This window comes from Mesorhizobium sp. WSM4847, from assembly GCF_055811335.1.
Map to the genome: position 1 here is coordinate 1 of NZ_JBVVPY010000036.1, position 47,715 is coordinate 47,715.

47 protein-coding genes and 1 pseudogene are annotated in these 47,715 nt (G+C 62.5%); 31 read left to right on the forward strand and 17 right to left on the reverse strand.

What is annotated here, in order from left to right:
* Nucleotides 1-152: 152 nt before the first annotated feature.
* Nucleotides 153-524, forward strand: a complete 372-nt coding sequence (locus tag AC0L28_RS31965) for an endonuclease domain-containing protein (RefSeq protein ID WP_473482370.1) — start codon at nucleotides 153-155, stop codon at nucleotides 522-524.
* Between the two features lie 42 nt (nucleotides 525-566).
* On the opposite strand, the gene AC0L28_RS31970 is transcribed toward AC0L28_RS31965, so the two are convergent.
* Entirely contained in the window at nucleotides 567-1,796 is a 1,230-nt protein-coding gene (locus tag AC0L28_RS31970; protein ID WP_473482372.1) for a GNAT family N-acetyltransferase, read from the reverse strand.
* A 91-nt stretch (nucleotides 1,797-1,887) separates the two neighbouring features.
* Here AC0L28_RS31970 and AC0L28_RS31975 point away from each other — a divergent pair, with 91 nt between their 5' ends.
* The 10 genes from AC0L28_RS31975 to AC0L28_RS32020 all read left to right on the forward strand — a co-directional run bounded on the left by AC0L28_RS31975 (nucleotide 1,888) and on the right by AC0L28_RS32020 (nucleotide 12,239).
* Entirely contained in the window at nucleotides 1,888-2,943 is a 1,056-nt protein-coding gene (locus AC0L28_RS31975) for a polysaccharide deacetylase family protein (RefSeq protein ID WP_473482374.1), read from the forward strand.
* A gap of 437 nt (nucleotides 2,944-3,380) precedes the next feature.
* Entirely contained in the window at nucleotides 3,381-4,445 is a 1,065-nt protein-coding gene (locus AC0L28_RS31980; protein WP_287254633.1) for an ABC transporter substrate-binding protein, read from the forward strand.
* A 47-nt stretch (nucleotides 4,446-4,492) separates the two neighbouring features.
* Nucleotides 4,493-4,894 carry a hypothetical protein gene (locus AC0L28_RS31985; RefSeq protein WP_473482376.1) on the forward strand — a complete coding sequence of 134 codons (402 nt, stop codon included), beginning with the start codon at nucleotides 4,493-4,495 and terminating at the stop codon, nucleotides 4,892-4,894.
* Between the two features lie 51 nt (nucleotides 4,895-4,945).
* The gene (locus tag AC0L28_RS31990) at nucleotides 4,946-5,953 is read left to right on the forward strand and encodes an ABC transporter substrate-binding protein (RefSeq protein WP_023798369.1); all 1,008 of its coding nucleotides are present in this window, start codon (nucleotides 4,946-4,948) and stop codon (nucleotides 5,951-5,953) included.
* 44 nt (nucleotides 5,954-5,997) lie between these two features.
* Complete coding sequence (locus AC0L28_RS31995; RefSeq protein WP_023798368.1) at nucleotides 5,998-7,008, forward strand: ABC transporter substrate-binding protein; 1,011 nt, start codon at nucleotides 5,998-6,000, stop codon at nucleotides 7,006-7,008.
* Between the two features lie 47 nt (nucleotides 7,009-7,055).
* Nucleotides 7,056-8,051 carry an ABC transporter substrate-binding protein gene (locus tag AC0L28_RS32000; protein ID WP_023798367.1) on the forward strand — a complete coding sequence of 332 codons (996 nt, stop codon included), beginning with the start codon at nucleotides 7,056-7,058 and terminating at the stop codon, nucleotides 8,049-8,051.
* 23 nt (nucleotides 8,052-8,074) lie between these two features.
* Entirely contained in the window at nucleotides 8,075-8,638 is a 564-nt protein-coding gene (locus tag AC0L28_RS32005) for an SCO family protein (RefSeq protein WP_287193719.1), read from the forward strand.
* Nucleotides 8,571-10,712, forward strand: coding sequence for an ATP-binding protein (locus AC0L28_RS32010; protein WP_473482379.1), 2,142 nt, complete (start codon nucleotides 8,571-8,573; stop codon nucleotides 10,710-10,712). Before AC0L28_RS32005 ends, AC0L28_RS32010 begins: the two co-directional genes overlap by 68 nt.
* Nucleotides 10,709-11,074: a response regulator gene (locus tag AC0L28_RS32015; RefSeq protein WP_023798364.1), complete on the forward strand. Its 366-nt coding sequence runs from the start codon at nucleotides 10,709-10,711 to the stop codon at nucleotides 11,072-11,074. The genes AC0L28_RS32010 and AC0L28_RS32015 overlap by 4 nt, the downstream gene beginning before the upstream one ends.
* Before the next feature lie 13 nt (nucleotides 11,075-11,087).
* Nucleotides 11,088-12,239 carry an adenylate/guanylate cyclase domain-containing protein gene (locus AC0L28_RS32020; RefSeq protein ID WP_023798363.1) on the forward strand — a complete coding sequence of 384 codons (1,152 nt, stop codon included), beginning with the start codon at nucleotides 11,088-11,090 and terminating at the stop codon, nucleotides 12,237-12,239.
* Between the two features lie 214 nt (nucleotides 12,240-12,453).
* On the opposite strand, the gene AC0L28_RS32025 is transcribed toward AC0L28_RS32020, so the two are convergent.
* Entirely contained in the window at nucleotides 12,454-12,672 is a 219-nt protein-coding gene (locus AC0L28_RS32025; RefSeq protein ID WP_023798362.1) for a DUF2842 domain-containing protein, read from the reverse strand.
* Between the two features lie 152 nt (nucleotides 12,673-12,824).
* Between AC0L28_RS32025 and AC0L28_RS32030 the strand changes: the two genes are divergently transcribed.
* A complete protein-coding gene (locus tag AC0L28_RS32030; protein WP_128170007.1) occupies nucleotides 12,825-13,913 on the forward strand; it encodes a COX15/CtaA family protein in 1,089 nt (362 codons plus the stop codon).
* Here the strand turns inward: AC0L28_RS32030 and AC0L28_RS32035 are convergent.
* From AC0L28_RS32035 to AC0L28_RS32050, 4 genes are all read right to left on the reverse strand, one after another.
* Nucleotides 13,903-14,742, reverse strand: coding sequence for an aminoglycoside phosphotransferase family protein (locus AC0L28_RS32035; RefSeq protein WP_473482382.1), 840 nt, complete (start codon nucleotides 14,740-14,742; stop codon nucleotides 13,903-13,905). The genes AC0L28_RS32030 and AC0L28_RS32035 overlap by 11 nt on opposite strands.
* Nucleotides 14,743-15,675 (reverse strand): N-acetyl-gamma-glutamyl-phosphate reductase, encoded by a 933-nt coding sequence (argC, locus tag AC0L28_RS32040; protein WP_473482384.1) that lies wholly within the window; start codon nucleotides 15,673-15,675, stop codon nucleotides 14,743-14,745.
* 31 nt (nucleotides 15,676-15,706) lie between these two features.
* On the reverse strand, nucleotides 15,707-16,714 hold the full coding sequence (gene speB / locus AC0L28_RS32045; protein WP_287175255.1) for an agmatinase: 1,008 nt from the start codon (nucleotides 16,712-16,714) through the stop codon (nucleotides 15,707-15,709).
* A gap of 222 nt (nucleotides 16,715-16,936) precedes the next feature.
* Nucleotides 16,937-17,065, reverse strand: coding sequence for a hypothetical protein (locus AC0L28_RS32050; protein ID WP_473482387.1), 129 nt, complete (start codon nucleotides 17,063-17,065; stop codon nucleotides 16,937-16,939).
* Between the two features lie 54 nt (nucleotides 17,066-17,119).
* Between AC0L28_RS32050 and AC0L28_RS32055 the strand changes: the two genes are divergently transcribed.
* Nucleotides 17,120-18,178 (forward strand): glycerophosphodiester phosphodiesterase family protein, encoded by a 1,059-nt coding sequence (locus AC0L28_RS32055; RefSeq protein ID WP_287229694.1) that lies wholly within the window; start codon nucleotides 17,120-17,122, stop codon nucleotides 18,176-18,178.
* 315 nt (nucleotides 18,179-18,493) lie between these two features.
* Here the strand turns inward: AC0L28_RS32055 and AC0L28_RS32060 are convergent, their stop codons facing one another.
* Complete coding sequence (locus AC0L28_RS32060) at nucleotides 18,494-19,366, reverse strand: aldo/keto reductase family oxidoreductase (RefSeq protein ID WP_287229695.1); 873 nt, start codon at nucleotides 19,364-19,366, stop codon at nucleotides 18,494-18,496.
* A gap of 92 nt (nucleotides 19,367-19,458) precedes the next feature.
* Here AC0L28_RS32060 and AC0L28_RS32065 point away from each other — a divergent pair, with 92 nt between their 5' ends.
* Complete coding sequence (locus AC0L28_RS32065) at nucleotides 19,459-20,361, forward strand: LysR family transcriptional regulator (RefSeq protein ID WP_287229696.1); 903 nt, start codon at nucleotides 19,459-19,461, stop codon at nucleotides 20,359-20,361.
* Nucleotides 20,362-20,648: 287 nt separating this feature from the next.
* Here AC0L28_RS32065 and rpsI read toward each other — a convergent pair whose 3' ends face one another.
* The 3 genes from rpsI to AC0L28_RS32080 form a co-directional block, all read right to left on the reverse strand.
* The gene (gene rpsI, locus AC0L28_RS32070) at nucleotides 20,649-21,131 is read right to left on the reverse strand and encodes a 30S ribosomal protein S9 (protein WP_027155304.1); all 483 of its coding nucleotides are present in this window, start codon (nucleotides 21,129-21,131) and stop codon (nucleotides 20,649-20,651) included.
* A 1-nt stretch (nucleotide 21,132) separates the two neighbouring features.
* The gene (gene rplM, locus AC0L28_RS32075; protein WP_023798353.1) at nucleotides 21,133-21,597 is read right to left on the reverse strand and encodes a 50S ribosomal protein L13; all 465 of its coding nucleotides are present in this window, start codon (nucleotides 21,595-21,597) and stop codon (nucleotides 21,133-21,135) included.
* A gap of 231 nt (nucleotides 21,598-21,828) precedes the next feature.
* Complete coding sequence (locus AC0L28_RS32080) at nucleotides 21,829-22,293, reverse strand: PaaI family thioesterase (RefSeq protein ID WP_023798352.1); 465 nt, start codon at nucleotides 22,291-22,293, stop codon at nucleotides 21,829-21,831.
* Between the two features lie 149 nt (nucleotides 22,294-22,442).
* Here AC0L28_RS32080 and AC0L28_RS32085 point away from each other — a divergent pair, with 149 nt between their 5' ends.
* The 5 genes from AC0L28_RS32085 (at nucleotide 22,443) to AC0L28_RS32105 (ending at nucleotide 26,172) form a co-directional block, all read left to right on the forward strand.
* The gene (locus AC0L28_RS32085; RefSeq protein ID WP_473482390.1) at nucleotides 22,443-23,264 is read left to right on the forward strand and encodes an enoyl-CoA hydratase; all 822 of its coding nucleotides are present in this window, start codon (nucleotides 22,443-22,445) and stop codon (nucleotides 23,262-23,264) included.
* Between the two features lie 15 nt (nucleotides 23,265-23,279).
* A complete protein-coding gene (locus tag AC0L28_RS32090; protein WP_287076783.1) occupies nucleotides 23,280-23,702 on the forward strand; it encodes a VOC family protein in 423 nt (140 codons plus the stop codon).
* Nucleotides 23,703-23,808: 106 nt separating this feature from the next.
* Nucleotides 23,809-24,330 carry a CoA-binding protein gene (locus AC0L28_RS32095; RefSeq protein ID WP_473482392.1) on the forward strand — a complete coding sequence of 174 codons (522 nt, stop codon included), beginning with the start codon at nucleotides 23,809-23,811 and terminating at the stop codon, nucleotides 24,328-24,330.
* A 189-nt stretch (nucleotides 24,331-24,519) separates the two neighbouring features.
* The gene (locus tag AC0L28_RS32100; protein ID WP_473482394.1) at nucleotides 24,520-25,800 is read left to right on the forward strand and encodes an O-acetylhomoserine aminocarboxypropyltransferase; all 1,281 of its coding nucleotides are present in this window, start codon (nucleotides 24,520-24,522) and stop codon (nucleotides 25,798-25,800) included.
* A 21-nt stretch (nucleotides 25,801-25,821) separates the two neighbouring features.
* Nucleotides 25,822-26,172, forward strand: a complete 351-nt coding sequence (locus tag AC0L28_RS32105; RefSeq protein ID WP_091591484.1) for a cupin domain-containing protein — start codon at nucleotides 25,822-25,824, stop codon at nucleotides 26,170-26,172.
* On the opposite strand, the gene AC0L28_RS32110 is transcribed toward AC0L28_RS32105, so the two are convergent.
* Nucleotides 26,173-27,426 carry a cytochrome P450 gene (locus AC0L28_RS32110; protein WP_473482396.1) on the reverse strand — a complete coding sequence of 418 codons (1,254 nt, stop codon included), beginning with the start codon at nucleotides 27,424-27,426 and terminating at the stop codon, nucleotides 26,173-26,175. It abuts the gene before it with no gap.
* A gap of 247 nt (nucleotides 27,427-27,673) precedes the next feature.
* On the opposite strand from AC0L28_RS32110, the pseudogene AC0L28_RS32115 reads away from it, so the two are divergent.
* A pseudogene (locus tag AC0L28_RS32115) lies at nucleotides 27,674-28,776 on the forward strand (NAD(P)/FAD-dependent oxidoreductase).
* 1 nt (nucleotide 28,777) lies between these two features.
* Here AC0L28_RS32115 and AC0L28_RS32120 read toward each other — a convergent pair.
* Nucleotides 28,778-29,356, reverse strand: coding sequence for a hypothetical protein (locus AC0L28_RS32120; RefSeq protein ID WP_473482398.1), 579 nt, complete (start codon nucleotides 29,354-29,356; stop codon nucleotides 28,778-28,780).
* Between the two features lie 334 nt (nucleotides 29,357-29,690).
* On the opposite strand from AC0L28_RS32120, the gene clpP reads away from it, so the two are divergent.
* The 4 genes from clpP (at nucleotide 29,691) to AC0L28_RS32140 (ending at nucleotide 35,052) form a co-directional block, all read left to right on the forward strand.
* Complete coding sequence (clpP, locus tag AC0L28_RS32125; RefSeq protein WP_128170025.1) at nucleotides 29,691-30,320, forward strand: ATP-dependent Clp endopeptidase proteolytic subunit ClpP; 630 nt, start codon at nucleotides 29,691-29,693, stop codon at nucleotides 30,318-30,320.
* Nucleotides 30,321-30,614: 294 nt separating this feature from the next.
* Nucleotides 30,615-31,889 carry an ATP-dependent Clp protease ATP-binding subunit ClpX gene (gene clpX / locus AC0L28_RS32130; protein ID WP_027155315.1) on the forward strand — a complete coding sequence of 425 codons (1,275 nt, stop codon included), beginning with the start codon at nucleotides 30,615-30,617 and terminating at the stop codon, nucleotides 31,887-31,889.
* A gap of 284 nt (nucleotides 31,890-32,173) precedes the next feature.
* A complete protein-coding gene (lon, locus tag AC0L28_RS32135) occupies nucleotides 32,174-34,585 on the forward strand; it encodes an endopeptidase La (protein WP_287229749.1) in 2,412 nt (803 codons plus the stop codon).
* Nucleotides 34,586-34,779: 194 nt separating this feature from the next.
* The gene (locus AC0L28_RS32140; RefSeq protein ID WP_023798342.1) at nucleotides 34,780-35,052 is read left to right on the forward strand and encodes an HU family DNA-binding protein; all 273 of its coding nucleotides are present in this window, start codon (nucleotides 34,780-34,782) and stop codon (nucleotides 35,050-35,052) included.
* A gap of 76 nt (nucleotides 35,053-35,128) precedes the next feature.
* On the opposite strand, the gene AC0L28_RS32145 is transcribed toward AC0L28_RS32140, so the two are convergent.
* Nucleotides 35,129-36,151, reverse strand: coding sequence for an aldo/keto reductase (locus tag AC0L28_RS32145; RefSeq protein ID WP_287175394.1), 1,023 nt, complete (start codon nucleotides 36,149-36,151; stop codon nucleotides 35,129-35,131).
* Between the two features lie 40 nt (nucleotides 36,152-36,191).
* Here AC0L28_RS32145 and AC0L28_RS32150 point away from each other — a divergent pair, with 40 nt between their 5' ends.
* Both AC0L28_RS32150 and AC0L28_RS32155 read left to right on the forward strand, forming a co-directional pair.
* A complete protein-coding gene (locus tag AC0L28_RS32150; protein WP_473482401.1) occupies nucleotides 36,192-36,338 on the forward strand; it encodes a hypothetical protein in 147 nt (48 codons plus the stop codon).
* A gap of 115 nt (nucleotides 36,339-36,453) precedes the next feature.
* Nucleotides 36,454-37,197, forward strand: a complete 744-nt coding sequence (locus tag AC0L28_RS32155; protein WP_128170028.1) for a creatininase family protein — start codon at nucleotides 36,454-36,456, stop codon at nucleotides 37,195-37,197.
* A 110-nt stretch (nucleotides 37,198-37,307) separates the two neighbouring features.
* Here the strand turns inward: AC0L28_RS32155 and AC0L28_RS32160 are convergent, their stop codons facing one another.
* From AC0L28_RS32160 to AC0L28_RS32170, 3 genes are all read right to left on the reverse strand, one after another.
* Complete coding sequence (locus AC0L28_RS32160) at nucleotides 37,308-38,225, reverse strand: carbohydrate ABC transporter permease (protein ID WP_128182057.1); 918 nt, start codon at nucleotides 38,223-38,225, stop codon at nucleotides 37,308-37,310.
* A gap of 11 nt (nucleotides 38,226-38,236) precedes the next feature.
* The gene (locus tag AC0L28_RS32165; RefSeq protein ID WP_128182059.1) at nucleotides 38,237-39,358 is read right to left on the reverse strand and encodes a carbohydrate ABC transporter permease; all 1,122 of its coding nucleotides are present in this window, start codon (nucleotides 39,356-39,358) and stop codon (nucleotides 38,237-38,239) included.
* Nucleotides 39,359-39,457: 99 nt separating this feature from the next.
* Nucleotides 39,458-41,122: an ABC transporter substrate-binding protein gene (locus tag AC0L28_RS32170; RefSeq protein WP_473482404.1), complete on the reverse strand. Its 1,665-nt coding sequence runs from the start codon at nucleotides 41,120-41,122 to the stop codon at nucleotides 39,458-39,460.
* A 313-nt stretch (nucleotides 41,123-41,435) separates the two neighbouring features.
* Between AC0L28_RS32170 and AC0L28_RS32175 the strand changes: the two genes are divergently transcribed.
* From AC0L28_RS32175 to rbsK, 3 genes are all read left to right on the forward strand, one after another.
* The gene (locus AC0L28_RS32175) at nucleotides 41,436-42,494 is read left to right on the forward strand and encodes an ABC transporter ATP-binding protein (protein ID WP_287137948.1); all 1,059 of its coding nucleotides are present in this window, start codon (nucleotides 41,436-41,438) and stop codon (nucleotides 42,492-42,494) included.
* A 96-nt stretch (nucleotides 42,495-42,590) separates the two neighbouring features.
* A complete protein-coding gene (locus AC0L28_RS32180) occupies nucleotides 42,591-43,043 on the forward strand; it encodes an RbsD/FucU family protein (protein ID WP_473482406.1) in 453 nt (150 codons plus the stop codon).
* Nucleotides 43,044-43,047: 4 nt separating this feature from the next.
* Entirely contained in the window at nucleotides 43,048-44,010 is a 963-nt protein-coding gene (gene rbsK, locus AC0L28_RS32185; protein ID WP_473482408.1) for a ribokinase, read from the forward strand.
* Nucleotides 44,011-44,567: 557 nt separating this feature from the next.
* Here the strand turns inward: rbsK and AC0L28_RS32190 are convergent.
* Entirely contained in the window at nucleotides 44,568-45,353 is a 786-nt protein-coding gene (locus tag AC0L28_RS32190) for an ion transporter (RefSeq protein WP_473482410.1), read from the reverse strand.
* Between the two features lie 415 nt (nucleotides 45,354-45,768).
* On the opposite strand from AC0L28_RS32190, the gene AC0L28_RS32195 reads away from it, so the two are divergent.
* Nucleotides 45,769-46,248 carry an EF-hand domain-containing protein gene (locus AC0L28_RS32195; RefSeq protein WP_473482412.1) on the forward strand — a complete coding sequence of 160 codons (480 nt, stop codon included), beginning with the start codon at nucleotides 45,769-45,771 and terminating at the stop codon, nucleotides 46,246-46,248.
* Nucleotides 46,249-46,302: 54 nt separating this feature from the next.
* The gene (locus AC0L28_RS32200; RefSeq protein WP_473482414.1) at nucleotides 46,303-47,409 is read left to right on the forward strand and encodes a flavodoxin family protein; all 1,107 of its coding nucleotides are present in this window, start codon (nucleotides 46,303-46,305) and stop codon (nucleotides 47,407-47,409) included.
* The last annotated feature ends 306 nt before the right edge of the window (nucleotides 47,410-47,715 follow it).

The following is a 47,715-nucleotide window of genomic DNA, read 5'->3' on the forward strand; positions in this document are numbered from 1 at the left end:
GCCGTCGGTGCCAGGCTGGAACACCCCTCATCCGACCGAGCTTCGCTCGGCCACCTTCTCCCACAAGGGGAGAAGGGGGAGCCAATCGCGAACGTCAGCGATTTGCGTGACGATGGTGCTGGACGCGTGCCAAGGCCGGGTAATCTCGCCCGATGCCGCATCAGCCCGTCGCTCCGACCAAACGTCGTTTCGCCCGCTCGATGCGCCGTGAGTCAACGGAGGCGGAGGACCGCCTGTGGCACGAACTGCGCGGACGCAGGCTCGACCGCATCAAATTCCGGCGTCAGGTTCCTATCGGCAGATTCATCGCCGATTTCGTTTGCGCCGAGGCCAGGCTGATCGTCGAGATCGACGGCAGCCAGCATGCGGATTCAAACTATGATCGGGAGCGAGACGCCGAATTGAAGGCGAGGAGCTTTCGTGTGCTGCGCTTCTGGAACGACGACGTGCTGCGCGATTTGAACGCCGTCTGCGATACCATCATCGCTTATGTCGGCGACCAGAGTTTGCAGCCGTGGCGGTAATAGGGGAGCCAAATCACTTACGTCACGGAATCTCGGCAGCGTTCAGCTGTCGTCTTCGCCCGTTGCTGGCACAGCCTGTCCGGCCGTCTTGCGGCGCAGCATCTTGGTCAGCTTCCAGATCGTAGGGCTGTTCTTGACGAAGGCTTTCAGGCGCGCGCCCTGCCGCAGGACAAACACCAGCGCGCGGCCTTTTGCCGTCAGCGGAATCAGGACCTCGAAATGCCGGGTCTCGATATCGCACCACAGCCGCTTGTAGGGTTCGTCGCCGACCGAGAAATCATAGAGATCGAACCCGCTCTCGCAGGCTTCCTCGATGTTGTCGAAGAACAGGAAGTCGCCGGGGCTGGCATGGGCAAGGTCGTCGTCGGCGATCGCTCCGAATTCGCAGATCAGGCGTTTTCCCGAGCGGCTCGATCCGGTGACGGCGCGAAGCTTGCCGGCGACTTCGAGCCCATGCAGCACGAAGGACGGCTTTTCGTCGGAAAGCGCTTCGACGAACAAGGCGCGGAAGAAAGCGCGAACCTGTGGCTCGCCGAAGACGTTGGCGATGCCCATCTTGCGGAAGCGGAACTCCTTCATCTCGAAAAACGCATCGAGCAGCCTGTTCACCTCGTCCGCCGTCCGGGCCTCGATGCGGCGGTGGCTGCCGACGGCCCCAAACTTGCGCGCCTGCGAGCGGTGCCTCTTGCGCCTGCGCTTGCCGCTCGCGCGCGAGAGCAGCGCATCAAAACCTCCCGCCAGGTCTACGGCCAGCGACAGGTTGGGGCTGGGAAAATGCGGGAGGGATAGAAGCGGATTGGCAATGCCGTCGAGATCGGGCAGCAGCCGTTCCAGCGCGACGAGGTCGATGTCCGGCCGTGCCCTGGCGATCGCCGCCAGCATCGAGCGGATTGCCGCAGCATCCGCCTTGGTCAGCCAGGACGGGTCGGCGGCGGCGAAATTGCCGTTGGCATGGCGGCCGCCCATGAAACGGGCGACGCGTAACGGACCACGGCTGGTGACTTCCAGCGCCAACCAAAAAACCGGCCGGCCGTCGCCGCTCAGCGTCGCCAAGACGGTGTCCGCTTCGGCATGTCTGGCCCAGTTCAGGATCCAGGCCGGGCTCTGCGCCGGCGCGAACAGCGCCGAACCGCAGAACTCGGCATAGGCCGCAAGTGCCGCACCGTCGGCGACCGACACCGACAGGCCGGCATGATCCGCAGGCAACGCGCGCGGCGCCGCCTGCATGGCCTCGAGCCGATTGCCGTCAAATGACGCGGTGGCGTCAACCATACCTCAATCCTTTAGGGCGTATTCACCGCGATTGGGGCGCGCATAGGCGCATTTCGTGCTTGGATAAGCCTAGGCGCAAAAGGTGAATGAAATGATCGACGGGGGTGAGGCAATCCGGAAGTTGGCGCTCAATGTCGTGCGCTACACCGGTCTTGCCCCGCTGGCCAAGCCGTTTGTCGGCGGCATCGGCGCCATCCTGATGCTGCATCGGGTCACCGCCACGCCGGAAAAGCCTGATAGCGTCAACCGGCATCTCAACATCGCGCCTGAGTTCCTCGACGCTGTCATCGCCGACATGAAGGCGCACGGCTATGCATTCGTCACCCTGGACGAGGCGATCGAGCGCATCAAGGCCGGCGGCAAGGGTGGCCAGTTCGCGGCGATCACCGCCGACGACGCCTATCGCGACAACAAGACCGAGGCGCTGCCGGTGCTGGAAAAGCACGGCGCGCCGATCACCATCTATGTCGCGCCGGGGCTGATAAACGGCGCCGCCGATCTATGGTGGGAGGTGGTCGAGGAGATCGTCAGCGCGCGCAACCGGCTGGTTTTGACGACAGCGAACGGTCCGGTGACGATCGACTGCTCGACCCCGGGCAAGAAAATCCAGGCCTTTGCGCGCCTGCACGATTATCTGACGCTGGAGGTCCGCGAGGAGGACCAGCGCGCGGTGCTGCGCGAATTGGCGCGGTCGAACGGTATCGAGTTGGGCGCGCGCCAGAGCATGTTGATGAACTGGGACGAGATCCGCGCCATGGCAGGGCATCCGCTGGTGACGATCGGCGCGCACACCGTCAATCATCGCAATCTGAAGCGGCTTTCCGAAGCCGATGCTCGGCACGAGGTCGATGACGTCAGGGGCATATTGCAGGCCGAGCTTGGCAAGGCGCCGCGCCATTTCGCCTATCCCTATGGCTATGCCAGCGCCGTTGGTGACCGCGAAGTCGGCTTTGCCCGCGACGCCGGCTATGTCTCGGCGGTGACGACACGCCACGGCGTGCTGCGCGCCGAACATGCCGGTTTCCTGCACGCGCTGCCGCGTATTTCGGTCAACGGTCGCTATCAGAGCGTTGCCCATATCCGCACGATGCTGTCGGGCGTGACGACGCCGCTGGCCAACGCCGGAAAGATGCTCGTCACCATCTAGTGGTGAGACACTCCGGTGGACCGCAAACCCTTTGCGGACCATCCCTGATGGGAGGTCAAGGGAACGTCGTGACCCAAGGCGGTCATTCCCGAACCGTCCGCCCAAGGTCTGAATCGACTATCAGGGCGGACGTTCAACGCCCTATTGTCGAAGGTCTCTTTGCAAGAAGAGACTGTGCCAGCGCGAGGTCGCGACCGGTAGGCTGACAGATGGGCTAGTCTGGCGGAGCTGCGGCAGCGTAAAGGATAATCGTTTGAGGCTGAGTGAGCTTTACCCTCGCTACGCGCGCCAATCGGGAGTATAGTTGCGTATCGCTGGCTGGGACCTCACGGGGCCGGCGACTGAGAGCGCAAGACTCCCGCATCAGATTAGGCGCGCTCCAACCTGCAGCTGTTCGGCGCGCCCACGAGACTATCTGCCTCTGCCGGAACCTCTTTTTGCTCGGTTCCGACCGGAATTGTCGTTTGCAGTTCGGGAGAGGGAGCGATCCCATGCAGATCATTCAAAATCGCCGCACGTTCCTGGCCGGCTTGACGGCGGCCGGCGGAGCCCAACTCTTCAACATTCGTCCATCCAAAGCTGCGGGGGAGCCACCGCCGGAAACGACTTCCGTCCGTCTGGGGCGGTGGATCGATGGCTCCTATTGCTGGGCGTCGCTCTATCTCGCGGGCGAGTTGATGCGCGCCGACGGATTGACCGATGTCCGCTACGTGCAAGGCGACACCAACGTCGACAACACCGAGTGGCTTACCGCCGGCGTCACGGATTTCGATTTCAACATGCCGTCGATGCACATCCGGAGCATCGAATCAGGGGCAAGTATCAAAATCCTGACCGGCGTGCACACAGGCTGCTGGGAACTGCGGGGCAATGACAGCGTCAACGGCATTGCCGACCTAAAGGGCAAACGGGTCGGGATTTGGGCGTTCAACGACCACCCGCATGTCTTTCTCAGCTTGATGATCAACTATGTTGGGCTTGATCCCGTTCACGAGATCGAATGGGTGTTGGGCATCTCTCCGATGCAGGATTTCATCGAAGGCAAGGTCGACGCCTTCCTCGCCGGCATCACCGAGTTGCCCGGCCTGCGCGCGAAGAAGATCGGCCACACGATCATCAGCAACGCCGTCGACCGGCCCTGGTCACAATATTACTGCTGCATGGTCGCCGGCAGGACTGATTACGTGGACAAGTACCCTGCTGCGACCAAGCGCATATTGCGCGCCATCCTGAAGTCCATCGATTTCTGCGCGTCGGATCCGGCATCGGCTGCGCGCGAACTCGTCGATCGAGGCTTTCTGCCCAGCTATGACCTCGCTCTGATAACGCTGAAAGAGGCCCAGCACGACAGGTGGCGAGGTTACGATTCCGAGGATTCGGTCCGCTTCTATGCGCTGCGAATGCAGGAGACGGGCATGATCAAGTCGAGCCCGCAACAGATTATCGCCCAGGGAACAGACTGGCGCTTCCTCGACGAGTTGAAGCACGAGCTGAAACTGTGAGCGTGTGGCCGGCACGCAGTGCCGTATCCACGGAAGGGAGCGTCCAAATGCAGGTCATCCAGAACCGCCGCCGCTTCTTAGCCGGTATGAGTGCAATCGGCGCCGTTGGACTTGCCGGCGGTCGCAATTCATCCGCCGAGAATGCCCTGCTCGATACGACCACCGTCCGCTTCACCCATACCCCCGCCACCTGCAACGCACCTCTCTACCTCGCCGAGGAACTGTTGCGCGCCGACGGCTTTACCGGCCTCACCTATGTGGACGTGGATGCGGGCGTCAATACGCCGATGAAAATGACAAACGGCGAAGCGGATTTCGGGTTTGAGTTCGCCAGTGCCATCGTCATCGCAATCGATGCCGGCACAGCAACTCGCTCCAACAACAGCGTCCAACTGAAGGGGCGGCCGAGTGGATGCGCGTTCAATGATTCAGTCCGACATCAGATTTGACCCGCGGATGACTCGACTGCCCGTTGGCCGAAGCTAACGATGGAGATATCCATGCAGAAGGTCCAAAGCAGACGCCGCTTCTTGGCCAATATGGCGGCGGCAGGAGTCGCCGGAGTTGTCGGCACCCGAAATTCACGTGCCGAAGAGGGCGGTCTCGAAACGACCACGGTCCGGCTCGCAAAACTCCCTGCCATCTGCATGGCGCCACAGTACGCCGCCAAGGAGTTGCTGCACGCAGAGGGCTTTACCGAAGTTCGCTATGTTGCAGTTGAGCTAGGTGACGCAACGACGAAGAGTATTGCAGCAGGCGAGGTGGATTTTAGCCTGAACTACGCGGGAAATCTCATCGTGCCGATGGATCTTGGAATACCGATCACGGTGGTTTCCGGCGTGCACACGGGATGCTTCGAGCTCTTCGGGAGCGAAGGGATCCACCGCATCACAGACCTGAAGGGCAGGACCGTAGGCGTGCCAAGTATAGGATCAGGGCCCCACCTGTTCTTGGCAAGTATGGCCACTTATGTCGGGCTTGACCCTGTGAGGGACATCAACTGGGTTGCCAGTCCATCCATCAAGCCAAAGGAGCTCTTTGTTGAGGGCAAAATCGATGCATTCCTTGGCCTTCCACCCGATCCGCAGGAGTTGCGCGACCGCAAAATCGGTCACGTCATCGTCAATAGCGCTGTGGACCGTCCATGGTCGCAGTACTTCTGCTGCTTGTTGGCTGGCAATGCGGAGTTCGTTCGGAACAACCCTGTCGCCACCAAGCGCGTCTTGCGCGCCATTCTCAAGGCGGCAGACCTCTGCGTCGCAGAGCCGCAGCGCGTCGCGCAACAGATCGTCGATAACGGGTTCACCGCCAACTATGACTATGCCCTGCAGACGATGAATGAAGTGCCTTATGGCAAGTGGCGCGAATACGAGCCCGAGGACACCGTACGGTTTTACGCCTTGCGCCTGCATGAGGCCGGCATGATCAAGACGAGCCCCCACCAGATTATCGCCAACGGAACGGACTGGCGCTTCCTCAACGAGGTGAAACGTGAGCTGAAGACGTGAGCGGGGGGCGGGCACTCAGTGCCTTTCCAGGGAAGGAGAGCACCATGCAAATCATCCAGAACCGCCGTCGCTTCTTGGCGGGCGCGGCTGCAGCCAGCGCCGCGGGGCTCATCGGGACCGCGACACAGGCATGGGCCGAGCCACCCCCGGAAACGACCTCCGTCCGCTTGCCGCGGTGGATCGATGGCGCCTACTGCTGGGCCGGCTTGTATATCGCCGGAGAGCTGCTGCGCGCGGAGGGCTTCACCGACGTCCGTTATGTGCAAGGCGACAAGAGCGTCGACCAGTGGAAGTGGATTGCGCGCGGCGAGACGGATTTCAGTGTGAACTACGCGCCGATCCATATCGCCTCGATCGAGGCCGGCGTGCCGATCAAGGTCCTTACCGGACTGCATTCCGGATGCCTCGAACTGATCGCCAACGACAGGATCAAAGACATCACGGACCTGCGCGGCAAACGGGTGGGCACGAAGACCTTCGATACGCCGTCATACGTCTATGTTGCCCTGATGGCCGCCTATGTCGGGCTCGATCCCGTCAACGATATCGAGTGGGTCATCGAGCAAGGCGATCCGGCGAAGAGCTTCGCCGAAGGAAAGTTCGACGCGTACCTCTTCACGCCGCCGCAGCCGCAGAAACTGCGCGCCAAGAAGATTGGCCACACGATCCTCAACACGACCCTCGACCGCCCCTGGTCGCAGCATTTCTGCTGCATGGTTTCCGGCACTGACGATTATGTGAACAGGTACCCGGTGGCAACCAAGCGTGTGCTGCGGGCCATCTTGAAGGGCGCCGATCTTTGCGCGTCCGATCCGTCATGGAGTGCCAGTCAGCTAGTCGATCGAGGTTTCCTGCCCAGTTATGACTACGCGCTGCAAACGCTGAGCGACACCCGGTACGACACTTGGCGGGACTACGATGCCGAAGCGTCAATCCGCTTCTTCGCGCTCCGCATGCAGGAGACGGGCATGATCAAGTCAAATCCGCAGAGGATCATCGCCGCAGGCACGGACTGGCGCTTCCTTGACGAGCTGAAGCGCGAGTTGAAGATGTAAGGGCGTGGCCCGCATGCAGTGCCGTTTTCCAAGGGAAGGAGAGCCCCATGCAAATCATCCAAAACCGCCGCCGCTTCCTGGCCGGCGCCGCGGCGGTCGGCGCCGCGGGCCTTATCGGCACCGCGACGCGAGCCCAGGCCGAGCCGCCACCCGAGACGACCACTATCCGCCTCGCGATGCCTGCTGCCGCCTGTATCGCTCCGCTAGTGATGGCCGAGGAGTTTCTTCACGAGGAGGGTTTCAGGGAAGTTCAGTATGTGCCGATGCCCCTCACTGGGGCTGCCATGCTGACGGACGGCGAGGTCGATTTCGACATGCCTGCCTGGTCCGACTACCTGCCCCTGGCGGACGCTGGAAGGCCATTGACGGTGCTCTCCGGCGTCCAGGTGGGATGCTACGAACTGCGTGCCAATCAGAGCATCCAGAGTGTTGCGGATTTGCGCGGGAAGAGGGTAGCCATAAACGACTTCGGTACTACCGACCATATGCTGGTCAGCATGATGGCAGCCTATGTCGGGCTCAAACCTGCCTCCGACATCAACTGGGTCGTGAACGCGTCGGTCAGCCAGGCCGAGCTCTTCATCGCCGGTGAGGTCGATGCATTCATCGGCTTTCCGCTCGGGCCCGAGAAGCCGTGCCCGCGAAATGTCGGTCATGTCGTCGTCAACATCGCCCATGATCGCCCGTGGTCGAATTATTTCTGCTGCATGGCTGCCGCCAATGCCGATTTCATGCGGGCTAATCCGGTGGCGACGAAGCGCGCTTTGCGTGCCATCCTCAAGGCGACCGACATCTGTCACCAGCAGCCTGAACAGGTGGCGCAGCGGATGGCTGCCCTCGGTTTCTCGCACGAGTGCGTGCTGATGACTTTGAACGATAGCCGCTATGGGCTTTGGCGAGAGTACGATCCGGAAGACTCGGTCCGCTTCTTTGCGCTTCGGCTGAACGAGCTGGGCATGATCAAGAAGACCCCGAAGGAAGTCATCTCCGGATTCACCGACTGGCGCTTCCTCGAGGAGATCAAGCGCGAGTTGAAGACGTGAGCGCGTGGCCGGCGGGTGTCCTGGTGCTGGCCGTGCTCGTCTTTCCAACGCAGGGGCTTTCACACGACTCGATGCACAACGAACGGTTGCCGGTGATCGGCCCCGCGCCCGACTTCGTGCTCACCTCTCAGGACAATCGGCCAGTAGCGCTTGCCGATTATCGCAGTAGGGTCGTCGCCGTCACCTTCATCTTTGCCTCCTGCACAGATACCTGCCCGATCCTGACCGCCTTGATGGTGCGGGTTCAGGACGAGCTGGGATCTGCGTTCGGCAACAAGATCGCTTTCGTTTCCATTACCGTCGATCCGGAGCGGGACACACCCGAGGTCTTGAGGCAGTATGCCGAAAATTTCGGCGCCGATCTCAAGGGCTGGGCGTTCCTTACCGGAGAGCCCGCCGCCATCCGCGAAGTGGTTCGCAAATATGGCGTTTTCGCGAGGAAGACGACGGGGGGAGACGTCGACCACACCTTCCTGACGTCACTCGTAGACCCGGATGGCATCTTGCGTGTACAGTATCTTGGCGTTCGGTTCGACCTGGAGGAGTTCCGGGGTGACCTTCTCAGCCTCTTGGACGAATCCAAATAAAATCACGAACCGGCTGGTCGGCTGGGTTGCGCGGCTGCCGGCGCGCGTCCAGACCAAGCTGCTGATCGCATTCCTGTCGATCGTCGGGCTGCTGATCGTGCTCGGGGCTGTCGGGTTACAGGTGCTGAGTGGGGTGAACGATCAGACGACCGAGCTGATCAAGCTGCAGCGCAGGATCGCAGCCTATCGCCAGGTGCAGCACGATACGACGAACCAACTCTATGGCATCTCGACCGCACTTTTGCTTCAGGACGACCGGATGCTGGATGCGGCGCTGCGCCAGCTCAATCAGTTTGGCTACGACCTCGACCGCATGGAGTTCGTCGCCGAAAGTGAGGCGGAAGTACTCGGCGAAGTCCGGCAGGAGTACGAACGGGTTACGGCCGGCGTGACACATGTCGCGGAGCTCTTCCGTGCCGGCCGCACGGAGGAGGCGCGTACGGTTCAGCAGGCTGAGATCATGCCCTCGGCCGACCGCCTGGAGCGGCTGACCAATCAACTGGTCAATATGGCCGAAGCCGACATGGTGGCGGCAATCGAAACGACCGAGGGGGCGTACGGGACCTCCCGACTGATTGTGCTCTCCTTTGCGGTGGGCAGCATCCTGCTGGCGCTGGGGCTGGGCTACATCATCTCCTGGTCGTTGATCGAGCCGGTCAAGAAGATTGAGACGCGTCTGCGCCAGATAGCGGCCGGCGACTTTGCCCAACAGGTTGCCGTCACCAACCGGGACGAGCTCGGAGTGCTTGCCGGCAATGTCAACCAGACGTCCGAACAGCTGGGGCGGCTTTATCAAGAGGTGCAGGCGCGCACGGCCGAGCTTGCGCGCTCGGTCGGCGAACTGGAGGCGCTCGGGGAAGTCAGCAAGGCGGTCAATTCGACGCTCGATCTCGACACGGTGCTACAGACGATCGTTGCGAAGGCGGTTCAATTGTCGGACACGGATGCGGGCACCATCTATGTGTTCAGCAGCACCAGGCAACAATTTCGCCCGCGCGCAACCTATGGGATGAGCGACGAACTCATCGCCGCGATTTCCGACCAGGCCATCGGGCTGAACGATCCCGGAATTGGCGACGCGGCACGGCGCTGTGCACCTGTCCAGGTACCGGATCTCAGCGAAGGAACGCCGTCTCCCGCTCAGAAGATCGTCCTCGACGCCGGATATCGCAGCGTTTTGGTGGTTCCGCTGCTCAGGCCGAACAAGCTCGTCGGCGCGCTCGTCGTCAGGCGCCGCAAGCCAGGTGAATTCGACCAGCAAATCATTCATCTGCTGGAGACGTTCGCAGCGCAATCGGTGCTCGCAATCCAGAATGCCAAGCTGTTCCGCGAGATCGAGGAAAAAGGCCGGGAGCTGGAGACGGCCAGCCGCCACAAGTCTCAGTTCCTCGCGAATATGAGCCACGAACTCAGGACGCCGCTCAATTCAGTTCTGGGCTTCACCGAATTGCTGGTCGACGGGATTTACGGCGAGCTCCCGGACAAGGCCAAGACGACTATTGCGCGCGTGCAAGCAAACGGCCGTCATCTCTTGGGGCTCATCAACGACGTGCTCGATCTTTCAAAGATCGAAGCGGGCCAGCTCACGCTGGCGCTCGAGGATTATTCCGTTGGGCAAATTGTTCGATCGACCGTTACAGCTGTGGAGCCGCTGGCGCGTTCAAAAGGGCTTTCGCTCGCTGCGACCGTCGCCGAAAATCTTCCGCTGGGTCGCGGGGACGAACGCCGCCTGACCCAAGTCCTGCTCAATCTTGCCGGCAATGCCGTCAAGTTCACCGAGAGGGGCGCGATCGACATTCTTGCCGATGCGGTCGACGGGCACTTTGAGATCATCGTGCGCGACACGGGTCCCGGCATTGCACCCACAGACCAGGCGCTCATCTTCGACGAATTCCAACAGGTCGACAGCAGCAGCACCAGGCAGAAGGGTGGCACGGGCCTCGGCCTAGCGATCTCGAAGCGTATCGTGGAAATGCACGGTGGAACCATAGGCGTCGAATCCGTGCCCGGTTCAGGCTCGACATTCCGCATGACGATACCGATCCGGGTGGGAGAAGATGTGAAGGCAACATGAGCAAGAGAATCCTGATGGTGGAAGACACCGAGGACAACCGGCAGATCGTACGCGATCTCATCGCCACCACCGAATACGAACTGATCGAGGCCGCGGACGGTGCTGCCGGTGTCGCTGCCGCTGCAGCTGAGAAGCCAGACCTGATCCTGATGGACATTCAGCTTCCGGTGATCGACGGATATGAAGCTGCCCGCCGCATAAAGGCTGACCCGGCGCTCCGGCACATTCCGATAGTCGCCGTCACCTCCTACGCATTGTCGGGCGATGAGGCGAAAGCCCTTGCTGCCGGGTGCGATGGCTACATTGCCAAGCCATTCAGTCCGCGCCAGCTGCTTGCCAAAATCCGGGAGTTGCTTTCCTAGAGGAGACAGGGCCTTGCACGATCCGCCTCGCATTCTCGCCGTCGACGATACCCCGGAAAACCTCGAAATCCTGCGTATGCGCCTCGAGGCGAATGGCTACGAAGTGGTAACAGCAGCCGACGGCGAAGAGGGGCTTGCGAAGGTGCGCAGCCTCAGGCCGGACCTCATCCTCCTCGACATCATGATGCCGAAGCTCGACGGGATAAGCGTCGTGCGGATGCTCAAGGCAGACGTTTCGCTGCGATCGATCCCGGTTATCCTTGTCACCGCAAAAGCCGATACGCGGGATGTAGTCGAGGGATTGGATGCCGGCGGCGACGACTATCTAACCAAGCCGTTCGAGCACAGAGCGCTAGTGGCGCGCGTGCGGTCGATGCTACGCCAGAAGGCGCTTTACGACACCGTGGAGAGCCAGACGCGGCTCCTCGAGGGTCAGGCAGCACAATTGGCTGCATGGAATCGCTCTCTTGAACAAACAGTGGCGGAGCAGGTTACGGAGATCGAGCGAATGGGCCGGCTCCGACGGTTTCTTCCCGCGCAGGTCGCCGACCTTGTCGTTGCGGCAGGCAATGGCGACGCGCTTCTTCAAAGCCATCGTCGCGAGGTGACCGTCGTTTTCTGCGATTTGCGCGGCTTTACAGCCTTCGCCGAGACTGCCGAGCCCGAGGAGGTAATGACGGTTCTTGGCGAGTACCATTCCTGTCTCGGCGAACAGATCGTCCGTCACGAGGGGACTTTGGAGCGGTTCGTGGGCGACGGTATCGTTGTTGTTTTCAACGATCCGCTGCCCTGTGCCGATCACACCGAGAGGGCTGTCTCAATGGCTGCGGCGATGCGTGACGCAATTGACGAGCATTCAGAGCGATGGCGTAAACGGGACTACTTGCTTGGCTTCGGCATCGGTATCGCCCGGGGACACGCCACCATCGGGCGGATCGGTTTCGATCAGCGCGCGGACTATGCGGTCATCGGCACTGTGTCGAACCATGCGGCCCGATTGTGCGAGGAGGCCAAGTCTCGCCAGATTCTCGTCAGCCAACGGGTTCTTGGCGCCGTCGAATCATTGGTCGAATCCGTTCCAGTTGGCGAACTGACACTGAAGGGGTTTCGCCGCCCTATGCTGGCTTACGAAATTGTCCGGTGGCTTGGCCGGTCAAGTTTATGAACGCAGCCCAATGAGTGACCCGCGGGCGGACCAAGCCGTCGGCATGAATGACCGCAACGGTGGAAAGCGGTCGTTCCGTGGGCAGCAAGCGAACGACAACAATTGGTGCCGCCGGCGCGTTCCGATCGGCGACACGGAAGGCAGAAAACCACCCTGAGCTGCCCTACACCTCGGGTAGCAAGCGTCAGGCTTTCACCGCGGCGGCGAGCGAGCTTCAATTCTTCGGCCGCGGCGGCTCCAGGATCAGCCATTTGATGATGCCCATGGCCGGCAGCACCCAGAGCATGCCGCTGAGCAGGAAGAACAGGAAATGCGCCCACGGTCCCGATTCCGCCAGTTGCGCAACCGCCACGATCGATGCGACCAGCGCATAGACGATGACCAGCGCCACCAGCAGGATTGTTCCGATCAGCTTTTTCAGGCGAATGGGCATTTCGCGATCCGGTTGATCCCTATCGCTTAGGCCCAACGGAAGAGGCACGCAACAGCCAAGAAGCGGCGCGACGGCGTGCCGCGCTGTCCGGTCTTGCCAGTTGGATTGCGATGGTTCACCAATCCGCGACTGCAACCTGCCGGGACAAGACCATGGCTGCCATAGCTGCCGCGCCTTTCGTGACCCGCGACCGCGACCTGCGCAACCGGGCGCTGGTGCGCGGCTGGCTCTACGTCGTGCTCCTGGTGCTGTTTGTGCTGGTGCTGGTCGGCGGCGCCACCAGGCTCACCGAATCCGGCCTTTCGATCACCGAATGGAAGCCGATCCACGGCATCATCCCGCCGCTCAACGACGCCGAATGGCAGGAGGAATTCCAGCGCTACCAGCAGATCCCGCAATATGCCGAGCTCAACAAGGGCATGAGCCTCGAAGCGTTCAAGTCGATCTTCTGGTGGGAATGGTTGCACCGGATCCTGGCGCGCGGTGTCGGCGTGGTTTTCGCCGTGCCGCTGGTGTTTTTCTGGGCGACGCGCCGCATCGAACGCGGTCTTGGTCCGAAATTATTGGGCATTCTTCTTCTCGGCGGCCTGCAGGGCGCGATCGGCTGGTGGATGGTGGCGTCCGGGCTGGTCGACCGCGTCTCCGTCAGCCAATACCGGCTGGCGACGCATCTGACGCTGGCGGCGCTGATCTTCACCGCGACCATGGTGGTCGCGCGTGGATTGGCCCCGCATTCCGAGCCCGCGGCCGACCGCTCGACCCAGCGTCTGGCCGGCTTTCTGGTGCTGCTGGCGCTGATCCAGATCTATTTCGGCGGGCTGGTCGCCGGGCTCGATGCCGGCCTGAGCTACAACACCTGGCCGCTGATGGACGGCAAGCTCATCCCCGGCGACCTGTTGATCCTCGAGCCGGCATGGCGCAACTTCTTCGAGAGCCCGAAGACGGTCCAGTTCATCCACCGGCTCGGCGCCTACGCTATTTTCGTCGCAGCACTTTGGCACATGATCGCCACGCACCGGCGCCAGCCCGGCACCACCCATGCGCGCCGCGCGACGCTGCTGTTTGTGCTGGTGCTGCTGCAGGCCCTGATCGGCATCGGCACGCTGCTGATGCAGGTGCCGCTGCACATGGCGCTGACGCATCAGGCTTTCGCGCTTGTCCTGTTGGGCTTTGCCGCAGCGCATTGGCGCGGCACCAAGGGCGCTTATCCCATGCCCAACCAGATCGCCGTCAGAGGCTGAGCCGCACCGTCCTGATCGCCGTGGCAATGGACAATTCGCGGCTTTCCTCGACCGCATTGCCGTCTTCATGATGCCATGACGCCGACAGGCAGCCATAGGCGATGGCGTGATCCAGAATGGCTGGCGGCGTCTGGCCGAGCGTTCTGGCGAAAATCTCGGCCATGTCGGCAATCCGCCGGGGATCACGGCAAAGCTCGTCGCGGCCGAGCGGATTGTAGAACATGTTCGCCGCGTCGAAGCCGGGATCGCCGAGAACGCCCTTCGGGTCGATCGCCAGCCAGCCGCGCGCTCCCAGCATGATGTTGTCGTGATGCAGGTCGCCATGCAGCGGCAGCACCTCGACAGGATTGGCCAACAGCCGTTCCGCGGTCGCAGCCGCTTCGACGTAAAAGCTCTTCTCGCCAGCGTCGCGATCGATCTTCGCCTTGTTGAACAGACTGGAAAACCGCACCCGCAACGGCTGAAGGTCTGGTGGGGCAGGGTGGTCGGATGGCGAGAACAGTCTTGCCATCACTTCGGCCGCGATTGCTGTGGCGGCATTGTCGCCCTGCTCGGCGAGAACCTGTGACAGCAAGGTTTCACCGGCATATTCGAGCAGCATGCAGTGGCCGTCGCGGCCGAGCAGCCGTACCGCGCCTTCGCCGCGCCGCCAGGCGAGGAAATGCTCGCCGCGCAACTCGTCCTCGACGTCGTCGAAAGCTTTGAGCGCCTTGACGATCGCCGGCGAGCCGTCCTCGCGAACAACTTTCCAGATGCGGCTGCTGAACGTCTCGGCAATCAGTTCTGGCGCGTCGACCTTCCAGCGGCCTGGGAATGCCGGCGCGTCCATTCAGTTCTTGAGGCCGAGCATCAGATCCATGTTCTGCACGGCAGCGCCCGAGGCGCCCTTGCCGAGATTGTCGTAGACGGCGAACAGCAGCGCCTGGGCCCTGTCGTCGTTGGCGAAGACATGGAGCATCATCCGGTTGGTGCCATTGTAGACTTCGGGATCGATCTCCGGCACGCGCTCCAGATGCGCATAGGGCGCCACCTCGACCACGCCGCCATCGATGGCGGCGAAATGGTCGGCGATCGCCGCATGAAGCTCGGCGCCGGTCGGCACATAGTCGAGGCCGCCGAGCTGCAGCGGCACCACGGTGATCATGCCTTGCGCGAAATTGCCGACCGCCGGCTGCATGATCGGGTCATGTGACAGGTTCGCATAGGTCCTGAGCTCCGGCACATGCTTGTGCTGCAGGGTCAGCCCGTAGGGCAGGAATTCCGAGGCATCCTCGCCCTTGGCGACATAGTCCTCGATCATCGGCCGGCCGCCGCCCGAATAGCCAGTAATGCCGTTGACGGTGACCGGAAAATCCGCCGGCAACAGCCCGGCCGCCACCAGCGGCCTCAGCGTCGCGATCGGCCCTTGCGGCCAGCAGCCTGGATTGGTGACGCGCTTCGCCGAAGCGATCTTGCGACCCTGAGCCTTGTCCATTTCGGCAAAACCATATTCCCAACCTTCTGCCACGCGATGCGCCGTCGAGGCGTCGATAACCCTTGTCGTGTCGTTGCTGATCAGCGAGACGCTTTCCTTCGCGGCTGCGTCCGGCAGGCACAGGATCGCGACATCGGCGGCGTTGAGGAACTCGGCTCTGGCTGCCGGTTCCTTGCGGCGCTCGGTCGGAATCGAGATGATCTCCAGGTCGCCGCGCTCGGCAAGCAGCGCCCTGATCTGGAGACCGGTGGTGCCGTGCTCGCCGTCGATGAAGATTTTCGGTTTCATTTGCCTGCCTGAACTCCCTGATAGTTCGAAATTATATGCCACTTGCCTGGTTCAATCCGGCAACAATGTGATTGCCGTTGTTCAGCTCTTCGAGCCGGGCCTTTCGCTCCGCCAGCAGCCCGAGATAGTGCATGGCCACCGTCGACCCGGCAATTGCCGTTATATCGGCGTGATCATAGGCCGGCGCAACCTCCACGACATCGGCGCCGACGATATCGAGCTGATTGATCTGGCGCAGCACCGACAGGATCTTTGCCGAGGACGGCCCGCCGGCGACCGGTGTGCCGGTGCCGGGCGCGAAGGCCGGGTCGAGGCAATCGATGTCGAACGTGACGTAGGCCTTCTTGCCGCCGGTGCGGTCGACGATGGCATAGGCGATATCGGACGCGCGCATGTCCTCGATTTCGTGGCCGTACAGGATCTTGATGCCGAAGGTGTCAGGCGCATGGGTGCGGATGCCGATCTGGATCGAACGGTCGGGATCGATAATCCCCTCCTTGACCGCACGGCCGACGAAGGAGCCGTGATCGATGCGCTTGCCGTCGTCCGGCCAGGTGTCCTGGTGGGCGTCGAACTGCACCAGGGCCAGCGGACCGTGGATGGCGGCATGCGCCTTGAGCAGCGGCCAGGTGACGAAATGGTCGCCGCCGAGCGATAGCAGGAAGGCGCCGGATTTCAGGATCTTTGCCGCCTCGCGCTCGATCGTCCCCGGCGTCTTCTGGTGGTTTCCGCTGTCGAGCAGGCAATCGCCATAGTCGACCACGGCGAGATATTCGAACAGATCGCGCGAAAATGGGTATTGCGGGTCGTTGTCGAGGATGGTCGAGGCGCGGCGAATCGCCTGCGGTCCGAAACGCGCGCCCGGCCGGTTGGTGACGGCGGCGTCGAATGGGATGCCCCACACCACCGCGTCCGCGCCCTTCACGTCCTTCGAGTATTTGCGTCGCATGAACGACAGCGCGCCGGCATAGGTCGGCTCGAAGGACGCACCCGTCCTGGCCCGGGCGGTGAAGGCGTGGTCGATGTTGGTGTTCGGCATGAAGCGATCTCCTGTGCGTCGAGGCGCAACCTTATTGGACATAATTCCAGGAAATGCGACCCCTTCCGAGGGCCATGGCCGTTCGAGCTCGGTCACAACTTCTTGCTTGCCAGGTGAGCCCGCATGGCCAACCCGGAATTTGCGTAGATATGCATGAATACAACCGAAAGTAGCCAGCCGTCCTTACGCGGGATGGTTGTCAGCCGGGGAACGCAGCAGATTTCAGCGCGCCAGGCCGGCCACCGACCGCCAGGACGGCGGGATCGATCTCGGCAAGTCGAGATTGAAGAACAGCCGCTTCAGCCGGCATTGACCTGACTTTCCGGCATTTGCGAAGCCGGCTTCGTTCACTGGGCTGTCACGCGCGTCGCTTATCCGGGTTTGCATCCGGTAGGAGCGATTCTCATGCGAACGACTTGGCTGAACCTTGTGCTTGCCGCCGCCTCGGTGCTGTTCACTGGCTCGGCATTGGCTGGCGAAACACGCGCCAGGCAGATTCTCGACCGTTTCGAACACGCCAACCAATGGCGCGACCATGTCATGGTGGCGGCGCACCGCGCCGGCAGCCTGCAGGCCCGCAAGACGCTGTTTGCGGAGAACTCGATCGCCGCCCTCGAGGCATCGATCGCGCTTGGCGCCGAAATCGTCGAGGTCGATGTCAGGCGCTCGAAGGACGGCCAGTTCGTCGTCATGCATGACAGCTGGCTCGACCGCACGACGAACTGCAAGGGCGAGGTGGTCAAGCGCACGCTGGCCGAACTCAAAACCTGCAGGCTGGTGATCGAAGGCACCGGCGCCGTCACCGACGAGTCGGTTTCGACGCTGCGCGAGATGCTGATGGCGACCAGGGACAGAATCCTCGTCAACATCGACAACAAGCTCGACGTCGACAGCCTGGCCGGCATGATCGCGGTGGCGCGTGACCTTGGCATGGCCGAACAGGTGATCGTCAAGGAGAACCTGTGGAACCCGGCCAGGATCACCACTGTCAAGGCAGCCATGGGCGCGATCGGCAGCGGTTTCCAATTCATGCCGATCATTGCCGACGACGCGGTTCGCGACGCCGGTTTTGCCGAGACGGTCAGCGGCGCCTTTTCGCCGCGCGCGGTCGAGATGATCAACTGGCGGGACGGCGCCGAGACGCTGACCGAGACCGGCGGTCCGCTGTTCAGCCCGCGCATGCGCGCCGCGGCGATAAGGGGCGACTGGCACATCTGGGCCAATACCTACGCCATCGTCAACAAGCCGGGCGGCTTCCTTGCCGGCGGTCGCGGCGATGAACTGGCGGTGTTCGCCAGCCTGCCGCGCGAGACCTACGGCTTCTGGGCCGAGCGCGGCGCCACCATCATCCAGACCGACGAGCCGAAAGCGGCGATCGACTGGCTGGCGGCAAACGGCTACCGCGTGCCCTATTCGGATGCGGCGCGGCCGGCGGAGCCGGCGAATACGGCGAGCATCAACTAGTTCCTCTGCACCGTGGATTTGGTTCTTTGACCGGCGGTCGCGCTGCCGGCCGGCCTGCAGCCACCATCTCTGACGCTGGGGATTAGCCACAGGCCACCATGCCTTCGTCATCCCAGGGCGGAGCAAGGAGCGAAGCGACGCGCTGCAGACCCTGGGATCCATTCCGTGACATCCGCCGAAGAATGCAGCGGCTCAGAATAAAAGCGCTCTGTAGCGATCCTTCGCGCCCCCTCTGCCCTGCCGGGCAGAGGGGGGCGCTGTCCCGCCAGCCTGTCGATCATGGCGAGATTGGCTCGTTGCCGCTTTCGCCAATCCTCATGCCGCCATCGCCACGCCGTCCAACTCCCTCACGGCATCCTCCGGCAGTTCAAGTTCGGCCGCGGCAAGATTCTCCCGCAAATGCGCAACGGAAGACGTGCCGGGGATGAGCAGGATATTGGGCGCGCGACCGAGCAGCCAGGCGAGCGCGACCTGCATCGGTGTGGCGCCCAGGCGCTGAGCGACGCCGGACAGGGTAGACGACTGCAGCGGGTTGAAGCCGCCGAGCGGAAAGAACGGCACATAGGCGATGCTGTCGCGGGCGAGTTTGCCGATCAAGGCGTCATCGCCCCTGTGGGCCAGATTGTATTGGTTCTGCACGCAGACGATCCTGGCGATCCGTCGCGCCTCTTCGATCTGTGCAGATGTGACATTGCTGAGCCCGATATGACGCACCAGGCCCTGTCGCTGAAGCTCGGCCAGCACAGTGAACGGCGCCTCGATCGACCCTTCGGCGGGGCCATGCGCGTCGAACATGATCCTGAGATTGACGACGTCCAGCACGTCGAGCCCGAGATTGCGCAGATTTTCGTGCACCGCCTCCGTCAGCGCTTCGGGCGAGAAGGCCGGGAGCCACGAGCCATCCGCGCCGCGACGGGCGCCGATCTTGGTGACGATCGTCAGATCGTCGGAATAGGGCGCGAGCGCTTCACGGATGAGTAGATTGGTGACGTGCGGGCCGTAGAAATCGCTGGTGTCTATGTGATTGACCCCAAGCGCAACAGCTTCGCGCAGCACGGCCAATGCCGCGCCATGGTTCTTGGGCGGACCAAAGACGCCGGGTCCTGCGAGCTGCATGGCGCCGTAGCCGAGCCGCTTCACGGTGCGGTCGCCGAGAGTGAACGTGCCGGAAAGGTCAATGCTGGACATGGTCTATCTCCGTTCAGGATGAGTGAGATAGGCGCTGTCCGATCTCACGATAATTGGGTACATTCCGCACGGGCTGTACGGAATGTCGAACAATGAAGGTCGATCTCGGAGATCTGAACGCCTTCGTCGCCGTGGCGCGGGCCAAGGGTTTTCGCGATGGCGCCCGCGCCAGCGGCGGCAGTGCGTCGGGCTTGAGCGAGGCGGTGCGCCGCCTCGAGACGCAGCTCGGTGTCAGGCTGCTCAACCGGACGACCCGCAGCGTCGTCCTGACCGAAGCCGGCGCGAGCTTGCTGGCCCGGCTCGGCCCAGCCTTGACCGAGGTGGAATCGGCCCTCGACGTTGTGAATGGCTTCCGCGACAGGCCGGCAGGCACGTTGCGCCTCAACGTGCCGGTCAGCGCGGCGCGGGTGGTGCTGCCCAGCATCGTCCCGGGGTTTCTCGCTGCCTATCCCGGCATCCGGCTGGAGGTGATCGCCGAGGAGAGCTTTGTCGACGTACTGGCGGCAGGCTGCGATGCCGGGATCCGTTACGACGAGCGGCTGGAACAGGACATGATCGCGGTGCCGATCGGACCGCGCCTTCAGCGCTTTGCCACCGCCGCCAGCCCTGCCTACCTTGACCGCCATGGCCGGCCGCAACACCCGCGCGACCTGCTCGGTCACGCCTGCCTGCGCGGCCGCTTCGCCAGCGGGGCGATGCCGCCATGGGAATTCGAGCGCGACGGCGAGGTGGTGCGGGTCGATCCGACGGGGCCGCTTCTCGTGACCCTGGGCGGAGCGGCCGATCTCGCCGTCGATGCAGCCATCGCCGGTACCGGCATTGTCAGCCTGTTCGAGGATTGGCTTCGCCCTTACTTTGAGAGCGGTGCGCTCGAACCCGTCCTCGAACCTTGGTGGCAGAGCTTCCCCGGGCCGTTCCTCTATTATCCCGGCCGGCGTCTCGTGCCGGCGCCGTTGCGGGCGTTTATCGATTTCATCAGGGACAGCCGGACCTGAGGCCTGCGTCAGGCATGAACTGCGCCCGGCGCCGTCACCCCACCCGGCGTTGCGCACCGACCTCCCCATCGAGGGGAGGTAGGGCGTCGCGCTTTACACTCAGACCATCGTCCGGCGCCCGGCCGGCTTTTGCAGACCGTTCGGCGAGCGGGAAGCTGCCCCGACCTTCTACCTCCCCTTGATGGCTCTTGATGGGGAGGTCGCGCCGCAGGCGCGGGTGGGCTCGGCACCAAAAGAAAAGGCCGCCCGGAGGCGGCCTTTTCGACTGTCTGAAGCTGAAGCAGTGCTTAGCGCTTCGAGAACTGGAACGAGCGGCGGGCCTTCGCCTTGCCGTACTTCTTGCGCTCGACGACGCGGCTGTCGCGGGTCAGGAAGCCGCCCTTCTTGAGCACGCCGCGCAGCGCCGGCTCGTAATAGGTCAGCGCCTTGGAGATGCCGTGACGCACGGCACCGGCCTGGCCGGAAAGGCCGCCGCCGATGACGGTGGCGACGATGTCGTACTGGCCGGCGCGGTTGGCGGCGATGATCGGCTGGTTGAGGATCATCTGCAGGACCGGGCGCGCGAAATATTCGGCGAACACCTTGTCGTTGACGACGATCTTGCCGGAGCCGGGCTTCACCCAGACACGGGCGATGGCGTTCTTGCGCTTGCCGGTGGCATAGGCGCGGCCCGACTTGTCGAGCTTCTGGACGTGGACGGGTGCAGCCGGCTGCGTGTTGGTGTTGCCGGTGGCAGTTCCGAGTTCTGCGAGCGAGGAAAGCTCAGCCATTTTACGAAACCTTCTTGTTCTTGGCGTTCAGCTTGGCCACGTCGAGCGTGACGGGCTGCTGGGCGACATGCGGATGTTCCGTGCCTGCATAGACGCGGAGATTCTTCATCTGGCGACGGCCGAGCGGACCACGCGGGATCATGCGTTCGACGGCCTTCTCGACGACACGCTCGGGGAAACGGCCCTCGAGCAGCTGGCGCGCGGTGCGCTCCTTGATGCCGCCGGGGTGGCCAGTGTGCCAGTAATAGACCTTGTCGGTGAATTTCTTGCCGGTGAACACCACCTTGTCGGCATTGATGACGATGACGTTGTCGCCGTCGTCGACATGCGGGGTGAAGGTGGGCTTGTGTTTGCCGCGAAGATGATTGGCGATGACGGTGGCGAGACGGCCGACGACGAGACCCTCGGCGTCGATCAGCACCCACTTCTTCACCACATCCGCAGGCTTCTGCGAAAAGGTTGCCATGGATTGTTGCTTTCGGTTCGGACCTTCCCCATCGACGAACGACAATGAAAGGCGTTTCTTGTTGCTTGGATTGACGCCGAGCGCTCGCCCGCCGCCAATAACAAAACGGCGGCCTTTGCGGGCCGCTGTTCCGTGAGGGCTTATAGGCGAGGGGGAGGTATCACGTCAAGGCTGATGAAAACCAACAGGGCTGACAAAACACAGTAAAAACAAAGGTTTGAGAGAAAGGTATTATTTTACCACATGATCAAACCGCTTCGGCGGGATTGAATAGGTTCCCGTGGCGTGCGCTACCGTGTGTCCGTCCGGTCCGGCGACGATGTCGATTTCGAACACCATCAGGCTCTTGCCAAGCTTCAGGATGCGGCAATGACCATCGATCGGTCCGGCCTCGGCCTTGCGGACAAAATTGATGGTGAGATTGGTGGTGACCGAAAGCGCGTCCGGCCCGGCATGCGAAAGCACGCAGACATAGCCGCCTATGTCGGCCAGCGTGAACAGCGACGGGCCCGACACGGTTCCGCCGGGGCGCAAATGCCGCTCGTCGGCATTCAGGCGTACCGTGCAGCCGCCCGCAAACACCTCGATCGCTTCGTAGAAGGTGAACTGGTCGTTGAGCTGCGGATAGACGGTCTCCATCAGCGCATTGACCTGCGCCGCGGTCAGCACCGGCTTGAGATTTTTTTGGGCAGGCATAGGCGGTTTCCTGTATGTGCCGTGGCCTGAGAAAACACGCCTTAAGCCTGTTCTTCAATCGGCGGCGTGCTAGTTCTTTTGTTCCATGGCCCGCGAATCCGATGCCGCTGGCCAATGATGAGGTTGGAGACATGGGAAGAGGTTTGAAAATGGCTGAAATCGTCGCCATCAAGCCGGCTGTTGCCGAAGGTCCTGTCGTCACGAGGCTGGACGAGGGCGTGCTCCGCCTGACGCTCGCCAATCCGCCGGCCAATGCGCTGTCGCTGGCGGTGATGGCGGCACTGACGGCGGAACTCGACCGCGCCAAATCAGACAGATCCGTCCGCGTCATCATCCTGGCGGCCGCCGGAAAAATGTTCTGCGCCGGACACGACCTCAAGGAAATGACCGCGCGCCGCACCGATGCCGATCGCGGCAAGGCGTTCTTCGAGGAGACGTTTTCCGCCTGCGCGGCACTGATGCAGGCGATTGTGCGCCATCCGAGGCCGGTGATCGCCGAGGTCGATGGCCTGGCGACGGCGGCCGGGGCACAACTGGTCGCGAGCTGCGATCTGGCGATCGCCTCGCACGAGGCGACCTTCTGCACGCCGGGCGTCAATATCGGGCTGTTCTGTTCGACGCCGATGGTGGCGCTGTCGCGCAACGTTTCGCGCAAGCACGCGATGGAGATGCTTTTGACCGGCGAGACCATCGATGCGGCGACGGCCAAGGAATTCGGCCTCATCAACCGCGTCGTGCCGCGTGAATATCTCAATCAGATTGTCACCAAGTACGCGCAAACCATTGCCGCCAAATCGGCTTTGGTCGTCAAGACCGGAAAAGAAGCCTTTTACGCGCAAGCCGAAATGGGATTGGCCGACGCCTATGCCTATACCGGACGCGTCATGGTCGACAACATGCTGGCGCGCGACGCGGAAGAGGGCATCGGCGCCTTCATCGGCAAGCGCAAGCCGGAATGGACGGAGGAATAGGGACGGAGAATAGACATGGAGCCTCGCATCTCCATCATCACCATTGCCGTTGACGATCTCGAGCGCGCCACGCGCTTCTACGAGGCGATGGGCCTCACCCGCCATGCCGGCATCACCGAGGGCGTCGCCTTCTTCCAGATGGGCGGCGTCATTCTCGGCCTTTTCCCGCGCCAAAGCGCCGAAGCGGATTCAGGCATTACTTTCGGTAAGGCGCCGTCGGCGATCTACCTCGCCTACAACACCCGCTCCGACGCGGAGGTCGATGACGTGCTGACGATGGCCGAGAAGGCCGGCGGCCGCATCGTCAAGCCGGCCGGCCGCGCCTTCTGGGGCGGCTGGTATGGCTATTTCGCCGACACCGAAGGGCATGTCTGGGAAGTGGCGCACAATCCGGCTTTTCCGATCGCGGAAGACGGCAGCATCTCGCTGCCGGGTTGACCGCGTTTCCCACCGCTTTCGACGATACCGATCATTTCCGCATGATGCGCAGTTTCTGCAACAATCCGGATGGTTTTCTCGCCGAGGCTCTGTATGAGGACGAGGCATGAACCATGACGCCTACGACAATGCCTATATCGCCGGCATCCTCAATTCGGTGAAGACCATCGCCATGGTCGGTGCTTCCGCCAACGATGTGCGGCCGAGCTACTTCGTGCTGAAATACCTGCTGGGCAAGGGGTTTTCGGTGTTCCCGATCAACCCCGGCCAGGCCGGCAAGGAAATCCTTGGCCGGATGACCTATGCCAGGCTCGCCGATATTTCCGAGCCGATCGACATGGTCGACGTTTTTCGCGACTCGGCGGCGGTGCCGGGCGTCGTCGACGAGGTCTTGCGGCTCGATCCGTTGCCGAAAGTCATCTGGATGCAGCTTGGCGTGCGCCATGACGAGGCAGCCGCACGCGCCGATGCCGCCGGCATCAATGTGGTGATGAACCGCTGCCCCAAGATCGAATATGGCAAGCTGTCGGGCGAAATCGGCTGGACCGGCGTCAACTCAGGCGTGCTGTCGTCGAAGAAGCCGCTGATGCGGCCGGGATTCCAGAGTTTTGGCGTCCGCCGGAAGTAGGTGGTGAATGGTGAATAGAAGGATTTTTCCGGAAGGCTGATAAAGCGGCATATGAGCCGCTTGCAATCAGGATGGGGCTGGCCGACCTTGCCTTCACCATTCACCATTCACCATTCACCATTCACCATTCACCATTCACCATTCACCATTCACCCATTCACCACTACCAGCATTTTGGGGAGGTAATCCATGACCCGCACGCCCGGTTTCAACACGCTCGCCGTCCATGCCGGCGCCAAGCCCGATCCGGCGACCGGCGCGCGTGCCACGCCGATCTATCAGACGACCTCCTTTGTCTTCGATGATGCCGACCATGCCGCCTCGCTGTTCGGGCTAAAAGCCTTCGGCAACATCTACACCCGGATCATGAACCCGACGCAGGCGGTGCTGGAAGAGCGTATCGCGGCACTCGAAGGCGGCACGGCGGGGCTGGCCGTGGCGTCCGGCCATGCCGCGCAGGTGCTCGTGTTCCACAACCTGATGCAGCCGGGCGACAATTTCGTCGCCGCGACAAGGCTTTACGGCGGCTCGATCAACCAGTTCGGCCACGCCTTCAAGAATTTCGGCTGGCAGGTGCGATGGGCCGACACCACCGACATCTCGACCTTCGAAAGCCAGATCGACGACAGGACCAAGGCGATCTTCATCGAGAGCCTGGCCAATCCGGGCGGCGTCTTCGTCGACATCGAAAAGATCGGCGACATCGCCCGCAAACATGGTCTGCCGCTGATCGTCGACAACACGCTGGCCTCGCCCTATCTGGTGCGGCCGATCGAGCATGGCGCCGACATTGTCGTGCATTCGCTGACCAAGTTCATCGGCGGCCACGGCAATTCGATCGGCGGCGCCATTGTCGACGGCGGTACCTTCGACTGGTCGAAATCCGGCAAATATCCGATGCTGTCTGAGCCGCGCCCCGAATATGGCGGCCTCGTCCTGCACGAAACATTTGGCAATTTCGCTTTCGCCATTGCCGCGCGCGTGCTCGGCCTGCGCGACATGGGCCCGGCGATCTCGCCCTTCAATGCGTTTCTGATCCTGACCGGCCTGGAAACTCTGCCGCTCAGGATGCAGCGCCATTGCGACAACGCGGTCACCGTCGCCGCGTGGCTGTCCAATCACCCAAAGATCGCCTGGGTGTCCTATCCCGGCCTGCCCAGCGACAGCAACAATGCGCTGCAGAAGAAGTACTCGCCGCTTGGCGCCGGTGCCGTGTTCACCTTCGGCCTGAAGGGCGGCTATGCGGCGGGCATCAAATTCGTCGAGGCGCTCGAACTGTTCTCGCACCTCGCCAATGTCGGCGACACCAAGTCGCTGGTCATCCATCCGGCATCGACCACGCATCGGCAACTGTCCGACGAGCAGAAGGTCGCGGCCGGCGCTGGGCCGGATACGGTCAGGCTGTCGGTCGGCATCGAGGATGTCAACGACATCGTCGCCGATCTGGAACAGGCTCTCGCCAACGTCTGATCCCCGCTGGAAGGAGTTTCCATGACCGCGCCGAAGTTTCTCTCCGTCGATATTGAAAGCGTCGAGCCGGAACCTGGCGCGCCGGCGCCGGATCGCCTGATTTCAGGCGATCCAAAGTTCCGCACCTGGAATGTCGAGGAACGCGACGGTGGCCTCTATGCCGGCATCTGGGAGGCGACGCCGGGCAAATGGCGCATCGAATACGACGAGTGGGAGTTTTGCCACATCCTGTCGGGCGTTTCGGTGATTTCAGAGGAGGGCGGCGAGGCGCGCACCGTCAGGGCCGGCGACAGTTTCGTGCTCAGGCCAGGCTTTAAGGGAAGCTGGGAAGTGCTTGAAACGACACGCAAGGAGTATGTGATCAAGCTTTGATCATTGCCCGGTGTGCACGACGAGTCTTTCCAGCCCGTGGAAATGATAGGTGTCGCGAAAACGCTGCTGTTCGGCCAGATGCAGCCGCGGCAGCCGGTCGAACAAGGTTTTCAGCGATACCTGCAATTCGAGCCGGGCGAGCGGCGCGCCGATGCAGAAATGAATGCCGGCGCCGAACGAGACGTTTTTCTGGTCGGCGCGATCCGGCCGGAAGGCGAAGGGTTCGGCAAAGGCCGCCGGGTCGTGATTGGCCATGCCGAGCAGCAGGCCGATCGTCTCGCCCGGCCGCACGATGACATCGGGACCGACCTCGATCTCTTCATAGGCATAACGCGTGAACATGTGCAGCGGCGCGTCGAAGCGCAGGCATTCCTCGACCGTGGCGGTGGTCGTTTGCGGCGAGGTGAAGAAGCGGCGCGGGTCGCCGCCTTGCGCGAGAATCGCGCGCACCGCATTGCCGGTCTGGTGGACGGTCGCCTCGTGGCCGGCATTGAGCAGCAGGATGGCCGAGGACACCAGCTCGTCCTCCGAGAGTTTTTGGCCATCGTCTTGCGCCGAGATCAGCAGCGACAGCAGATCGTCGCCGGGGTTTTTGCGCCGCTCGGCAACATGGCCGCGCAAGAAAACCGAAAAATCATGTGCTGCGCGATTGGCCGTCTCTTCCGTTTCGCGGGTGCGGCCGTGCATGTACATGGCGACCATCCGATGCGACCAGTCGATGAGTTGCGGCCCCATCTCGACCGGCACGCCGAGCATCTCGGCAATGATGGTGATCGGCAAAGGCGATGCGAAGGCTGGCAGCAGGTCGACCTGGCCCGGCTCGAAACGGTCGATCAGCTCGTTGGCCAGCGCCTCGACGCGCGGCCTCAGCCGCTCGACCTGACGCGAGACAAAGGCGCGGTTGACCAGCGTTCTGAGCCTGGTGTGAACGGGCGGTTCCAGCTCCAGCATCGAATTGGCCTCGATGCCGTCGAAGCTGCTGAGATGGATGCGGTCCTCGCCGACGCCGCTTCTGTCAGGGATGCCGGCCGGGTTTTGGCGGCCGAAGCGGCGGTCGCGCAGCAGCCGGCTGACGTCGTCGAAGCCGCCAAAGCACCAGGAGCCGAACTCTTCCCAGAAGAAGACATTCGATGCGCCATGCATGAAGGCATAGGCCGCGTAGGGGTTCTGGAAGAAAGCCGGCTCGTGCGGGTCCAGTCGCACATGGCGGGTCGAGGAATCGAAGGCAAGATAGGTCGGCTTCAATTTGGTCATGCCAGACAATTAACGCATGACCCCGAAAACCGGAATCGGTTTTCGGAAAGGATCATGCGCAGATTCAAAGTTTTGGAGCGTCCTTTGCGCGTCGAACGACGCGCGGCGCTCCAAGGCTTGCCAGCTTGATGCCAGACCGTATGTTGGCGCCCGCAATCTGATGCGTGTCGCCCAAACGTGTGAATCGACAACGACATGCACAAAAGCGCATTGAGCCAGCCGGCGCGGCTGCGGAAAGACTGACTTGATGAATGTGATCGTCGTTGGCGCAGGCATTGCAGGGCTGTCGACGGCCTGGTCGCTGGTCAAGGCCGGGCACCGGGTCTCGATTGTCGAGCAGGGACCGATTCCCAATCCGCTTGCCGCCTCGGGCGACCATCACCGCATCATCCGCCGCGCCTATGGCGCAGCCTCGGGTTATGGCCGGCTGATCACCGAAGCCTATGCGGCCTGGGACGAGATGTGGGCCGATCTCGGCGAGAACCATCTCGACCCGCGCGGCTTCATCTGCATTTCGCGCGAGCCGGGAGACGAAGCCGAGGAATACCGCGAGGGCATGGAAGCCGGGAACTACCCGATCGAACTGTTCGAGCCGGACGCCGCGGCCAAGCGCTGGCGCTTCCTGCAGCCCGGCTCGTTCCGCTACGCGTATTTTTCGCCGGAAGGTGGTGCGCTGCATTGTCGCAAGATTGCCTCCCGCCTCGCCGAATGGCTGCGGAGAACCGGCGCCAATGTCTACGAAAACAGCAAGGTGACGGAGGTCGACGCCGAGGCTGGCCGCCTCGTGCTTGAAAGCGGCGAGACGATGCAGGCCGACCGCATCGTCGTCACCGCTGGCGCCTGGGTGCTGAAACTGTTTCCGGAGCTGGGCGGCGACCTGAAGACCTGGCGCACCGCGCTAGCCTATGTCGAACCGCCGGCGGATCTGAAAGCAGCATGGCATTCAGCCCCGGTCATCCTCGATGTCGGCGGCGCCGTCGACGGCTACGTGATCCCGCCGTCCGGCGTGCCGGCATGAAATTCGGCTCAGGGCTGCACAGGGTGCCGACCAGCGATGCCGACTGGAACCGCCAGCCGGTGGCGGGCGAGGGCGAGGCGATCCGCGACCTGTTTTCGCCGCCGATCGCCCGTATCGAAGAATACAAGGTCACCGAGGTCGTCACCTGCGCCTACACCTTCACCGTCGACGAAAAGTTCCTGGCGCATGAGAAGGGCAAATGCCTTGTCGTCTCGGCCTGCTCCGGCCACGGCTACAAGTTCGGCGCGGCGGTCGGCAGGCGCGTCGCAGCGACCGTCGGCAACGGCGACGTCGGCGGCCTGAAAGCGTGGCTGCGGGCCGAGGCGGTCTGACCTAAAACCGGCAGTGCCGCGGAACACGCACCTGCCGCCAGCGCGACGAGCCCTCGCGGACCAGAACCCGGCGCGCCACTGTCTGGTAGGTGGCAGGAAAATTGACGATCCGCCGCTGCTCCGGCTGCACCAGAACCTCCTCGGCGACGCTCTCGTACTCGGCGGGACTGACGACGCGCCGTTGGCGCTCCGGCTGCACCACCACGGTCTCGGCCACCCGTTGATAGCGCGCCTTGTGCCTGACCTTGCACAGCACCTTGCGGGCGTTGATGACGCGCCATTCCCAGGAGTAGCCGCCGTCATCGACCTTCACCGTGCGGTAGATGGTGCGGGTGATGGCAGGCACGATCTCGTAGCTGACACGCGCCGGTGCGATCTGCACCACCCGCTCGCGCGTCCCGAAGATCGCCGGAACGGATTCCACCTGCTGACCGGCCGGGCTGACGAGCACGTTTTCGTAGACGGCCGGCCTGTTGACCTGCTCGTAGCACTCGACGGCGCGCCCGCCGGCAGCCGTTTCGGACACCATGCCGAGGACGGCGAGGCTGGCGATGGCCGAGGAAGCAGTTTTCCCGATCATTGCACTCCCCCCAGTTTGAACTTTCCACGCAAGCTCAACGTTGAATTGTAGGGGAAGCCGTATCGCGGGAAAGCAGTTTCGGCACATTTCGTTAAGCGACGCGGTTAAGAAACTGTTACACGGCGGAGGCGCCGCGCCGCTTCAACAGCAGCCGGCGCAGCTCCGGCCGAATTCTGTGCAGAAACCTTGATTCGACTTAACCGGATGGCTAGGAGGGGCGGCCTTGCGCTAGGGTGAGCCGACATCCTATTTACAGGGATAACGATCCAGAACCGATTCTGCCCGACTTGCTCATCTCCGGCGCCGGAATCCCATCTTCAATAAGGGATAGTCCATGAAGAACCCCGTCGAAACCTACATGAACCTCGTTCCGATGGTGGTCGAGCAGACCAATCGCGGCGAGCGGGCCTACGACATTTTCTCGCGGCTCCTGAAAGAGCGCATCATTTTCATCACCGGTCCGGTCGAGGACGGCATGGCGACGCTGGTCTGCGCGCAGCTCCTGTTCCTCGAAGCGGAGAATCCGAAGAAGGAAATCAACCTCTACATCAATTCGCCCGGCGGCGTCGTCACCTCGGGCATGGCGATCTACGACACCATGCAGTTCATCAAGCCGGCGGTGGCGACGCTGTGCATCGGCCAGGCCGCCTCGATGGGCTCGCTGCTTCTCACCGCCGGCGAAAAGGGCATGCGCTTCGCCACGCCGAACGCCCGCATCATGGTCCACCAGCCTTCCGGTGGTTTTCAGGGCCAGGCTTCCGACATCGAGCGCCACGCCCAGGACATCATCAAGCTGAAGCGCCGCCTCAACGAGGTCTATGTCAAACACACCGGCAAGAGCTACGACGAGATTGAAAGGACGCTCGACCGCGACCATTTCATGACTTCCGACGAGGCCAGGGAATTCGGCCTCATCGACAAGGTCATTTCGTCACGTGAGCCGATCGAGGGTCTTGCCACATAAGCCCGGTGGCAGCTGGATGGCGGGAAAACACGCTTTTGATGCCGCTTGCGGCATTTCGGCCACAATTGGCTGTTCCCTCGACGGGAGCGATTGCCTACGTTAAGCCTATGTTGATTTTCGACGGCTTAGCTTTGTGCGGGGTTGATGCGAATCATTGCGACGTTTTCTGATATGTGTTTCGTATGGAATGCGTTGCGGGAGCCGGACTACTGGCGGCGGCGATTTCCCGCGATAGATTGAGTTATGCGCCCTTTCAACCAGACCATCGGCGGGCGGCTATGAAAGGACATGAAAATGAGCAAGGTCGGCAACAGCGGCGGTGATTCCAAGAACACGCTTTATTGCTCGTTTTGCGGGAAAAGCCAGCACGAAGTACGCAAGCTGATCGCCGGCCCGACGGTGTTCATCTGCGACGAATGTGTCGAGCTCTGCATGGACATCATCCGCGAGGAGAACAAGACCTCGATGGTGAAGTCGCGCGAGGGCGTGCCGACCCCGCAGGAGATCCTCAAGGTTCTCGACGACTACGTCATCGGCCAGCCCTACGCCAAGCGCGTGCTGTCGGTGGCCGTCCACAACCACTACAAGCGCCTCGCGCATGCCGGCAAGAACAACGACGTCGAACTGGCGAAGTCCAACATTTTGCTGATCGGCCCGACCGGCTGCGGCAAGACGCTGCTCGCGCAGACGCTGGCCCGCATCATCGACGTGCCGTTCACCATGGCCGATGCGACGACGCTGACCGAGGCCGGCTATGTCGGCGAGGACGTCGAGAACATCATCCTCAAGCTGTTGCAGTCGGCCGACTACAATGTCGAGCGCGCCCAGCGCGGCATCGTCTACATCGACGAGATCGACAAGATTTCGCGCAAGTCGGACAATCCCTCGATCACCCGTGACGTGTCGGGCGAGGGCGTCCAGCAGGCGCTGTTGAAGATCATGGAAGGCACGGTCGCTTCCGTACCGCCGCAGGGCGGCAGGAAGCATCCGCAGCAGGAATTCCTCCAGGTCGACACCGCCAACATCCTGTTCATCTGCGGTGGCGCCTTCGCCGGGCTGGACAAGATCATCTCGGATCGCGGCCGCAAGACCTCGATCGGCTTCGGCGCCACCGTCGCGTCGCCCGAGGATCGCCGCACCGGCGACGTTTTCCGTCTGGTCGAGCCGGAAGATCTGTTGAAGTTCGGCCTCATTCCCGAGTTCGTCGGCCGTCTGCCGGTCCTGGCAACGCTGGAGGACCTCGACGAGCCGGCGCTGATCCAGATCCTGACCGAGCCGAAGAACGCGCTGGTCAAGCAGTACCAGCGGCTGTTCGAGATGGAGAATGTCGACTTGACCTTCCACGAGAATGCGCTGTCGGCGATCGCCAAGCGAGCCATCGAACGCAAGACCGGCGCGCGCGGCCTGCGCTCGATCATGGAGGCGATCCTGCTCGACACGATGTTCGAGCTGCCGGCGCTGGAGGGCGTGCGCGAAGTGGTTATTTCGGAAGAGGTGGTGTCCGGCAACGCCAGGCCGCTCTACATCTATTCCGAGCAGAAGGAAAAGAAGGGCAACGTCAGCGCCTGACGTCAGTCCTGTAGTGGAGTTCTTCAAACGGCGCCGCAAGGCGCCGTTTTGCCGTTTGCGGATGGGCAGGCTATGATGAACGGATTATGACGGATTGGATGAACGGTTTCGTGACGACCCTTGATCTTTGCCTCGCTTGCCTCCAACTAACGGTGGAAGGCCGTGGCGCCGAATTCTGTGCTGTAAAACTCCCGTCACAAACGGTGGTAGGCGGAACCATCCCCGGTCGTTAATATGAGAATCGCGGTTGGCCGATTGGCGGTCGCGACATGAAAGGTTGGACAATGGCCAAAATATCCAAGGCTCCCAGCGACGGCGTCTTCGCAGTCCTCCCACTGCGCGACATCGTGGTGTTCCCGCACATGATCGTTCCGCTATTTGTCGGGCGTGAAAAGTCGATCAAGGCGCTGGAAGAGGTGATGGGTCAGGAAAAGCAGATCCTGCTTGCGACCCAGATGAATGCCGCCGATGACGATCCCGAGTCCGATGCGATCTTCGACATCGGCACGCTCGCCAATGTGCTGCAGTTGCTGAAGCTGCCGGACGGCACCGTCAAGGTGCTGGTCGAAGGCGCCTCGCGCGCGAAAATCGTTTCGTTCACCGACCGTCCCGACTTCCACGAGGCCCGCGCCGCAGCACTGGTCGAACCGGATGAGGAAGAGGTCGAGGTCGAGGCGCTGGCCCGTTCCGTCGTCACCGACTTCGAGAACTACGTCAAGCTGAACAAGAAGATCTCGCCCGAAGTGGTGGGTGCCGCCAGCCAGATCGACGACTATTCCAAGCTCGCCGATACGGTTGCCTCGCATCTTGCCATCAAGATCCCCGAGAAGCAGGAGATGCTGGCCACGCTTTCGGTCAAGGAGCGGCTGGAAAAGGCGATGGGCTTCATGGAAGCCGAGATCTCCGTCCTGCAGGTCGAGAAGCGCATCCGCTCGCGCGTCAAGCGCCAGATGGAGAAGACGCAGCGCGAATACTACCTCAACGAGCAGATGAAGGCGATCCAGAAGGAGCTCGGCGAGGGCGAGGACGGCCGCGACGAGGCCGCCGAGATCGAGGCGCGCATCAAGAAGACCAAGCTCTCCAAGGAGGCCCGCGAAAAGGCGGAAGCCGAACTGAAGAAGCTGCGGACGATGTCGCCGATGTCGGCTGAATCGACCGTCGTACGCAACTATCTCGACTGGATCCTGTCGATACCGTGGGGCAAGAACTCCAAGGTCAAGCAGGATCTGGGCTTCGCGCAGAACGTGCTCGACACCGACCATTTCGGCCTCGACAAGGTCAAGGACCGCATCGTCGAATATCTCGCCGTGCAGAGCCGCCAGAAGAAGCTGAAGGGGCCGATCCTGTGCCTCGTCGGGCCTCCCGGCGTCGGCAAGACCTCGCTCGGCAAATCGATCGCCAAGGCGACCGGCCGCGAGTTCATCCGCATGGCGCTGGGCGGCGTGCGCGACGAGGCCGAGATCCGCGGTCACCGGCGCACCTATATCGGCTCGATGCCCGGCAAGGTCATCCAGTCGATGAAGAAGGCGAAGAAATCCAACCCGCTCTTCCTGCTCGACGAGATCGACAAGATGGGCCAGGATTTCCGCGGCGATCCGTCGTCGGCGTTGCTCGAGGTGCTCGATCCCGAGCAGAACTCGACGTTCATGGACCACTATCTCGAGGTCGAATACGACCTGTCGAGCGTGATGTTCGTGACCACGGCGAACACGTTGAACATTCCGGCACCCTTGATGGACCGCATGGAGATCATTCGTATCGCCGGCTACACCGAGGACGAGAAGATCGAGATCGCCAAGCGCCACCTGATGCCGAAGGTGATCCGCGATCACGCGCTGCAGCCGAACGAGTTCTCCGTCGGCGAGGACGCGATCCGCGGCATCATCCAGACCTACACCCGTGAAGCGGGCGTCAGGAGCCTGGAGCGCGAGCTGATGAAGCTCGGCCGCAAGGCGGTGACCGAGATCCTGAAGACGAAGAAGAAGACGGTCGACATCACGGCGGACAATCTCGCCGATTACCTTGGTGTTCCGCGCTTCCGCTTCGGCCAGGTCGAGGCCGATGATCAGGTCGGCGTTGTCACTGGGCTCGCCTGGACGGAAGTCGGCGGCGAGCTGCTGACGATCGAAGGCGTCATGATGCCCGGCAAGGGCCGCATGACGGTGACCGGCAATCTGCGCGACGTGATGAAGGAATCGATCTCGGCGGCGGCCTCCTATGTCCGCTCGCGGGCTCTCGATTTCGGCGTCGAGCCGCCGCTGTTCGACAAGCGCGACATCCACGTCCACGTGCCCGAAGGCGCAACGCCCAAGGACGGACCGTCGGCGGGTGTGGCGATGGCGACGGCGATCGTCTCGGTGCTGACCGGCATCCCGGTCAGGGCCGACGTGGCGATGACCGGCGAGATCACGCTGCGCGGCAGAGTGCTGCCGATCGGCGGGCTCAAGGAGAAGCTGCTTGCAGCACTGCGCGGCGGCATCAAGAAGGTGCTGATCCCGGAAGACAACGCCAAGGATCTGGCGGAGATTCCGGACAACGTGAAGAACGGTATGGAGATCGTTCCGGTCGGGCGGGTCGGTGAAGTCTTGCGCCATGCGCTGGTGCGTATGCCGGAGGCGATCGAGTGGGTCGAGCCGGTCAATGCGCCGGCTGCGGTGGATGCCGGAGACGACGCCAGCAAGTCGCTAGCTCATTAGCACGTGCTAAAGTTGCAATGCACAACGGAGAGCCGCGCCTAGAGCCCGGCTCTTTCATGTGAAAAACCCCGGAATTCCGGGGTTTTTTCGACTCTTTTGACGCTTTTCGACTTGGTTGCGGAAGCGCTTCTTTCTAAAGTCCGTTTCCTGCCGGATGAGTCGTACGTTCCGGTTTCTCATGGAAGGGAATTTTTATGAACAAGAACGAACTGGTGTCCGCTGTCGCCGACGCCGCGAGTATTTCGAAGGGTGACGCGCAGTCGGCGGTCGATGCGGTGTTCTCCGTCATCACCGGCGAACTGAAGAAGGGCGGCGATGTCCGGCTTGTCGGCTTCGGAAATTTCACCGTGTCAAAACGCGCTGCCTCGACCGGCCGCAATCCGCAGACCGGCGCCGAAGTGCAGATTCCGGCGCGCACCGTGCCGAAGTTTTCGGCCGGCAAGGGCCTCAAGGACGCAGTCAACTAAGCGCCTTCGTACCCTTTTCAGAGACCAGAAAAGCCGGGCATGCCCGGCTTTTCTTTCGCGCCCACTTTGGCGGGCTCTATGCCGTCGGTGCATCGGCGCGCATCAGCCCTTCCTGCTTGAGATCGGCCCAGAGTGCCGATGGCAGCTTCGCGTCGAGCAGCGACCGATTGCTTTCGACCTCGCTCGGCCGCTGGCCGCCGGGGATCACCGACACGACCGAAGGGTGCAGCAGCGGAAATTGCAGTGCCGCCTCGATCAGGCGCACACCGTGGCGCTTGCAGACAGCCTCGATGCGCGTGACGCGGTCGATGATGTCCTGCGGCGCCTCGGTATAATCGTAGTAGGCGCCGGGCTTCGGACCGGTTGCCAGGATGCCGGAATTATACGGCCCGCCGAGAACGATGCCGATGCCGCGCTTCTGGCATAGCGGCAGGAAGGATTGCAGCGCCTCCTGCTCCAGCAGCGTATAGCGCCCGGCAAGCAGGAACAGGTCGAAGTCGCCGCGCTCGGCAAGCGTCTGGGCAACCTGCCATTCGTTGATGCCGCCGCCGAACGCCTTGATGATGCCCTGGTCACGCAGGGACAGCAGCCCGTAATAGCCCGAGCGCATGAACTCCTCGATGCGCTGGTCCGCGGCCTCCTTGCTGCCATGCGTGAAGACGTCGACGTCATGCACGAAAAGGATGTCAATGCGGTCGACGCCGAGGCGTTCCAGCGAGGCTTCGAAGGAGCGCATGACCCCGTCATAGCTGTAGTCGTAGACCTCGCGGCGCGACGGCGTGTCGAAGAACTTGCCGATGCCGGTGCGCTGGTCCGGCGGGCAGGCGCGCATGATGCGGCCGACCTTGCTCGACAGCACATAGTCGTCGCGCTTTTTCGAGCGCAGGAACGGATTGAGCCGCGTTTCCGACAGGCCAAGCCCGTAGAGCGGTGCGGTGTCGTAGTAGCGGCAGCCGACCCGCCATGCAGCCTCCAGGGTGGCGTTGGCATCCTCGTCGGAGACGGCACGATAGAGATTGCCGAGCGGCGCCGTGCCGAAGCCGAGTTCCGTGAAACTGATGCCGCCATTGCCGATGCGGTCGAAATGCCGTGTCTTCATATGCTGCCGTTTCGTCATTTCCGTATGTCCCGAGACTATCATGCCTGAGGCGCTGCAAAAGCACTCCGAGCCGTTGGACACGAACTTTCACGGTGATAGCATGAGCAAAAACAAGCTGTTCGGGGAAGATGTGACCAAACAATCCAGATGGGTTGTTGAGGGCAGCAAGCTGGTGGGTCTGTCATGACGAATGCCGGCACAGATCTGTTCAGGATTGCACTCGACGAACTTGGCACGGTGCTGGCTCGGATCGGCGAAAGCCGTATCGACGCCGCCCGCCACACCAACATGGAGTAGGCGTCATGCGCTACGAGCTGATGCTGCCGCACCAGATCCGCAAGGCGATCGCCGAGAACTGGCCGGTCGTGCTCCCGCTCGGCGTGCTCGAATACCATGGTGAGCACATGGCCGTCGGCATGGATACGCTGGCGGTGGTCAAGATGCTGGAGCTGTTCGAAAAGGAAGCCAACATCGCCATCCTGCCAGCCTTCTACTATGGCGCGGCGAGTTACGCGGTGGCGCCGCCAGAGGGCAATGGCTCGGTTCAGGTCGGCGGCAGGGCGCTGGCGCCGTTCGCGGAGGAACTGTTCTACAGCCTGCTGCGCATCGGTTTTCGCAACATCCACGCCATCATCCACCACCAGACCGAGAACTTTGTTGCCGGCATGCCGACCGATCTCGCCTTCAAGACCGCTGGCCGCCAGGCGATCTTCCGTTTTCTGGAGAAGGAGCGCGGCGAGGGCTGGTGGGCCTCCGAGACGATGGCCGGCTACTATGCCGAGCACGCCGAGGGCGGCAATTTCTTCAACTGGATACAAGTGCATCCGCTGATGCCGACGGTGACGGACGGCCAGTATCCCTTCGATCATGCCGGCATTGGCGAGACGTCGCTGATGCTGGCGCTGTGCCCAGAAGCGGTGGACGCCGGCCACTTCGCCGACAATACGGGATGGTATACGGCGACCGCCCCTGAGGCCTCGACGGAACTGGGGCAAAAGGGCGTCGCGATGATCCTCGAGCATATGCGGGCGATATTGTCACGCTAACGGATGCGCCATTTCGAGCGTTGCAGGATGCAGGATGAAAACCGTAGCGATCCTTCCCGCCGGCGTTCAAAAGCATCCACAGTTGCAACGCTCGAAGGAGTGGCGAGGGCCTACTTCACCGCGCCTGCGGTCATGCCCATGATCAGGTAGCGCTCCAGCGCGATGCCGATGACGGCGAGCGGTGTTATCGCGGCGGTGGCGAGTGCGGCCATCGACCACCAGTTGATGCCCTGCGAGCCGGTCTGGCTCGCCACCATCACGGGAATGGTTTTTGCGTCGGTCGAGGTCAGCAGTGCGGCGAAGAAATACTCGTTCCAGCACAGCACCATCGCCAGGATGAACGCCGCGACCATGCCCGGCAGCGCGATCGGCATGACGATGCGGAAGAAGGCGCCCCAGATCGACAGGCCGTCGACGAGGGCTGCTTCCTCCAGTTCGACTGGGATCGAGTTGAACTGGTCGCGCATGATCCAGATAACGATCGGCAGCACCATCAGCGTGTAGAGCAGGATCAGCCCGATGCGCGTGTCGAGCATGCCGACTTCCCGGTACAGCACGAGAAAGGGCAGGGCGAGCACCACCGGCGGCAGGATCAGCTGCGACAGGAAGAAGAAGGAGATGTCCTCGTTCTTGAACCAGGCGAAGTGATAGCGGAAGCGGGTGAGGCCGTAGGCGGCGAGGCTGCCAATGACGATGGCGAGGCTCGATGCGCCGACCGAGGTGATGACCGAATTCATGAAGCGCTTGATGAACTCGTCGCGCACCGTCGAGGTCCGGAAGATCGCATCCGGCGACAGGCCGAGCGAGCGCCAGCCCTTCCAGTCCGGCTGGAAGTCGACGAACGGGATGAGATGGCCCTGGGTGACGTCGACCGCGGTCTTGAACGAGGTGGTTATCGTCCAGTAGATCGGGAACAGGCAGATGAAGGCCCAGAACACCAGCGCGCCATAGATGAAGACGCGGTTGGCGAAAAAGCTCGTCGGCGAGCGGATTTCGGAAGCGGTATAGTCGGTGGTCTGAACGCTCATCTGGCCGCCTGTCAGTTGACGTTGCGCACGAAGCGATTGGCGAATTTCAACAGCCACGTCACGAACACGATGATGATGATGAGGTAGGCCATCGCCAGCATGGTGCCGTAGCCGACATTCGAGCGGTCGCGATACTCGCGGTAGATGAAGCTCGACACGGAATCGGTCGCGCCGCCCGGGCCGCCCGAGGTGACGGTGATGATGATGTCGGCAAGCTTCAACTTGAAGATGATGCGCAGGATGATCGCGGTCACCGATACCGGCAGCATCAGCGGAAACGTGACCTGCCAGAAGGTCTGCCAAGCATTGGCGCCGTCGACCCTGGCCGCCTCAAGGACCTCGCGTGACATCGCCTGAAGGCCGGCGAGCAGCATGATCATCATGAACGGGATGAACGTCCAGGCATCCAGCACCATGATCGAGATGCGGGCGGTGATCGGGTTTGAGAAGAAGGCGGGGTTTTCCCAGCCGAGCTGGCGCGCCAGCGCCGCGGCCGGCCCGAAGCGGTATTCCATCAGCGACTTGCCGATCATCCACGACACCGCGACCGGCGACAGCATCAACGGCATCAGGAAGACGACACGGAAGAATTTACGCGCGCGGATCTGTGCGTTGAGCAGCAAAGCGAGGCCGAAAGCGATGACGTATTCGACCAGCACCGCCAGCACATAGAGCACCATGTTGAACAGCGCGTTGCGGTAATAGGGATCGGCCAGCATCTGCCAGAAATTGTCGAGCCCGTTGAACTTGCGGCCGGAGAAGGAACTGAGGTTCCAGTCGGTCAGCGCAATGTAGAAGCCGAACAGCGTCGGGAAGATCACCATGGCGATGGTGAACAGCAGCGCCGGCAGCAGGAACAGCGCGCGCTGGCCGTCTTCGCCGCGCGTCAGCACCTGGCCGATGCCGAGCGCTATACCCCACAGCACATAGGCATAGACGACCGGCCGCCAGGTCTCGAAGCCGATCGTGTCGACCTCTGACTTGTAAAGGATCTGGACTGCGATCACGGCCAGCAGGCCGAGCGTCGCAGCGGCCATCAACGCCCGGCCGAGCCGCTTGCGGCCCGGCGATATCAGATCGGATGGAGCGGCGTTTGCCGGCCACGCACTGGTGGGCAAGGTCTCGTCAGCCACGCGTCTCGTCCGTTCACTGAAGGCTGCTATGACCGGCTGGCCGGCCAACTGGGGTCCGGCGGGTTTGCGTCGCCGGACCGCGGTTCCTAGAATCTCAACCTACATGCCGAGCGATGCCTTGTAGAGCTTGACCTGGTTTTCGCGGCCGATCTGGTCGGTCAGCTTCTCCCAGGCGGCTGCAATGGCGTCGGCGCCTTCCTGCGCCGTCATCTTGCCGGCAAATGTATTGGCCAGGATGTCCTCGGCGGCGCTGTAATACTGGAAGATGCCGGGGATGCGCGGCTCGATCGCGGCGTTCGGATGGTTGTAGCTGTCGGCCTCCGACTTCAGATACGAGGTGATGAAAGCCTCGTCGTAACCGGCCGCCACCCATTCCGGAATGTCGAAATGCGAGTTGCGGTAGGGCTGGAATCCGGACGGATATGCTGCGCACCAGAGCGACAAGTCCTTGCCGCCGAGATGGGCAGCGGCAGACCAGGCCGCCTTCTTCTTCTTTTCGTCGCTGTCGACGCGAGCCATGACGTAGACGCCCCAGCCGAGATAGGCGCAGTTCGGCGAATAGTTCGGGCCGCTTGTGAGCTTGTCCCACTGGCCGGTCTTGGAATTGTAGACGTCGTCCGAGCCAGGCAGGATCGAGAAGCCGGTGACGTCGCCGACGACAGAACTGTCGTTGGTCTTGACGTTGGAGCCGACGTCGCCCCACCAGGTGACCATCGAACCGGTGCCGGCCAGGAACTGCTGGAAGGCGGTGGTGTTCGGGTCGGCGTTGATCTGGTCGGCAGGCTCGGACGGCAGCGCGTCGATCACGTCCTGGATCGCCCGCACCCAGGCCGGATTGTTGATGCGCGGCTTCATCGTATCGGCATCGAACAGCCAGGCCTTGTCGTCGGGATGCTTGGCATAGGCGCTGGCGCGGCTGCCGAGGAAATAGAAGCCGAAGCCGCCCCACGCCTTGGGTGCGTCGAGATAGCCAAAAACGTCCTGGCCCTGGAACTGCTTGCCCTTGAGGAATTTTGTCACCGCCTGCACCTGCTGCCAGGTCTTCGGCACACCCCATTCACCGCCACCGCCGCCGTCCTTCCACGCCTTGGCGAGGTCGGCATCGGCAAACACGTCGGTGCGGTAGTTGAAATTGTGCGCGTCGCCGTCGACGGTCACCCGGTACTGCTTGCCGTCCCAGGTGCCGACCGGTGGCTGCAGATAGGCCACGACGTCCTTCATGTCGATCTGGTCCTTGACCCAGTCCGGCATTTCGGAGGTCAGGCCCTTGCCGCAGACGTCGCCTTCGAACGGCGCGCCCATCTCGATGATGTCGAAATCGACGGTGCCGGTGGCGATCGACTGCTGCAGGCGAGCGTTGTAGTCCGCCTGCGCCAGGTCGATCCAGTTGATCTTGGCGCCGGTATAGGTCTCCCACGGCTTCAGGAAGCCGCGAAACAGCACATTGTGCAGGTTCTGGTTGTTGAGCCCCATGAAGGTGAGCTGGACGCCGGCGAATTCGCCTTCCTTGACGTTGGCCTTGGTCGCCTCCAGGCAAAGCTCGCCGACCTGCTGGAAGTCGGCATCGGTCGGCTGGCCCTTGCCGACGCCGGGGATCTGCAGGATCTGCGCGCGCAATTCGCTTGCGGCGGAAGCCGGGCGCGTCAGCGCGCCGAGCCCGGCGCCGGATGCCGCGGCGATCGCGGCCATGCTGGCCGCGCCCTTGAGGACATCGCGGCGAGTGGCTCCCGCACGCATGAATTGGTTGTAAAGGCTGACTTTCATTTCGTTCCTCCCAGAATCTTGTGGTGATTGAGAATCTCAATTGAGATTCTCAACGGTGATTGTTCGCGTGTTTGGAGCGCTGGAAATGTTCCCCAACAACAGCGGCTCCTCAAGTTTTCCTCCCGCAACGCTTCGACTTCCGTGGTCCGGACCAGCGTGCCGGCGCGCCCGGAACAGGGTCGAAACCCGAGCCCTTTCACTATTCTCACAACCAGATGCCGTGTCAAACGAGAACGGGGTTTTTTATCTATAAAAGACTGACTTGCCCTCGCTGTTTGCGTTGTTTAGCTTCACCGCAACGAAAGGGGGGCCAATGGCTCAAGTCGCGATCAGCAATGTGGCCAAGGCGTTCGGAACCGTCAAGGTCCTGCACGGTGTCAGCGTCGACATCGCCGACGGGCAGTTCGTGGTGCTGGTCGGCCCTTCGGGGTGCGGCAAGTCCACGCTGCTCAGGATGGTGGCGGGGCTGGAGACCGTTTCCGGCGGCACGATCGCCATCGGCGACCGTGTCGTCAACCATCTGCCGCCGGCCAAGCGCGACATCGCCATGGTGTTCCAGAATTACGCGCTCTATCCGCACAAGACGGTCGAGCAGAACATGGCCTTTGCGCTAAAACTGCGCAAGACCGATCCGGCCGATGTCGCCGAGCGGGTCAAGCGCGCCGCCGATATCCTCGATCTCAACCCCTATCTCAAGCGCTATCCTCGCCAGCTCTCCGGCGGCCAGCGCCAGCGCGTCGCCATGGGTCGCGCCATCGTGCGCAATCCGCAGGTGTTTTTGTTCGACGAGCCGCTGTCCAACCTCGACGCCAAGCTGCGCGTCCAGATGCGCACCGAGATCAAGGAACTGCACCAGCGGCTGAAGACCACCACCATCTATGTCACGCACGACCAGATCGAGGCCATGACCATGGCCGACAAGATCGTGGTGATGCGCGACGGCCGCATCGAGCAGGTCGGCGCGCCGCTGGAACTGTTCGACCGGCCGGCCAATCTGTTCGTCGCCGGCTTCATCGGCTCGCCGTCGATGAACCTTCTGAAGGGCGTGGTGCGCAAGGGCGACAAATCCATCGTCGAGATCGCAGGGACGCCATTCCCGATCGCTGCAAGCAGCAAGGTGGAGGACGGGCGCAATGTCGTCTACGGCGTCCGGCCCGAGCATCTCGAAATCCACCCTGACGGCGTGCCGGCGAAGATTTCCGTCGTCGAGCCGACCGGTTCCGAAACGCTGGTGTTTCTGCGTTTCGGCGAGGGCGAGATGGTGGCGCTGTTCCGTGAGCGCCACGACTTCAAGCCGGGCGACACGCTGTATCTGAAACCGCGGCTCGACCAGGTCCATCTCTTCGACGCAGAGACCGGCAATCGTCTTTAAACACTTTGAATTGCGCATGATCTTGTCCGAAAACCGACAACGCTTCGGGATCATGCGCCAGGCTTGGCATCAAAAAAGCCCGTTCGGGAGGGAACTATGCTCAAAGGGATCAATCCGCTGCTCAATGCCGACGTGCTTCAGGCGCTGCGGGCAATGGGCCATGGCGACGATCTGATCATCGCCGACACCAACTTCCCCTCCGATTCGGTGGCCCGCCAGACCGTGCTCGGCCGGCTGCTGCGCATCGATGCACCGGCGGCTGACGTGGTCAAGGCGGTGCTGTCGCTCTATCCGCTGGACACTTTCGTCGACGATGCCGCGGCCCGCATGGAGATCGTCGGCAAGCCGGACGAGATTCCCGCCGTGCAGCAAGAAGTGCAAGGCGAGATCGATGCGGCTGAGGGCAAGGCCTGGCCGATGATTTCGGTCGAGCGCTACGCCTTCTACGAACGTGCCAAAAACGCCTATTGCGTCATCCAGACCGGCGAGCGCCGCTTCTATGGCTGTTTTGCCTTCCGCAAGGGCGTCGTTCCTCCCGACGCGGAGTAGCGAGATGCCAGGCAAGCCTGTGGTCATCAAGCCTGTCGTCATATTGGGCGTCTTCGTCGCCGACACCGCCTACCGCGCCGCCCGCCAGCCGCGCATGGGCGAGACGATCCTTGGAACATCCTTCACCCTCGGCCCGGGCGGCAAGGGCTCCAACCAGGCGGTCGCGGCCGGCCGTCTCGGCGCCGACATCACTTTTTTGACGCGCCTTGGCGTCGATCCCTTTGCCGACATGGCCAGGCAAACCTGGACGCAGGCCGGGGTGAAGAGCGCCGTCATCGACACGCCGGAGAGTTATACGGGTGCGGCCTATATCTTCGTCGAGGAGACGAGCGGCAACAACGCCATCATCGTCAGCCCGGGTGCGGCCATGCTGATTTCGCCCGAGGACATCGAGGCTAACGCCGGCCTGATCCGCTCGGCCGGCGTCTTCGTCACCCAGCTCGAGCAGCCGATCGAGGCGGCGATGCGGGCGCTGGAGATCGCGCGCGGGGCAGGGGTGACGACCATCCTCAACCCGGCGCCCGCGGCAAGCCTGCCCGAGCGCATCTACACGCTCTGCGACTATGTCACGCCCAACGAGACCGAGGCCGAGGAACTGACCGGCATCAAGGTGTCCTCCATCGACGACGCCCGCCGCGCCGCCGATCGTTTGCTTGGAAAGGGCGCCGGCGCCGTCATCGTTACGCTCGGCGAACAGGGCGCGCTGCTGCACACGGCCAGCCGCTCCGACCATGTCGGCGCGATCAAAGCCGGTCCCGTGGTCGAGACCACCGGCGCCGGCGACGCCTTCAATGGCGGCCTGGCCGCAGCACTTGCGAGAGGCGTGGACCCACTGCAAGCGGTCCGCTTCGCCTGCGCCGTCGCCGGCATCTCGGTCACCCGGCCGGGCACGGCGCCGTCGATGCCGACGTTGCAAGAGGTCGAGGCGCTGCTCGCCAAGGCCGAAGCTGCCGATCTCCCCCCTTGAGGGCGGAGATGTCGCCGAAGGCGACAGAGGGGGTAGCCTCGCGTGGAGCTCCGGCGTTCTCGCCCGCGAGGGGCCGTGCCCGGTCGAACCGACCCCCCTCTGCCCTGCCGGGCATCTCCCCCCACGAGGGGGGAGATCGGCCGTCACCGCCGCCTTCGCGAACCGCCACCGTTGCAGGAGCGAGCGGTGCGCCAAAGCTGCCAATCTCCCCCCTTGAGGGGGGAGATGTCCGGCAGGACAGAGGGGGGCGCCTAGCTCCGCCATCAAAGGTTCTGCACCGTCGTGACATCAGTCCGTTCCGACCACGGTGACATATTAGCCACAGTTAATATCAATCGCCAAACCCATCTTGCGTCTTTGGCGTAGGTGTCCCGTAATGGGTCACTGGGTCTGGCGCCGCAATTGCGTGGTCAGCGAAGCCGGGGGGCAATCTTGACCTGGCAATCGAGGGGGTATTGGGGGACCCGCCGCTTCGCAAATGAAGCGGCGGGCTCTTTCACGGCTCATCACAAGCCGCCGAACGGACAGGAATCTTTTGCAATGCGCGCGGAGGCGATCTAGCCGCGAACGCCGGACAATTCGCGGACCTCCGCCCGCAGCGCCTGTAGCTCCGCCAGGATCATGGCCTGATCGCTGTGCAGCGTCGCCCTGTCGGCCGATTCCACGGCTTCATGCTCGGCCTCCATCGCCGAAACGATCACGCCTATGAACAGATTGAGCACGGTGAACGAGGTCGCGATGATGAACGGAATGAAGAACAGCCAGGCGGCCGGATAGACCTCCATGACCGGGCGCACCACGCCGTCCGACCAGCCTTCGAGGGTCATGACCTGGAAAAGCGTGAACAGCGATTTTGGTATGCCGCCGAACAGTTCGGGAAAGGACGAGCCGTAGAGCTTCGTCGCCATCACCGCAAAGACGTAGAACACCAGCCCGAGCAGCAGCATGATCGAGCCCATGCCGGGCAAGGCGGTGATGAAGCCGGTGACGACACGGCGCAGCGACGGAACGATGCTGATCAGGCGCAGCACCCGCAGGATGCGCAGCGCCCGCAGTACCGAGAGCGACCCGGTCGTGGGGATCAGCGCAAAACCGACGACGAAGAGGTCGAAGATGCGCCATGGATCGCGGAAGAAACGCGTCCTGTAGACGACCAGCCGGATCGCGAGCTCGGCCACGAAGACGCCGAGGATCGCGCGGTCGATGGCCGTTAGAAGCGGGCCAAAAGCCGCAATCGCATCGGGCGAGGTTTCGAGGCCGAGCGTGACGGCGTTGATCAGGATCAGGACCATGATCGCGAGGTCGAAGCGGCGCGATTCGATGAGCGATTTCAGGGCATCCAAGGCTTGTTCTCCGTTAGAGCATCGGACCCGAAAATGGGAACCGGACCTGGGAAAATTCAATGCTCAAACCCATATGGCCGGCTTGTGGCGCACCGGATACAAAAAGTCGAAACAGCCGAAGAATGCTGCGGCTAAGCTGCTGATCTCCCCCCTTGAGGGGGAGATGGCCGGCAGGCCAGAGGGGGTCGCCGCGCGTCGAGCACCAACCTCCACTGTCGCAAGAGAGAAGGCCGCGCCCCGTCGAACCGACCCCCCTCTGCCCTGCCGGGCATCTCCCCCTCAAGGGGGGAGATTGGCCGTTATCGCCGGTTTCACCAATCACCAGCGTTGCAACGCGCTAGGAACCATGCGGGGAGCAGCGGGTTTGGCTTGGATGCCGACACGTTCGGTCCACCCATTCTCCAAGGAGAACACGATGACATCAGCAAGCAAGACCACAGCAATTGCCGCGGCGTTGGCTATGCTGGCTTCGCCGGCGCTATCCCAGACGAGCTCGCCTGCGCCCGCCGCACCTGCACAAGGTTCACAGCCGTCGCCAGGCGGGCCAACCGAAGACTCCATGCGCCAAACGATGCGCGAGATGATGACTGAGATGCTGGAGGAGAGAATGCAGCATCGCCGCCCGCGAGCAGAACGGCGAGGTGACGACCGTTGGCATCGCGATTTCCGAAGGCATGACCGGCGCCATATGGGAGGCGGGATGATGCATGGCGCACGGATGCGAATGATGTTCGCCATAGTCGACGCCGACGGCGATGGGGCGCTGTCTCAAACCGAGGTTCAGGATTTTGTCGAGCGGATATTCAGCGCCGTCGACGAGGACGCCGATGACAGCATCGACAGGGAGGAAATTCGATCCTTCTTCCACGGAGGTGCCGACGGAACGGGTGAATAGACCACTGCAAAGACTTGCGCGTTCCTGGACGAAATTCGGGAAAGGAATTCGGAAATGGCTGGTCTCGTTGGCAAGTTTGCCGGGAAAGCCCCGGCGCCTCGCAAGGGCATGGCTAGTCCCAGGCTGAGTGAGAAAGCCTTCAAGGCGAGGTACAAGCAGCAATTCGTCGACCCGGCGTTCGAACCGCTCGCCCAGTCGATTGAGCAAATCGCTTCGATCGCCTGGCAGGCTTATGCGGATTCCCGCAAGAGCCCGATCACGAGGAAAGCCGGACCTGCGTTCAGCGACCCCGACTACGATCTGTCCGTCGATTGGCTTGGGGCGCACGAAGCGGTGCTGCAGGCGCAGCGTCGGTACGAGGATCTGACGGTTCCGCCGTGTCTGTTGATCATCAACGGGTCGTCGCGCAGCGAGCATACCTGTCCCGGCGAGATGTCGAAGAGTTTCCGGCTCGCCGAAATCGCCCGTGAGACCATCGACAAGGAAACGAAACTTGCGGTCGAAATTCTCGATCTGTCGCGGCTTGCTTCCGAATACGGGAGGAACATCCATCCGTGCAAGGCGTGCTTTTCGACGGCCGCTCCGCTCTGCCATTGGCCCTGCTCCTGCTATCCCAACCATTCGCTTGGGCAAGTTCAGGACTGGATGAACGAAATTTACCCGATGTGGGTCGCCGCCCACGGTATCATGATCATCTCGCCGGTGAATTGGTATCAGGTTTCTTCGCCTGTCAAACTGATGATGGACAGGCTTGTCTGCGCGGACGGTGGCAATCCGGACCCCTCGCTGACACAAGGAAAGGATGCGGCAAAGGCAAAGGAGGTAGAACTGGCCGGGTGGGACTATCCGCGTCATCTGGCAGGCAGGCTGTTTTCTGTGATCGTGCACGGCGATGTCGAAGGTGCGGAGAATGTGCGGCATTCCCTCGCCGACTGGCTGCGCTTCATGAAGTTGTCGCCGGCCGGCCCCAGCGCCGAGCTCGACCGCTACATCGGTTACTGGAAGCCGTACGCTACAAGCCATGATGAACTCGACGCCGACGAGACAATCCAGGAAGAAGTTCGCAACGCCGCCCGCTCGCTCGCCGAAGCCGTCATCGAACGTCGGGCGGGCCGTTTCCGTCAGATTGGCATCGGCCTGGAAGACCCGAGGCAAAAATAGGCGACCCCGATCAGCGAAGCACGGGGGGCGGAATTCTGCACGGAAACCGCGCCCGAGCTTGGTCGGCGAACGTGCCAAGCATCAGCTCGCGGAGCGTTGAGCGAGCACCGCGCCGAGCTGGATCTGCAGATCGGCCTGCTCAACGAGCATGAGACCACGCGACTGATCGAAACCGCCCTGACGGAGCGTTTGAAGATACCAACGCCGGCAGATGATGAAACCGCCTCAGCTAGGGTCAGGACTCATTGATCCAGAAGATGAATGTGGCGGCGAAAGCGATAGCGGACAGGAAGGTGTGAGCGCAGC

What these genes read in the sequence shown, in the direction of transcription:
- AC0L28_RS31965 (WP_473482370.1), top strand. Translation starts at nt 153, where the DNA reads ATGCCGCATCAGCCCGTCGCTCCGACCAAACGTCGTTTCGCCCGCTCG.
- AC0L28_RS31970 (WP_473482372.1), bottom strand. Translation starts at nt 1,796, where the DNA reads ATGGTTGACGCCACCGCGTCATTTGACGGCAATCGGCTCGAGGCCATG.
- AC0L28_RS31975 (WP_473482374.1), top strand. Translation starts at nt 1,888, where the DNA reads ATGATCGACGGGGGTGAGGCAATCCGGAAGTTGGCGCTCAATGTCGTG.
- AC0L28_RS31985 (WP_473482376.1), top strand. Translation starts at nt 4,493, where the DNA reads ATGCAGGTCATCCAGAACCGCCGCCGCTTCTTAGCCGGTATGAGTGCA.
- AC0L28_RS31990 (WP_023798369.1), top strand. Translation starts at nt 4,946, where the DNA reads ATGCAGAAGGTCCAAAGCAGACGCCGCTTCTTGGCCAATATGGCGGCG.
- AC0L28_RS31995 (WP_023798368.1), top strand. Translation starts at nt 5,998, where the DNA reads ATGCAAATCATCCAGAACCGCCGTCGCTTCTTGGCGGGCGCGGCTGCA.
- AC0L28_RS32000 (WP_023798367.1), top strand. Translation starts at nt 7,056, where the DNA reads ATGCAAATCATCCAAAACCGCCGCCGCTTCCTGGCCGGCGCCGCGGCG.
- AC0L28_RS32015 (WP_023798364.1), top strand. Translation starts at nt 10,709, where the DNA reads ATGAGCAAGAGAATCCTGATGGTGGAAGACACCGAGGACAACCGGCAG.
- AC0L28_RS32025 (WP_023798362.1), bottom strand. Translation starts at nt 12,672, where the DNA reads ATGCCCATTCGCCTGAAAAAGCTGATCGGAACAATCCTGCTGGTGGCG.
- AC0L28_RS32030 (WP_128170007.1), top strand. Translation starts at nt 12,825, where the DNA reads ATGGCTGCCATAGCTGCCGCGCCTTTCGTGACCCGCGACCGCGACCTG.
- AC0L28_RS32035 (WP_473482382.1), bottom strand. Translation starts at nt 14,742, where the DNA reads ATGGACGCGCCGGCATTCCCAGGCCGCTGGAAGGTCGACGCGCCAGAA.
- argC (WP_473482384.1), bottom strand. Translation starts at nt 15,675, where the DNA reads ATGAAACCGAAAATCTTCATCGACGGCGAGCACGGCACCACCGGTCTC.
- speB (WP_287175255.1), bottom strand. Translation starts at nt 16,714, where the DNA reads ATGCCGAACACCAACATCGACCACGCCTTCACCGCCCGGGCCAGGACG.
- AC0L28_RS32055 (WP_287229694.1), top strand. Translation starts at nt 17,120, where the DNA reads ATGCGAACGACTTGGCTGAACCTTGTGCTTGCCGCCGCCTCGGTGCTG.
- AC0L28_RS32060 (WP_287229695.1), bottom strand. Translation starts at nt 19,366, where the DNA reads ATGTCCAGCATTGACCTTTCCGGCACGTTCACTCTCGGCGACCGCACC.
- AC0L28_RS32065 (WP_287229696.1), top strand. Translation starts at nt 19,459, where the DNA reads ATGAAGGTCGATCTCGGAGATCTGAACGCCTTCGTCGCCGTGGCGCGG.
- rpsI (WP_027155304.1), bottom strand. Translation starts at nt 21,131, where the DNA reads ATGGCTGAGCTTTCCTCGCTCGCAGAACTCGGAACTGCCACCGGCAAC.
- rplM (WP_023798353.1), bottom strand. Translation starts at nt 21,597, where the DNA reads ATGGCAACCTTTTCGCAGAAGCCTGCGGATGTGGTGAAGAAGTGGGTG.
- AC0L28_RS32080 (WP_023798352.1), bottom strand. Translation starts at nt 22,293, where the DNA reads ATGCCTGCCCAAAAAAATCTCAAGCCGGTGCTGACCGCGGCGCAGGTC.
- AC0L28_RS32085 (WP_473482390.1), top strand. Translation starts at nt 22,443, where the DNA reads ATGGCTGAAATCGTCGCCATCAAGCCGGCTGTTGCCGAAGGTCCTGTC.
- AC0L28_RS32090 (WP_287076783.1), top strand. Translation starts at nt 23,280, where the DNA reads ATGGAGCCTCGCATCTCCATCATCACCATTGCCGTTGACGATCTCGAG.
- AC0L28_RS32095 (WP_473482392.1), top strand. Translation starts at nt 23,809, where the DNA reads ATGAACCATGACGCCTACGACAATGCCTATATCGCCGGCATCCTCAAT.
- AC0L28_RS32100 (WP_473482394.1), top strand. Translation starts at nt 24,520, where the DNA reads ATGACCCGCACGCCCGGTTTCAACACGCTCGCCGTCCATGCCGGCGCC.
- AC0L28_RS32105 (WP_091591484.1), top strand. Translation starts at nt 25,822, where the DNA reads ATGACCGCGCCGAAGTTTCTCTCCGTCGATATTGAAAGCGTCGAGCCG.
- AC0L28_RS32110 (WP_473482396.1), bottom strand. Translation starts at nt 27,426, where the DNA reads ATGACCAAATTGAAGCCGACCTATCTTGCCTTCGATTCCTCGACCCGC.
- AC0L28_RS32120 (WP_473482398.1), bottom strand. Translation starts at nt 29,356, where the DNA reads ATGATCGGGAAAACTGCTTCCTCGGCCATCGCCAGCCTCGCCGTCCTC.
- clpP (WP_128170025.1), top strand. Translation starts at nt 29,691, where the DNA reads ATGAAGAACCCCGTCGAAACCTACATGAACCTCGTTCCGATGGTGGTC.
- clpX (WP_027155315.1), top strand. Translation starts at nt 30,615, where the DNA reads ATGAGCAAGGTCGGCAACAGCGGCGGTGATTCCAAGAACACGCTTTAT.
- lon (WP_287229749.1), top strand. Translation starts at nt 32,174, where the DNA reads ATGGCCAAAATATCCAAGGCTCCCAGCGACGGCGTCTTCGCAGTCCTC.
- AC0L28_RS32140 (WP_023798342.1), top strand. Translation starts at nt 34,780, where the DNA reads ATGAACAAGAACGAACTGGTGTCCGCTGTCGCCGACGCCGCGAGTATT.
- AC0L28_RS32145 (WP_287175394.1), bottom strand. Translation starts at nt 36,151, where the DNA reads ATGAAGACACGGCATTTCGACCGCATCGGCAATGGCGGCATCAGTTTC.
- AC0L28_RS32150 (WP_473482401.1), top strand. Translation starts at nt 36,192, where the DNA reads ATGCCTGAGGCGCTGCAAAAGCACTCCGAGCCGTTGGACACGAACTTT.
- AC0L28_RS32155 (WP_128170028.1), top strand. Translation starts at nt 36,454, where the DNA reads ATGCGCTACGAGCTGATGCTGCCGCACCAGATCCGCAAGGCGATCGCC.
- AC0L28_RS32160 (WP_128182057.1), bottom strand. Translation starts at nt 38,225, where the DNA reads ATGAGCGTTCAGACCACCGACTATACCGCTTCCGAAATCCGCTCGCCG.
- AC0L28_RS32170 (WP_473482404.1), bottom strand. Translation starts at nt 41,122, where the DNA reads ATGAAAGTCAGCCTTTACAACCAATTCATGCGTGCGGGAGCCACTCGC.
- AC0L28_RS32175 (WP_287137948.1), top strand. Translation starts at nt 41,436, where the DNA reads ATGGCTCAAGTCGCGATCAGCAATGTGGCCAAGGCGTTCGGAACCGTC.
- AC0L28_RS32180 (WP_473482406.1), top strand. Translation starts at nt 42,591, where the DNA reads ATGCTCAAAGGGATCAATCCGCTGCTCAATGCCGACGTGCTTCAGGCG.
- rbsK (WP_473482408.1), top strand. Translation starts at nt 43,048, where the DNA reads ATGCCAGGCAAGCCTGTGGTCATCAAGCCTGTCGTCATATTGGGCGTC.
- AC0L28_RS32195 (WP_473482412.1), top strand. Translation starts at nt 45,769, where the DNA reads ATGACATCAGCAAGCAAGACCACAGCAATTGCCGCGGCGTTGGCTATG.
- AC0L28_RS32200 (WP_473482414.1), top strand. Translation starts at nt 46,303, where the DNA reads ATGGCTGGTCTCGTTGGCAAGTTTGCCGGGAAAGCCCCGGCGCCTCGC.